This is a genomic window from Aeromonas sp. QDB20 (assembly GCF_027707805.1).
Taxonomy (GTDB): Bacteria; Pseudomonadota; Gammaproteobacteria; order Enterobacterales; family Aeromonadaceae; genus Aeromonas; species Aeromonas dhakensis.
The window spans coordinates 1-56267 of record NZ_JAPCJC010000008.1; the positions used below are offsets into that span (position 1 = coordinate 1).

Annotated in this window: 52 protein-coding genes and 1 pseudogene (1 of these 53 running past the window's edge); 35 read left to right on the forward strand and 18 right to left on the reverse strand. The window is 63.0% G+C overall.

The window, feature by feature from the left end; translation table 11 throughout:
* Window positions 1–222: 222 nt before the first annotated feature.
* The 6 genes and pseudogenes from PG897_RS22560 to PG897_RS11800 form a co-directional block, all read right to left on the reverse strand.
* A pseudogene (locus PG897_RS22560) lies at window positions 223–318 on the reverse strand (cupin domain-containing protein); the annotation flags it as partial.
* A gap of 1178 nt (window positions 319–1496) precedes the next feature.
* Window positions 1497–2483: a helix-turn-helix transcriptional regulator gene (locus PG897_RS11780; protein WP_005308002.1), complete on the reverse strand. Its 987-nt coding sequence runs from the start codon at window positions 2481–2483 to the stop codon at window positions 1497–1499.
* A gap of 304 nt (window positions 2484–2787) precedes the next feature.
* Window positions 2788–3174 carry a SirB2 family protein gene (locus tag PG897_RS11785; RefSeq protein WP_017778463.1) on the reverse strand — a complete coding sequence of 129 codons (387 nt, stop codon included), beginning with the start codon at window positions 3172–3174 and terminating at the stop codon, window positions 2788–2790.
* Window positions 3171–5027: a monovalent cation:proton antiporter-2 (CPA2) family protein gene (locus PG897_RS11790; protein WP_005308005.1), complete on the reverse strand. Its 1857-nt coding sequence runs from the start codon at window positions 5025–5027 to the stop codon at window positions 3171–3173. Before PG897_RS11790 ends, PG897_RS11785 begins: the two co-directional genes overlap by 4 nt.
* A 70-nt stretch (window positions 5028–5097) precedes the next feature.
* Complete coding sequence (locus PG897_RS11795; RefSeq protein WP_005308007.1) at window positions 5098–5697, reverse strand: NAD(P)H-dependent oxidoreductase; 600 nt, start codon at window positions 5695–5697, stop codon at window positions 5098–5100.
* A 56-nt stretch (window positions 5698–5753) separates the two neighbouring features.
* Window positions 5754–6599 carry a LysR family transcriptional regulator gene (locus PG897_RS11800; RefSeq protein ID WP_201882170.1) on the reverse strand — a complete coding sequence of 282 codons (846 nt, stop codon included), beginning with the start codon at window positions 6597–6599 and terminating at the stop codon, window positions 5754–5756.
* Between the two features lie 143 nt (window positions 6600–6742).
* Here PG897_RS11800 and PG897_RS11805 point away from each other — a divergent pair, with 143 nt between their 5' ends.
* The 6 genes from PG897_RS11805 to PG897_RS11830 all read left to right on the forward strand — a co-directional run bounded on the left by PG897_RS11805 (window position 6743) and on the right by PG897_RS11830 (window position 14769).
* Window positions 6743–7465, forward strand: coding sequence for an SDR family oxidoreductase (locus PG897_RS11805; RefSeq protein ID WP_201885234.1), 723 nt, complete (start codon window positions 6743–6745; stop codon window positions 7463–7465).
* Between the two features lie 87 nt (window positions 7466–7552).
* A complete protein-coding gene (locus PG897_RS11810) occupies window positions 7553–7876 on the forward strand; it encodes a hypothetical protein (protein ID WP_201882166.1) in 324 nt (107 codons plus the stop codon).
* A 47-nt stretch (window positions 7877–7923) separates the two neighbouring features.
* Complete coding sequence (locus tag PG897_RS11815; protein ID WP_005308011.1) at window positions 7924–8355, forward strand: DUF411 domain-containing protein; 432 nt, start codon at window positions 7924–7926, stop codon at window positions 8353–8355.
* 224 nt (window positions 8356–8579) lie between these two features.
* Window positions 8580–10733: a S9 family peptidase gene (locus tag PG897_RS11820; protein ID WP_201882165.1), complete on the forward strand. Its 2154-nt coding sequence runs from the start codon at window positions 8580–8582 to the stop codon at window positions 10731–10733.
* A 415-nt stretch (window positions 10734–11148) separates the two neighbouring features.
* Window positions 11149–12120, forward strand: coding sequence for a TAXI family TRAP transporter solute-binding subunit (locus PG897_RS11825; protein ID WP_010635409.1), 972 nt, complete (start codon window positions 11149–11151; stop codon window positions 12118–12120).
* Between the two features lie 87 nt (window positions 12121–12207).
* Entirely contained in the window at window positions 12208–14769 is a 2562-nt protein-coding gene (locus PG897_RS11830; RefSeq protein WP_043170639.1) for a TRAP transporter permease, read from the forward strand.
* A 185-nt stretch (window positions 14770–14954) separates the two neighbouring features.
* Here PG897_RS11830 and PG897_RS11835 read toward each other — a convergent pair whose 3' ends face one another.
* Complete coding sequence (locus tag PG897_RS11835) at window positions 14955–15095, reverse strand: hypothetical protein (RefSeq protein ID WP_010635406.1); 141 nt, start codon at window positions 15093–15095, stop codon at window positions 14955–14957.
* Window positions 15096–15283: 188 nt separating this feature from the next.
* On the opposite strand from PG897_RS11835, the gene PG897_RS11840 reads away from it, so the two are divergent.
* Complete coding sequence (locus PG897_RS11840; RefSeq protein WP_005308018.1) at window positions 15284–15910, forward strand: lysoplasmalogenase; 627 nt, start codon at window positions 15284–15286, stop codon at window positions 15908–15910.
* 62 nt (window positions 15911–15972) lie between these two features.
* Here PG897_RS11840 and PG897_RS11845 read toward each other — a convergent pair whose 3' ends face one another.
* Together PG897_RS11845 and PG897_RS11850 are read right to left on the reverse strand one after the other, a co-directional pair.
* A complete protein-coding gene (locus PG897_RS11845) occupies window positions 15973–17526 on the reverse strand; it encodes a DHA2 family efflux MFS transporter permease subunit (RefSeq protein WP_017764707.1) in 1554 nt (517 codons plus the stop codon).
* A complete protein-coding gene (locus PG897_RS11850; RefSeq protein ID WP_005308022.1) occupies window positions 17526–18578 on the reverse strand; it encodes an HlyD family secretion protein in 1053 nt (350 codons plus the stop codon). The genes PG897_RS11845 and PG897_RS11850 overlap by 1 nt, the downstream gene beginning before the upstream one ends.
* Before the next feature lie 96 nt (window positions 18579–18674).
* On the opposite strand from PG897_RS11850, the gene PG897_RS11855 reads away from it, so the two are divergent.
* Both PG897_RS11855 and PG897_RS11860 read left to right on the forward strand, forming a co-directional pair.
* Entirely contained in the window at window positions 18675–19577 is a 903-nt protein-coding gene (locus PG897_RS11855; RefSeq protein WP_017785722.1) for a LysR family transcriptional regulator, read from the forward strand.
* Between the two features lie 56 nt (window positions 19578–19633).
* Window positions 19634–19948, forward strand: coding sequence for a putative signal transducing protein (locus PG897_RS11860; RefSeq protein ID WP_005308027.1), 315 nt, complete (start codon window positions 19634–19636; stop codon window positions 19946–19948).
* A gap of 14 nt (window positions 19949–19962) precedes the next feature.
* Here the strand turns inward: PG897_RS11860 and PG897_RS11865 are convergent, their stop codons facing one another.
* The gene (locus PG897_RS11865) at window positions 19963–21246 is read right to left on the reverse strand and encodes a dicarboxylate/amino acid:cation symporter (RefSeq protein ID WP_026141205.1); all 1284 of its coding nucleotides are present in this window, start codon (window positions 21244–21246) and stop codon (window positions 19963–19965) included.
* Window positions 21247–21454: 208 nt separating this feature from the next.
* Between PG897_RS11865 and PG897_RS11870 the strand changes: the two genes are divergently transcribed.
* A complete protein-coding gene (locus tag PG897_RS11870; RefSeq protein ID WP_017764705.1) occupies window positions 21455–21700 on the forward strand; it encodes a YecH family metal-binding protein in 246 nt (81 codons plus the stop codon).
* A 100-nt stretch (window positions 21701–21800) separates the two neighbouring features.
* The gene (locus tag PG897_RS11875; protein WP_010635400.1) at window positions 21801–22400 is read left to right on the forward strand and encodes a YhgN family NAAT transporter; all 600 of its coding nucleotides are present in this window, start codon (window positions 21801–21803) and stop codon (window positions 22398–22400) included.
* 97 nt (window positions 22401–22497) lie between these two features.
* On the opposite strand, the gene PG897_RS11880 is transcribed toward PG897_RS11875, so the two are convergent.
* Window positions 22498–23466 (reverse strand): LysR substrate-binding domain-containing protein, encoded by a 969-nt coding sequence (locus tag PG897_RS11880; protein ID WP_017764704.1) that lies wholly within the window; start codon window positions 23464–23466, stop codon window positions 22498–22500.
* A 273-nt stretch (window positions 23467–23739) separates the two neighbouring features.
* Here PG897_RS11880 and tatA point away from each other — a divergent pair, with 273 nt between their 5' ends.
* The 3 genes from tatA to PG897_RS11895 all read left to right on the forward strand — a co-directional run bounded on the left by tatA (window position 23740) and on the right by PG897_RS11895 (window position 25856).
* A complete protein-coding gene (gene tatA / locus PG897_RS11885) occupies window positions 23740–23901 on the forward strand; it encodes a twin-arginine translocase TatA/TatE family subunit (RefSeq protein WP_005308036.1) in 162 nt (53 codons plus the stop codon).
* A 14-nt stretch (window positions 23902–23915) separates the two neighbouring features.
* Window positions 23916–24218, forward strand: coding sequence for a DUF406 family protein (locus PG897_RS11890; protein ID WP_010635398.1), 303 nt, complete (start codon window positions 23916–23918; stop codon window positions 24216–24218).
* Window positions 24219–24431: 213 nt separating this feature from the next.
* On the forward strand, window positions 24432–25856 hold the full coding sequence (locus PG897_RS11895; protein ID WP_201882163.1) for a lytic transglycosylase F: 1425 nt from the start codon (window positions 24432–24434) through the stop codon (window positions 25854–25856).
* A gap of 7 nt (window positions 25857–25863) precedes the next feature.
* Here the strand turns inward: PG897_RS11895 and PG897_RS11900 are convergent, their stop codons facing one another.
* Window positions 25864–26010 (reverse strand): hypothetical protein, encoded by a 147-nt coding sequence (locus PG897_RS11900; protein ID WP_005308040.1) that lies wholly within the window; start codon window positions 26008–26010, stop codon window positions 25864–25866.
* A 77-nt stretch (window positions 26011–26087) separates the two neighbouring features.
* On the opposite strand from PG897_RS11900, the gene PG897_RS11905 reads away from it, so the two are divergent.
* Window positions 26088–27341 carry a phospholipase D family protein gene (locus PG897_RS11905; RefSeq protein ID WP_201882161.1) on the forward strand — a complete coding sequence of 418 codons (1254 nt, stop codon included), beginning with the start codon at window positions 26088–26090 and terminating at the stop codon, window positions 27339–27341.
* Between the two features lie 476 nt (window positions 27342–27817).
* On the opposite strand, the gene PG897_RS11910 is transcribed toward PG897_RS11905, so the two are convergent.
* On the reverse strand, window positions 27818–28936 hold the full coding sequence (locus tag PG897_RS11910; RefSeq protein WP_139752476.1) for a fatty acid desaturase: 1119 nt from the start codon (window positions 28934–28936) through the stop codon (window positions 27818–27820).
* 149 nt (window positions 28937–29085) lie between these two features.
* Between PG897_RS11910 and fabR the strand changes: the two genes are divergently transcribed.
* Both fabR and PG897_RS11920 read left to right on the forward strand, forming a co-directional pair.
* Window positions 29086–29706 (forward strand): HTH-type transcriptional repressor FabR, encoded by a 621-nt coding sequence (gene fabR, locus PG897_RS11915; protein ID WP_005308043.1) that lies wholly within the window; start codon window positions 29086–29088, stop codon window positions 29704–29706.
* A gap of 20 nt (window positions 29707–29726) precedes the next feature.
* Complete coding sequence (locus tag PG897_RS11920) at window positions 29727–30092, forward strand: YijD family membrane protein (protein ID WP_005308044.1); 366 nt, start codon at window positions 29727–29729, stop codon at window positions 30090–30092.
* Between the two features lie 38 nt (window positions 30093–30130).
* Here the strand turns inward: PG897_RS11920 and PG897_RS11925 are convergent, their stop codons facing one another.
* Window positions 30131–30442, reverse strand: a complete 312-nt coding sequence (locus tag PG897_RS11925; protein ID WP_005308045.1) for a DUF1145 domain-containing protein — start codon at window positions 30440–30442, stop codon at window positions 30131–30133.
* A 254-nt stretch (window positions 30443–30696) separates the two neighbouring features.
* Window positions 30697–31326 (reverse strand): 16S rRNA (guanine(966)-N(2))-methyltransferase RsmD, encoded by a 630-nt coding sequence (gene rsmD, locus PG897_RS11930; protein WP_270829035.1) that lies wholly within the window; start codon window positions 31324–31326, stop codon window positions 30697–30699.
* A gap of 110 nt (window positions 31327–31436) precedes the next feature.
* Between rsmD and ftsY the strand changes: the two genes are divergently transcribed.
* The 10 genes from ftsY (at window position 31437) to hutH (ending at window position 43546) form a co-directional block, all read left to right on the forward strand.
* Window positions 31437–33338: a signal recognition particle-docking protein FtsY gene (gene ftsY, locus PG897_RS11935; protein WP_270829036.1), complete on the forward strand. Its 1902-nt coding sequence runs from the start codon at window positions 31437–31439 to the stop codon at window positions 33336–33338.
* A 90-nt stretch (window positions 33339–33428) separates the two neighbouring features.
* Window positions 33429–34097 (forward strand): cell division ATP-binding protein FtsE, encoded by a 669-nt coding sequence (gene ftsE / locus PG897_RS11940; RefSeq protein WP_005308049.1) that lies wholly within the window; start codon window positions 33429–33431, stop codon window positions 34095–34097.
* Window positions 34097–35053: a permease-like cell division protein FtsX gene (ftsX, locus tag PG897_RS11945; RefSeq protein WP_005308051.1), complete on the forward strand. Its 957-nt coding sequence runs from the start codon at window positions 34097–34099 to the stop codon at window positions 35051–35053. The genes ftsE and ftsX overlap by 1 nt, the downstream gene beginning before the upstream one ends.
* 451 nt (window positions 35054–35504) lie before the next feature.
* Window positions 35505–36359 (forward strand): RNA polymerase sigma factor RpoH, encoded by an 855-nt coding sequence (rpoH, locus tag PG897_RS11950; protein WP_005308053.1) that lies wholly within the window; start codon window positions 35505–35507, stop codon window positions 36357–36359.
* A gap of 197 nt (window positions 36360–36556) precedes the next feature.
* Complete coding sequence (gene can / locus PG897_RS11955) at window positions 36557–37216, forward strand: carbonate dehydratase (RefSeq protein ID WP_005308055.1); 660 nt, start codon at window positions 36557–36559, stop codon at window positions 37214–37216.
* Window positions 37217–37227: 11 nt separating this feature from the next.
* Complete coding sequence (hutC, locus tag PG897_RS11960) at window positions 37228–37932, forward strand: histidine utilization repressor (protein WP_005308057.1); 705 nt, start codon at window positions 37228–37230, stop codon at window positions 37930–37932.
* 155 nt (window positions 37933–38087) lie between these two features.
* Window positions 38088–39323, forward strand: coding sequence for an imidazolonepropionase (hutI, locus tag PG897_RS11965; protein ID WP_201882151.1), 1236 nt, complete (start codon window positions 38088–38090; stop codon window positions 39321–39323).
* The gene (gene hutG, locus PG897_RS11970) at window positions 39316–40254 is read left to right on the forward strand and encodes a formimidoylglutamase (protein ID WP_201882149.1); all 939 of its coding nucleotides are present in this window, start codon (window positions 39316–39318) and stop codon (window positions 40252–40254) included. The genes hutI and hutG overlap by 8 nt, the downstream gene beginning before the upstream one ends.
* 45 nt (window positions 40255–40299) lie before the next feature.
* Window positions 40300–42009 carry a urocanate hydratase gene (gene hutU / locus PG897_RS11975; protein ID WP_201882147.1) on the forward strand — a complete coding sequence of 570 codons (1710 nt, stop codon included), beginning with the start codon at window positions 40300–40302 and terminating at the stop codon, window positions 42007–42009.
* 4 nt (window positions 42010–42013) lie between these two features.
* Window positions 42014–43546 (forward strand): histidine ammonia-lyase, encoded by a 1533-nt coding sequence (gene hutH / locus PG897_RS11980; RefSeq protein WP_201882145.1) that lies wholly within the window; start codon window positions 42014–42016, stop codon window positions 43544–43546.
* Window positions 43547–43619: 73 nt separating this feature from the next.
* On the opposite strand, the gene PG897_RS11985 is transcribed toward hutH, so the two are convergent.
* A complete protein-coding gene (locus PG897_RS11985; protein ID WP_005308064.1) occupies window positions 43620–44717 on the reverse strand; it encodes a calcium:proton antiporter in 1098 nt (365 codons plus the stop codon).
* Between the two features lie 207 nt (window positions 44718–44924).
* A complete protein-coding gene (locus PG897_RS11990) occupies window positions 44925–46460 on the reverse strand; it encodes an EAL domain-containing protein (protein ID WP_201882143.1) in 1536 nt (511 codons plus the stop codon).
* 548 nt (window positions 46461–47008) lie between these two features.
* On the opposite strand from PG897_RS11990, the gene PG897_RS11995 reads away from it, so the two are divergent.
* Entirely contained in the window at window positions 47009–48937 is a 1929-nt protein-coding gene (locus PG897_RS11995) for an RNase E specificity factor CsrD (RefSeq protein ID WP_270829040.1), read from the forward strand.
* A gap of 88 nt (window positions 48938–49025) precedes the next feature.
* Here the strand turns inward: PG897_RS11995 and PG897_RS12000 are convergent, their stop codons facing one another.
* Entirely contained in the window at window positions 49026–49973 is a 948-nt protein-coding gene (locus tag PG897_RS12000) for a 1-aminocyclopropane-1-carboxylate deaminase/D-cysteine desulfhydrase (RefSeq protein ID WP_052248729.1), read from the reverse strand.
* A 69-nt stretch (window positions 49974–50042) separates the two neighbouring features.
* Here PG897_RS12000 and mshI point away from each other — a divergent pair, with 69 nt between their 5' ends.
* From mshI to PG897_RS12035, 7 genes are all read left to right on the forward strand, one after another.
* Entirely contained in the window at window positions 50043–50906 is an 864-nt protein-coding gene (gene mshI, locus PG897_RS12005; RefSeq protein WP_201885230.1) for an MSHA fimbrial biogenesis protein MshI, read from the forward strand.
* Window positions 50906–51499 carry a PilN domain-containing protein gene (locus PG897_RS12010; protein ID WP_201882136.1) on the forward strand — a complete coding sequence of 198 codons (594 nt, stop codon included), beginning with the start codon at window positions 50906–50908 and terminating at the stop codon, window positions 51497–51499. The genes mshI and PG897_RS12010 overlap by 1 nt, the downstream gene beginning before the upstream one ends.
* The gene (locus PG897_RS12015) at window positions 51499–52146 is read left to right on the forward strand and encodes an MSHA biogenesis protein MshJ (protein ID WP_201882134.1); all 648 of its coding nucleotides are present in this window, start codon (window positions 51499–51501) and stop codon (window positions 52144–52146) included. Before PG897_RS12010 ends, PG897_RS12015 begins: the two co-directional genes overlap by 1 nt.
* Window positions 52139–52465 (forward strand): SctD/MshK family protein, encoded by a 327-nt coding sequence (locus PG897_RS12020; protein WP_042049241.1) that lies wholly within the window; start codon window positions 52139–52141, stop codon window positions 52463–52465. Before PG897_RS12015 ends, PG897_RS12020 begins: the two co-directional genes overlap by 8 nt.
* 16 nt (window positions 52466–52481) lie before the next feature.
* Window positions 52482–54266 (forward strand): pilus (MSHA type) biogenesis protein MshL, encoded by a 1785-nt coding sequence (gene mshL, locus PG897_RS12025; protein ID WP_270829042.1) that lies wholly within the window; start codon window positions 52482–52484, stop codon window positions 54264–54266.
* Between the two features lie 92 nt (window positions 54267–54358).
* The gene (gene mshM, locus PG897_RS12030) at window positions 54359–55249 is read left to right on the forward strand and encodes an MSHA fimbrial biogenesis protein MshM (RefSeq protein WP_201882132.1); all 891 of its coding nucleotides are present in this window, start codon (window positions 54359–54361) and stop codon (window positions 55247–55249) included.
* Window positions 55246–56267 carry the 5' portion of a tetratricopeptide repeat protein gene (locus tag PG897_RS12035; protein ID WP_201882130.1) on the forward strand. It continues 88 nt past the right edge of the window, so the window shows 1022 of its 1110 coding nt (coding positions 1–1022); the start codon lies at window positions 55246–55248; its stop codon lies off the right edge, out of view. The genes mshM and PG897_RS12035 overlap by 4 nt, the downstream gene beginning before the upstream one ends.

Below are 56267 nucleotides of genomic sequence, written 5' to 3' on the forward strand. Positions count from 1 at the left end.
TTTTGCTATCTGGCTTTTGCAAACGGGATGAGGAAACAAGAGACAACCGCCAGGGCTGCGACTTGCCACTGGCAACTCGGTCCCTGTCTGTTGTCCTTTGTGCTTGAGCCGGACTCTGTCCGTCTCCCCGTCCGCTCCGCCACTACTTAAGAAGCCCAGTCGAAAGACTGGGCTTTTTTTCATCTTATTTTCCCCAAATTCCCTCTTTTCTCCTTACTCACTTCAGTAAAACACGCAGAGCCAGACGGTGGTCATGTCGGGATGGGTCCACTCGACCCTGTGCTTCTGGCGGGCAGGGATATTGATGTGATCCCCGGGGACTACTGAAGCTGAGACTCTCTTCGGATCTTTGGTGCAGTATGCCGCCAACAATGGCATGAGGGGGAATGGCAACCCATCGCAGACTTGTTGCCTGAGTGTCGTGGAAGACTGAATAGCGCCTCTATGCTTCGTCACACATATGAAGTGCAGCTTGAATGTCTCGGTGCTTCTTTCAGGTCTTGAGAGAGGTCTTGTCGAGAGATGTGCACACCAAGGCACTCAACTCAGTCAAGGCATTGGCGAGAGTGACGAGCAGCAGGAACAAGCGCAGGGAAGTGGCATGCACAACATCTGCAGCGTGAGTGATTTGGTTGGGTTGCAGCTAGTAAAAAGCGCAAAAAGAAAAGGGGACGGCAGCTGCCGTCCCCTCGAGTCATTTCGTCCAGTCCCTGAACTGCAACGCTCCCTGCAATCCCTGACTTTATCCTGATCCTTCGGAATATCCCCTTCCCAATCCGTTGAGGTGTCCTGTGGCCATCCTAGCCTGGCAATCGATCCTGATTGCTGCACTCTCTCCATCCTGGAGGTGTCCGTTACCACATCCCGTGGTGTTCCTTACGTCATCCTGACAGATAACCATCCGGGTTATCTCGCTTCATCCTGAAGCTGTCCTGCTCGCCTCCGGCGAGGTTCCTGTTCGTCCTGAAGAGCAACCATCCTGCTGCTCTGCCTCATCCCGAGGTGTCCTCAACCACGTCCCGCGGTGTCCTGTATTCCCTTTGATAACCATCCTGGCTATCGGCCTCATCCTGAGGTGTTCCCTGCCCACGTCCTGTGGTTTATTCCCTGCTTATGCGCTGTTTCTGCATCCTGCCGAATCAGCTTCGTCCTTGTGAGACCCATATTAAGGGAACCAGAGGGCGGAACAAGGGAGGATCCGGCGTTGTCGGCGTGATGGGAGCGCTTAAACGATCATGCTTGTGATAATAAATTCATATTAATCATGGTGTTAGTTTGTTTCACAGGAAAGCATAAGGATTCAAAGATGGCTTAGCGTACGGTTCGACACAGTGGCCTCTTACAGCGGCGATGGCTGATCTCTCACACGCAAAAACAGGGCGAAAACGATGGTAAAAACAGGCTCAATTCGGAGGGTAAGGCTTAAAAATTAGTTGAATAAATATGCTCAAAAAGAATACAAAAAGCCGGGCTTGGCCCGGCTTTTTGAGAAGGTGTCAGCTGACGCGGCTACCCGGTGTCGGATATGCCTTGCGCAAGGATTCTGGCGCCAGCACTTCCAGGTTCCCGCTCATGTTGTTGAGCCAGGTACGGAACTCCGGAGTGTCCTGCACCTCGGTTTCCACCACCACGCTGCGCTTGTCGTAGCGCGTCATGCGCGGGTTGTGGCCGGGGATCTGGCCGTCGACCAGGGTTGGGCAGTTGGCATCGATGCGGCCGACGAAGCGGATCGGCCCGCTGACATCCTGGTACCCCTGATCGCGGATCAGTTTCTGGATATTGAAATCCTTCGGCTGGGTCGCGCTGAAGTTGGTCAGCTCCACGTTCTTGATGTGGTCGAACGGGATGCCGTAGACCTTGGGATCCAGCTCGGACAGGGTGCAGAGCAGGGTCGGCCCCTCCGCTTGGTTCAGAATGCCGAGCGGATTGATGCGGTCATAGCAGAGCCACACGGTGCGCTCCTTGATGACACGCTGGATCTCGGCGCTGAACTTGCGGCCACGCCACAGAGCATCGCGGATCAGGGTGCTGCGGCGGATCTCCGGGTTGCCGGCAAACGGACGCGGTGACTGGTGCACGCTCTCGAGCCAGCGTTCCGCCAGTTCGCTCTGGCTGTCACGGATCACCTGGCTGGCCTTGTCGACCAGCGGGTTCAATTCGGTCAGGACACTGGCGGGCAGCAGCTGGCTGGCCTGGTCGCTCCAGGTTTTCAGCGCCACTGCCAGTGACAGCGGCATGATGTTGGCAAAATCGTTGAGGCCATGGCGCTCGAAGCACCAGCCGTGTGGTTTGCTGCGTTCATCCGAGGTGAGATCGAACAACCCCATGCCGGACATCTCTTCCAGGTCCCGTTGCACGGTACGCAGACTGACATGAATGCCTTCTTCTTCCAGTTTTACCTGGAGTTGGCTGGCGGTCAGCTTGTAAGGGCGGTGCGGGATGCAACGCGCCAAGGTCAGTTGTCGTAACAGCTTCTTACTCATGGTGCATGCCTTCACTGGTTTAGCGTTGAGTGTATCCTAGCCATGCCTTGCGACAGTCTATGTCGCAAGTTTTGCTGCGACAACTGTCGCCATTTTCATACAAACCAAGCTAACTATATGATCACAAAAGAGAACGCTCTCTTTTCTGGCAGCAATTGAGGCTAAAAAATGATGAAAATTCGCCAAATGAAAGTGCTGTCTTACGGATTTGGTGCAGAAGAAAAAACAGAAATGATGGGTAAGCGCAGAATATGATGTGGAGGAGAGGACTCTCCTCCACCGGGCGGGGATTTTTGCTGTCGGATCAGGCCAACCAGGACCAGGCCGACTTGGTGATGGCGGCGCCCACCATATAGCCGAATACCGCCAGGGCAGCGAGGCCGGCCACCAGCTTCTGACTGCGCGCAGGGCGCTTGAGCGCCATGACGCCGAGGCCGATGTAAACCACCAGCGCGATCAGCTTGGCCATCAGCCAGGGCTGCTGACCCGGGCTCATCTGCAGGGTCACCGCCAGCACTACCCCGAACAGCAACAGTAAGGTGTCGTTGACATGGGGCAGGATCTTCAGCCACTTCTGCTGCAGGCGGGCACTGCCCCCCAGGGCTAACAGCCAGCGATAGAGGAACAACAGCACGCTGACCAGCGCCAGCGTCATGTGCAGGTGTTTGAGCAGGGGGTAATAGGCAATCATATTGCTTCCTTGTCGTTGTCGGGCAGACCGCTGTTCCAGTTGTGGGCGTGAATGCGCTCCTGTCCTTCCTGATCGTCTTGCAGCAGATCGGAGAGGATGTCCCGGTATTGCAGGCTCTTGTTGATATAGGTGTGTTCGTCGTCCAGGTAGTTGACCTGCTCCCGCAGCAGCCAGTTGTCGTGCTGCTTGAAGGTCTGCCCGGCCCGCCAGGCCTGGTTGGCCCGAAAACCGAGCTGGGTCAGGGCTTCCACCCCCAGATCCACGGCGGAACCCAGGGTTTCCCGATACACGCTGCCCACGCCCTGGCGCAGGATCTCGTGAGCGTGGGGACGATCCTGGGCTCGCGCCAGTATCTTAAGGTGCGGGAAGTGTTTCTTCACCATTTCAATCACTTCGAGTGACGTCGCAGGGTCGTTGATGGAGAGCACCAGCAATTTAGCCTTGTGGGCACCGGCGGCGTGCAGCAGGTCGAGCCGGCTGGCATCCCCGTAGAACACCTGATAGCCATACTTGCGCAGCATCTCGATCTGGCTGGCATCCTGCTCAAGGATGGTGGTACCTATGCCGTGACCGTGCAGCAAGCGTCCCACGATCTGACCGAAGCGGCCGAAGCCGGCGATGATCACCGGGTGCTCCACCAGCTCCGGCTGCTCGTGCTGCGGGACCTCGCTCTGGTTGCGGTAGTCGAACCAGGGCTGGATCACCCGATCGTTGAGGATCAGCAGCAGCGGCGTCAGCGCCATGGAGAGCGCCACCACCAGGGTCAGCAGGGCGATGGTATCCCCCGGCAATACCCTGTTCTGAGCGGCGAACGAGAACAGCACGAAGGCGAACTCTCCCCCCTGAGCCAGCGCCAGCCCGAAGGTCCAGCGCTGGCTCGGCGAGATGCGGATGATGAAGCCAAGCGCCATCAACACCAGCCACTTGAGCAGCATCAGGCCGACCACCAGGGCCGGGATCAGCAGCGGATGTTCGGCAAACAGCCCGAAGTTGATGCCCGCCCCCACCGACATAAAGAAGAGGCCGAGCAGCAGCCCCTTGAACGGCTCTATGTCCGCCTCCAGTTCGTGGCGGTATTCGCTGTCCGCCAGCACCACCCCGGCCAGGAAGGAGCCGAGGGCGGGGGAGAGGCCTACCGATTCCATCAGCACGGCGATGGCGATCACCAGCAGCAGGGCGGCGGCGACGAAGATCTCCCGCATGTGGGACTGGGCGATGGCGCGAAACACCGGGCGCATCAGGTAATGACCCCCCAGCACTATGCCGGAGATGGCGGCCACCACCAGCAGGCCGTGTTGCCAACCGGCCAGCTCAGAGCTGCCGCTGCTGGCCACCGGCGCGATGGCCAGCAGCGGCAGGATCGCCAGGATGGGGATGACGGCGATGTCCTGGAACAGCAGCACGGCGAAGGCGGAGCGGCCGCTCTCGCTCTGCATCAGTTTGCGCTCCTGCAGGCTCTGCAGCACGATGGCGGTGGAGGAGAGCGCCAGGATGAGGCCGATGGCCAGCCCCTGTTGCCAGGGCAGGCCAATGAGGTGGGCCACGCCGGTCAGGGCTGCCGTAGTGAGCAGCACTTGCAGTCCGCCGGTGCCGAGAATGGGCCCCTTCAGCTGCCACAGCAGCGCCGGCCTGAGCTCCAGCCCGACCAGAAACAGCATCAGCACCACTCCGAACTCGGCGAAGTGCATCACGTCTTTTTGCTCACCCACCAGCCCCAGCAGGAAGGGGCCTATGATGATCCCCGCCAGCAGGTAGCCGAGCACGGAGCCCAGCCCCCAGCGCTTGGCCAGCGGCACCGCGATCACCGCGGCGGAGAGGTAGATGAAGGCGTCGAACAGCAAACCGTGTCCCATCAGCGGATCCTCCGCGCCGTGGTGGAGGCCGATGAAGGCAGGCCGGGACTACGCCCGGAGCGGGTTCGGGTCATGGGAGTACCTCCAGCAGATCGCGCAGATAGGGGCTGCCGCCGAGTTGTTCCGGGGTCAGCTGTTCGTCGCGCAGGGCGCACAGCAACTGGCGATAGTCCTGGCCGCAGCGGCGCAGCGCCTCCGGGTCCCGGATCTTGTGAAAGGAGTGCAGCACGAACGGGGGCAGCCAGCTCATGCCGCACAGCTGGGCCGTCTGCTGAAAGGGGAGCAGGAAGTCGAGCAGCGGGCGCTGGTTGTAGCCGGCGCTGCAGTAGGATTCGGGGGCACCGCCGGTGGTGATGGCCGACAGCCACTGCTTGCCGTTGAGGGCGTGGGCTTCCGGGCCATAGGCGTAGCCGTACTCCAGCACCAGATCCATCCACTCCTTCATGATGGCCGGACAGGAATACCAGTAGAAGGGGTGCTGGAAGACGATGATGTCGTGTTCAGAGAGCAGGGCCTGCTCCCGCTTCACGTTGATGAACATGTCCGGGTAGTGCAGATAGAGGTCGTGCAGGGTGATGCCCTCCAGCCCGTCGATGGCCTGCAGCAGCTGCTTGTTGGCCCGGGAGCTCTGCAGCGCCGGGTGTGAGAAGATGACCAGAATGCGTTTCATGGGGTCCTGACCTGAAGAGGAGTGGATGCCGGCAAAAGATGCATTGCGCAGCGACGTTAGCAAGAAGCGCCGTGGCCCGCCAGCTCCGGGATCAGCTCGCGCAGCGCCGGATTGAGGGTCTGGTGGGCGGGATAGCAGAGGCCGATGCGCCGGAACATCCGGGGCCCGCTCACGGGCACGGTGCACAGACCCGCCTCGTCCTCCACCAGCCCGTCCGGCAGGAAGCTGATGCCGACCCCGGCCAGTACCAGCGCCATCACCAGCCCCTTGCTTTCGGCCTTGGCCACCAGATTGAGAGTGAGTCGGTCACAGGCCAGCAGGCCTATGGTCTGCTGATGGGCCTCGCAGGGTGGGCACTCAATAAAATCATAATGTTGCAGCTCGCCCAGTTCGAGTTGCCGGCGGCCGGCGAGGGGATGGTCGCGGCGCACGCACAAGACATAGTCCTCTTCCCATAGCGGCAGAAAGATCTCGTCCTCCCGGCGCAGGGCATCCAGGGTCAGCCGACAGTCGGCAGGCGTCCCGTAATCGGAGAGGGTGAGATCCAGCTCGGGCAGCACCGCCTGCACCTGCTGCAGCAATCCCGCCACCCGGCGCCGGCTCAGATCCGGCATGATGGCCATGTTGAGCCGAGCACGCGTTGCCTTCTGGCGAAACAGCTCGGGCAGCCGACGCGCCTCCTCCACCAGCTTGACCGCGTGGGGATAGAGGTAGTGGGCCGGGTCCTTCGCCTCGACCCCCTTCTTGCCCCGGATGAACAGGCTGTCACCCAGGGTCTCTTCCAGCTGGCGCAGCCCCGCCGAGAGGGAGGGCTGGCTGACGTGGCAGCGTTCGGCCGCCGCCGTGATGTTCTTCTCTTCATAGATGGCGATGAAGAAGCGCAGCAGTCTCAGATCCAGCATAAGCCCAACCATAGTTTTTTCAGATGATAACCAGCGGAAAACAATATTTATCACTGATGGATGCAGTGACTATAGTGATCCCGTTCCGTGCTGGCCAGCCGCTTGTTTGCTCAAACCGACTCTTGAATCAGAAGGAAAACATCATGTCCAAGCCTCTCGTCGTGATCACCGGTGCCTCCGCCGGGATCGGTGCCGCCATCGCCCGCGCCTTCTCGGCCGCCGGCCATCCGCTGCTGTTGCTGGCCCGCCGGGTCGAGCCCATGCAGGCGCTGGGCCTGCCCGATACCCTCTGCATCGGGGTCGACGTGACCGACACCACCGCCATGAAGGCCGCCATCCAGCAGGCCGAGGCGCAATTCGGTCCGGTCGGCTGCCTGGTCAACAATGCCGGCGTCATGCTGCTGGGCCAGGCCGACGTGCAGGACCCGGCCGAGTGGCAGCAGATGCTCAACATCAACGTGATGGGGGTGTTGAACGGTGTTCACGCCGTGCTGGCCGGGATGAAGGCGCGCCGCAGCGGCACCATCATCAACATCAGCTCCATCGCCGGTCGCAAAACCTTCCCGAACCATGCCGCCTACTGCGCCACCAAGTTCGCGGTGCACGCCCTGACCGAGAACATCCGGGAAGAGGTGGCCGATGTCGGCGTGCGGATGGTGACCATAGCCCCAGGCGCGGTGGAGACCGAGCTGCTCAGCCACACCACGGACGAGAGCATCAAGGCCGGCTACCACGACTGGAAGGATCAGATGGGCGGTGTCATTGCGCCCGAGGTGATCGCCGAGGCCGTGCTCTATGCCTGGAACCAGCCGGCCAATGTCTGCGTGCGCGAGATCGTGCTGGCGGCCACCCGTCAGCAACCTTGATGGGGGCTGACTGGAAGAGGGGGAGGGCTTGACCCTCCCCCTGGGCCAGGGGTTACCATAGGCCACCTTTCGTCAATGAGTCGTCTCATGGTTCTGACCCGTCGCCAACTCACTCGCGCCCGCCGCTGGCTCCCCCTGTGGAGTCTGCTGATGGTGCTGATGTCGTTTGGCAGCAGGGCGGCGACCGATCTCTGTACCCTGACGCCTCATTGCAGCCAGAGCGAACGCACCCTGGAGAAAGCCATGCCCTGCGGCAGCTTCACCGCGGCGCTCGCCATGACGGTGCTCAGCAGTGACAGCCTGACGGTTGCCATGCTGGAACCCGACGCCCCGGATTTCATCTCCCCTTCCCAGTTCATGCCGGATGTCCCGACCGACCGGCTGGAGCGTCCTCCCCGCACCCTGGCTTGAATCTGACCCCCGTTCCCGGGCATGTTTCATTCAATCTGAGGTGAGTTATGTACAAATCCCTGCTACTGGCCGTGCTGGCCGGTACCGTCAGCTTTTCTGCTCTCGCGGCCGAGAAGATGACCGTCTACAAATCCAAGTACTGCGGCTGCTGCCAGGCCTGGAACAAGCACATGGAAGAGAATGGCTTCGAGCTCGAGGTCATCGAAACCGAACAGCTTGCACCGGTCAAACAGCAGTACGGCATCACTCCGCAGCTGGCCTCCTGCCACACCGGCGTGGTCAACGGCTATGTGATCGAGGGACACGTGCCCGCCGCCGATGTGCAGAAACTGCTCAAGGAAAAACCGGCGATCCGCGGCCTGACCATTCCGGGCATGCCCCAGAGTGCGCCGGGCATGGATATTCCGGGTCAGCCCTATCAGGTGCTGAGCATCAGCAATGAGGGCGCGACCAGGGTCTGGTCGAGCTACCCCGGCTGATGAAGGCTGGCTGTGAGCGGACACGCTTCCATCATGTGAGGCACACCTGAGCGAGCCCGTGTCGCTCACGGTCAGGTATGGGGGCCGCCATCGCGAGATGGCGGCCCTTTTACATCCCGGCGCGGGAGAACTTGCAACTGAAGGCGACAAGGGGCAGATTGGTCCCCTGTCCAAGGAGCCAAGGCTCAGGTCCGCCAACCCTTTTAAAGCGCAAAGGATGCGACATGTTCACCTTTTCCCGAGGGCTTCTGCTGCTGGCTTGCCTGGCCGCCGTTCCCTGTTCATATGCCAATGATGAGTCCGCCATGCCCACACGCGACACCCAGATCCAGCCTCCCGTGGCCGCCAAACACCCCCATACCCTGAAAAAACACGGGGATACCCGGGTCGACAACTACTACTGGCTGCGCGATGACGAGCGCCAGAAACCCGAGGTGCTGGCCTATCTGGAGGCCGAAAACGCCTACACCGACGCCATGCTCAAACCGGTCAAGCAGCTGCGCGACCAGCTCTATCAGGAGATGGTGGCCCGCATTCCCCAGCAGGACGAGTCGGTGCCCTATGTGAAGAACGGCTATCGCTACCAGACCCGCTACGAGCCGGGCAAGGAGTACGCCATCTATTCACGCAGCAAAATTGGTGAAGAGGCTACAAGCCTGCTGCTGGACGGCAACCAGCGCGCCGAGGGCCACGAGTTCTACGCTCTGGGGGCGCTTGAGGTGAGCCGCAACAACCGCTGGCTGGCGGTGGCGGAAGATTTCCTCTCCCGCCGCCAGTACCAGATCCAGTTCTTCGATCTGGAGAGCGGCAAGTGGGCCGCCGACACGCTCGAGAACACCTCCGGCAATCTGGTGTGGGCCAACGACAGCAAGACGGTGTTCTACGTGCGCAAGCACCCCAAGACCCTGCTGCCCTACCAGGTTTATCGCCACGAGCTGGGTACGGATCCCGCCAAGGACACCCTGGTCTACGAGGAGAAGGACGACACCTTCTATGTGAGCCTCTATGCCACCACCTCGGAAGATTTCATCGTCATCGCCCTCTCCAGCACCACTACCGGCGAGGCGCGCCTCATCGATGCCAACGTGCCGACCCAGGCGCCGCGGCTGTTCCTGCCGCGCCAGGTGGATCACGAGTACAGCCTGGATCACTACCGCGGCCGCTTCTATGTGCGCTCCAACAAGGACGGCAAGAACTTCGGCCTGTACGAGACCAAAGAGAGCCCGGTGGAGCGCTGGAAGGCGGTGATCGCCCCCAATCCGGATGTGCTGCTGGAGAGCTATGCCCTGTTCAAGGAGTGGCTGGTGCTGGAGGAGCGCAGCCAGGGGCTGACCCGGTTGCGCCAGGTCAACTGGCAGAGCGGCGAGCAGAAGGAGATCGCCTTCGACGACCCGGCCTATGTCACCTGGCTTGCCTACAACCCGGAGCCGGACACCAGCGCCCTGCGCTATGGCTACTCCTCCATGACCACGCCGTCTTCCACCTACGAGCTCGACCTGAACAGCGGCAAGCGCACCCTGCTCAAGCAGCAGCCGGTGGCGGGCTTCAAGGCCGATCAATATGCCAGCGAGCGGCTCTGGATCACAGCCCGTGACGGCGTGGCCGTGCCGGTGTCGCTGGTCTATCGCAAGGACCAGTTCAAGAAAGAGGGGACCGGCGCAGGCACCAATCCGCTGCTGGTCTACGGCTATGGCTCCTATGGCGCCAGCATGGATCCGGACTTCAGCAGCGCCAGGCTGAGCCTGCTGGATCGCGGCTTCGTCTACGCCATCGCCCACATCCGTGGTGGCGAGGAGCTGGGCCGCCACTGGTATGAGGATGGCAAGCTGCTGAAGAAGCAGAACACCTTCAACGACTTCATCGACGTGACCGAGGCGCTGGTGGCGCAGGGCTATGGTGCCAGGGATCAGGTCTACGCCATGGGCGGCAGCGCCGGCGGCCTGCTGATGGGGGCCGTCATCAACCAGGCGCCCCAGCTCTATCGCGGCGTGGTGGCCCAGGTGCCCTTCGTCGACGTGGTCACCACCATGCTGGACGAGTCCATCCCCCTCACCACAGGCGAGTACGACGAGTGGGGCAATCCGAACCAGAAGCGCTACTACGACTACATGAAGGCCTACAGCCCCTACGATCAGGTCAAGGCACAGGCCTACCCGAATCTGCTGGTCACCACCGGGTTGCACGATTCCCAGGTGCAGTATTGGGAGCCGGCCAAGTGGGTGGCCAAGCTGCGCGAGCTGAAGACGGATGATAACAAGTTGTTGCTGAGTACCGACATGGACGCCGGCCACGGCGGCAAGTCGGGCCGCTTCAAGGCCTACGAGGATATTGCGCTGGAGTTTGCGTTTATCCTGGATCTGGCCAAGCCAAAAGCATAAGTCACCAAGGTTGCAGCCCTTGCCAGACAAGGGCTGCAAAAGAATCTCCTTTCCCTCTTCCCGCCTGCCGTCCGGTAGCACAACCAATTAATCTTCGATCGGCAAATTAATGATCGGCTTCAAATTTCTGGCGACCGATATCCTTCATTTTGTGTTTTTGTTTGATTTATGTTGGCGCCGTGTGCTTAATCGATGCCGTTATAACTCTTTAATTGGCCCCCTCGGTGCCAATTATCTCTGGTTGGCATGAAGCCGACTGTCTCACCACAGGATGCTGGTGGCTTTTTGGGGAACGCTGGTCGTTCACCCATTTCCTCATCGCGAGGTCACGGACGACCGCCGACGCAGCACGGCGGTTTGTCTTGCATTCGCCCGTGGAACGGGCGAGCTGAATCAATCAAAAAGGATGAACAACATGAAAGGATTATCCCTGGCGTGTGCCTTGTCGGCAGCTCTGGTCGGTGTCTCGTTTGGTGGTCCGGTACAGGCGCAGGAGCGCTTCGTGACCATAGGTACTGGCGGTCAGACCGGTGTCTACTACGTGGCGGGCCAGTCCATCTGCCGCTTCCTCAACCGCGGCGCCGCCGATCACCAGATCAAGTGCAACGCCCCGGCCAGTGGCGGCGGTGTTGCCAACGTCAACGGCATCCGCTCCGGCGAGTTCAACTTCGGCATCATGCAGTCCGACCACCAGTACAAGGCGATGAAGGGCGTCGAGCCGTTCAAGGCCGAGGGTCCGATGGATGACATCCGCGCCGTCTTCTCCCTGCAGAGCGAAGTGTTCACCATCCTGGCCCGCAAGGACGCCAAGATTGCCGGCTTCGACGATCTGAAGGGCAAGCGCGTCAACATCGGCAACCCGGGCTCCGGCCAGCGCGACACCTTCGAAGAGATCATGGCCGTCAAGGGCTGGGACAAGTCCGTGTTCAGTCTGGTCTCCGAGCTCAAACCCGCCGAGCAGGCCTCTGCCCTGGGTGACAACAACATCGACGCCATGAGCTACTTCGTTGGCCACCCCAACGGTGCCATCCAGGAAGCCTCCACTACCACCGACACCGTGCTGGTGCCGGTGACCGGCCCCGAGATCGACAAGTTGCTGGCCGAGAAGAGCTACTACAGCAAGGCCGAGATCCCGGGTGGTCTGTACAAGGGCAGCCCGAACCCGACCCCGTCCATCGGTGGCAAGGCCGTACTCTCCACCAGCGCCAAGGCCGATCCGGAAGTGGTCTACCAGCTGGTCAAGTCCGTGTTCGACAACCTGGATCGCTTCAAGCGCCTGCACCCGGCCTTCGCCGACCTGAAGGAAGCCGACATGATCAAGGTGGGTCTCTCCGCCCCGCTGCATGAAGGCGCGGTGCGCTACTACAAGGAACGTGGCTGGATGTAATCCGGTTGCGGTTTCGGATGTGCCCCAGACTCGCTCCTCCCTCGGGGGGGCGAGTCTCATTTATTGCAGTACCAACAGAGCCACACTATGCAGCAAACACAACAACAAGAGGCGCTCTCGGCCGAGGAGCTGATCGCCCAGGATGTGGGAGCCCGCCTGCCGGTGGGCACCATGAGCTGGATCATCGCGGGTCTTGCGCTGATCTGGTCCCTGTTCCAGCTCTGGATCGCTTCGCCGCTGCCGTTCTCTCTCGGCATCGGTGTTCTCAACGACACTGAAACACGCTCGATTCACCTGGCTTTCGCCATCCTGCTCGCCTATCTGGTGTTCCCGGCCATGCGCAGCTCGCCGCGCGACCGGGTGCCGCTCGGTGACATCGCCCTTGGCCTCATCGGCGCCGCCGTCGCCAGCTACCTGTTCATCATGTATGAGCAGCTGGCCCAGCGCCCCGGCAACCTGACCACCATGGACTTCGTGGTCGCCTGTATCGGCATTCCGCTGCTGCTGGAAGCCGCCCGCCGTGCCCTCGGCCCGGCCCTGGCGGTGATCGCCATCGTCTTCCTGGCCTATAGCCTGGCCGGCCCCTGGATGCCCTCCCTGCTGGCCCACCGTGGGGTGAGCCTGCATGCGCTGGCCAACCACCAGTGGATCACCACCGAAGGGGTGTTCGGCATTGCCCTCGGGGTCTCCACCAGCTTCGTCTTCCTGTTCGTGTTGTTTGGCGCCCTGCTCGAGCGTGCCGGTGCGGGCCACTACTTCATCCAGCTCGCCTTCAGCCTGCTCGGCCACCTGCGCGGCGGCCCGGCCAAGGCAGCCGTGGTGGCCTCGGCCCTAACCGGCGTCATCTCCGGCTCCTCCATCGCCAACGTGGTGACCACGGGCACCTTCACCATCCCCATGATGAAACGGGTCGGCTTCTCCAAGGAGAAGGCCGGCGCGGTGGAAGTGGCCTCCTCGGTCAACGGCCAGATCATGCCCCCGGTCATGGGAGCCGCCGCCTTCCTGATGGTGGAGTACGTTGGCATCCCCTACGTCGACATCATCAAGCACGCCTTCCTGCCGGCGGCCATCTCCTACATCGCCCTGCTCTACATAGTGCACCTCGAGGCGCTCAAGCTCGGCATGCAGCCCATCGGCAACCGTCAGCCGCGCCCCTGGCTGCGCCGCCTGACCGGCTTCGCCTTCGGTGCCGCTCTCATCAGCGGCCTCTCCATGGCGGTCTACTATGGCCTGGGTTGGCTCAAGCCGGCGCTGGGCGACTACGCCCTGCCGGGGATCAGCGTGCTGCTGGCCGCCGCCTACCTGGGACTGCTGAAGATCGCCGCCAGCAACGAGCCGTTGCCGTCGGAAGATCCGGACAAGCCGCTGGACGAGCTGCCGGAAACCCGCGCCGTGCTGCTCTCCGGCCTGCACTTCCTGCTGCCGGTGGTGGTACTGGTGTGGTGTCTGATGGTGGAGCGACTCTCCCCGGGCCTGTCGGCCTTCTGGGGCTCGGTGATGCTGATCATCATACTGCTGACCCAGCGCCCGCTGCTGAACTGGCTGCGCACCGATGGCAAGCATGACTACGGCAGCTTCACCGACGGCGTGGTGGATCTGCGCGAGGGGCTGATCGCCGGTGCCCGCAACATGATCGGCATCGGCATCGCCACCGCCACTGCCGGCATCATAGTCGGGGCCGTCTCCCAGACCGGCGTCGGCCTGGTGCTGGCGGATCTGGTGGAGTTCCTCTCCATGGGCAACCTGCTGCTGATGCTGCTGCTGACCGCCCTGCTGAGCCTGATCCTCGGCATGGGCTTGCCCACCACCGCCAACTACATAGTGGTGTCGAGCCTGCTGGCGCCGGTGATCGTCACCCTGGGGCAGCAGAACGGCCTCATCGTGCCGCTCATCGCCGTGCACCTGTTCGTCTTCTACTTCGGCATCATGGCCGACGTGACCCCGCCGGTGGGGCTGGCCTCGTTCGCCGCGGCTGCCGTCTCCAAGGGCGACCCCATCAAGACCGGGATCACGGCGTTCTACTACAGCCTGCGCACCGCGGCACTGCCGTTCCTGTTCATCTTCAACACCGACCTGCTGCTCATCAACGTGGACTTCGCCCACGGCGTGCTGATCTTCATCGTGGCCACCATCGCCATGCTGATCTTCGCCGCCGCCACCCAGGGCTACTTCCTGGTGAAGAGCCGCTGGTACGAGAGCGTGCTGCTGCTGCTGGTGGCCTTCACCCTGTTCCGTCCCGGCTTCTGGATGGACATGCTGCACGACCCGTATCGCGACGCCGCGCCAGCCGAGCTGGCCCAGACCATGGGCCAGGTGGAGGCCGAGAGCACCCTGCGCCTGCGGATGGAAGGGGAAGATGCGGTGGGCAAGCTGCGCCGCTTCACCGTGCTGCTGCCGGTGCCGGATGGCGCGAGCGGTGAGGATCGTCTGGCCAAGCTGGGGATCCAGACCTATGAGCAGGACGGCAAGATCCTGATCGACAGCGTCACCTTCGGCAGCCAGGCCGCCGAGCTGGGGCTGGAGATGGATCAGCAGATCCTGAGCGTCAAGGCGCCCACCGAGCGCTGGCCCAAGGAGCTGATGTGGCTGCCGGGCTTCCTGCTATTCGGTGCCGTGATCTGGCTGCAGCGGCGCCGTCAGGCACGCTGATCCCGCACCCAATAAAAACGGCGCCACGATGGCGCCGTTTTTATTTACCCCGTGTGGGGTTATTCCTGCGGAGCTTGCTTTATGCGGCAGGTTGAAAGGCTGTTGCTTCACCTAGCTTAGTTCCGGCTGCTCTCAGACCTATTCAACGCGGCACATCATGATATCTATACGGGCCGCGGGAGGGCTTATTCTTGCGGATCCTGCTCCTGCAGCAGGCTCAGGGTCTGTTGCTCCACCTGGCTCAATCCCAGCTGTTCGCAGGCTTGCTCAAAGCTGATTCCCAAGTGGCACATCATGATATCGATGGCGGGCAGATAGTTTCTCATTGCTTCTTCCATGGTGATCCTCCGAACCCGTTCCTTATGCCCGAACCGGGTGGACGGGACAATTAGACTTTAGGCGTAGGGTGCTCGTTTGCTGAGCGCCTCTGCCACTGGCCGGGGGAATTTGTTACTCTCCCTGTCAGCAAGAAGATGTTGCCGTATGACTGCGAGCGACACGTGAGGAGCAGGGCATGTTATTGAGTTTCTTGATCATCGCATCGGGCTGGTGGCACATTCGTGCGGCCTACGGCTCAGACTCCCGTCAGTTCTACATCAGCAAGCCGCTGACTATGCTGCTCATCATAGCGCTGGCGTTCGGCTATCAGGGCTATGACCACGACGGCTCCCATGCCTGGATCCTGCTTGGTCTCTGCCTGTCGCTGGCCGGCGACGTGCTGCTGATGCTGCCGAGCGACCGCTTCATCCAGGGGCTGGCGGCATTTCTTGTCGCGCACCTCTGCTACATCGTTGGCTTCGCCCAGGGGCCGCTGGTGCTGAACCTGGTGGATGGCCTGCTGTTGCTGCTGGTGGCCGGCATGGTGTTCGGCCTGCTGTGGGGCAAGCTCGGGGAGATGAAGATCCCCGTCTTCTGCTACATGCTGGTGATCATCGGCATGGCCTGGGTGGCCGCCGGTGCCTGGCACGCCTCCCTCACCGCCGGCAGCGCCGCCGCCCTGGTGGGGGCGCTGATGTTCCTCTTCTCCGACAGCATGCTGGCGCTGGATCGCTTCCGTCGCCCCTTTCCCCATGCCACCGCCTGGGTGATGAGCAGCTACTTCGCCGCCCAGTTCCTGATCGCCGCCTCGCTGGCGGGTTGACCGGCGGGCCGCAATAAAAAACGGGCCTGCCGGCCCGTTTTGCTACTCCCTTCTCACTCTTTTCACGCCTCGACCGGTTCGGCATCCGGCGCCCTCGGGGCCGGCTGCTTGAGCAGCAGCATCAGGGCGCTGGCGATCAGCAGGAAGATACCCATCACGAAGAACACCTGGTTGTAGGCCATGATGGCCGCCTCGCGGCTGATGGTGTTCGACAGCATGGCCTGAGCCTGCAGACGGGCCAGCTCGGGGCCGGAGCCCTGGGCCATCATGCTCTGGGCCAGCTGCAGCAGATAGGCCTGTCCCTCTATGCTGGTGGCGGCCAGGGTACTGCCGATCTGGCTGACGTGGGTGCGGGTATCGTTGTCGATCAGGGTGGCTATGATGGCGATGCCGAATGCTCCCCCCAGGTTGCGCAGCACGTTGAGCAGGGTGGAGGAGGAGGGGATCTCGTCCGGCGTCAGGCTGGCGGTCGCCACCAGGGAGAGCGGCACCATGATGAAGGGCTGCCCCAGCGCCCGCACGATGAGCGACTGGATCAGCTGGGGGCCGGCGTAATCCGCACTCATGTTCATGTTCATGAAGCAGCTGACGGCGAACACCAGAAAGCCGAAGCTCACCAGATAGCGCGGGTCTATCTTGTGGGTCAATTTGGGCACCAGTGGCAGCACCAGCAGCTGGGGCAATCCCATCCACATCAGCACCTCGCCGATTTCCAGCGCGTTGTAGTTGTGGATCTGGGTCATGTAGAGCGGCAGCACATAGATGGAGCCCATCAACGCCATGCCGAGCACCAGGTAGGCGAAGCAGGCCAGCGCGAAGCGCGGGTTGTGCAGCAGCCGCAGGTTGACCAGCGGGTGGCGGCGCAGCAGCTGACTGATGACGAAGAACACCAGCGCCACCACCGAGATGACGGTGAGCCGCACGATGAAGCTGGAACCGAACCAGTCCTCCCGGTTGCCCTCTTCCAGCACCACTTCCAACAGGCCCAGCCCCACCGCCATGGTAAGGATGCCGATGAGATCCACCCGCTTGATCACCTCCCAGTCCACCGGCTTCTTGTCCAGCCCGTGGGCCAGCATGGCCATCACCAGCAGTCCCGGCGGCACGTTCAGGTAGAAGATGTAGTGCCAGGACATCTGTTCGGTCAGCCAGCCGCCCAGGGTCGGGCCGATGGCGGGGGCGAAGGTGGCGCACAGGCCGAACAGCGCCATGCCGGTGGCCCGCTTGTGCAGCGGCAGCAGACTGACGATGAGGGAGAAGGCCATCGGGATCAGCGCCCCGCCGGTGAAGCCCTGCAGCGCCCGAAAGACGATCATGCTGGTGAGGTTCCAGCTGAACGAGCAGAGCACGGAGGCGACGATGAAGGCGCCTGTGGTCCACAGCAGGTAGCGCCGCACACTCAAGCCCCGGCTCAGCCAGCCGCTCAACGGGATGGCGATCATCTCCGCCACCAGATAGGAGGTGGAGATCCAGGAGCTCTCGCTCAGGGTGGCCGACAGGGCCCCCTGAATGTCCTTCAGGGAGGCGTTGGTGATCTGGATGTCGAGGATGGCCATGAAGGCGCCGATGAGGCCCCCCATGACCGCGATCCAGTTGCGGCGTGGTATGGCGTCCATCAGTTGGCGGCGACCACGGGATCAGGGCTGCGGGTATCGACGATCACCTCGGTGGAGAGGCCAGGCAGCAGCTTGCCCGCCAGCGCGCCCGGATCCGGAATGCGGATCTTCACCGGTACTCGCTGCACGATCTTGGTGAAGTTGCCGGTGGCGTTCTCCGGCGGCAGCAGGGCGAACTTGGCGCCGGTGGCCGGCGCCAGGCTGTCGATGATCCCCTCGACCGGCTGATCCGGGTAGGCATCCAGGATCACCTCCACCTTCTGGCCGGGCTGCATGTGGAGCAGCTGGGTCTCCTTGAAGTTGGCCTCGACCCACACCTGCTGCAGCGGCACCAGGCTGGCCACCTGCATGCCGGACTGGACGTAGAGCCCCGCCCGCAGACTGCGCTTGCCAATGATGCCGTCGGCCGGGGCCCGCAGCTCGGTATAGGCCAGCTCCAGCTTGGCCTGTTCCAGCTGGGCGGCGCTCAATGCCAGCTTGGCCTGGTTCTGCTTGGCCTCGGCATCCAGCACCAGCAGCCGCTCGCGGGCGGCCTGCAGGGCCGCTTTGGCCTCCTGCTCCTGGGCCTGATTGACCTGCAGGCCGGCACGCACCTCGTCCAGGCTGTCCTGCGAACTGTAGTGGCGCTGGTTGAGCTGGCTGACGCGGCGCACCTGCTGCTGGGCCCGCACCTGTTCGGCATTGGCCGAGCTGACCTTGGCTTCCGCCTGGCGAATGAGGCTCAGCTGCTGGGTGCGGGTGGCGGCGAGATTTTCCGCCGTCGCCTGGTTGAGGCGCAGGTCGGCTTCGGCCTCGGCCACCTTGGTCTTGTACTCCCGGTCGTCGAGGCGGGCGATGAGCTGGCCGGCCTTCACCGGCTGGTTGTCGGTCACCAGCACTTCGCTGATGTAGCCGGAGAGCTTGGAGCCGATGCCGGTCACCTCGCTTTGCAGGTAGGCGTTGTCGGTACTCTCGAAGTAGCGGCCGTGCAGATACCAGTAACCGGCAAACAGCAGGCCGAGCAGGGCCAGTATCATGGCGGCCAGCAGGGGGATCTTCTTGTGTTGACTCATGTGGGGGATTCCTGAACTTAAGAGAGGCAGGCTAACACTGGCCAACTGTTTCGATTAGTATCCATTTATGAGATATACAGTTTCACTGGTGCAACAATGGATCTGAACGCTGCATTGATTCTAGTGCGGATCGTCGACAAGGGGTCCTTCACGGCGGCCGCCCAGGAGCTGGGCATGACCAAGGCGACGGTGAGCCGGCGCATCGCCGAGCTGGAGCAGCGTCTCGGCGTGCGGCTGCTCTACCGTTCGACCCGCCAGCTCACCCTCACCGAGGCCGGCGAGCAGTACTATCTGCGCTGCAGCAAGGCGGTAGACGAGCTGGCCCAGGCCGAGCTGATGGTGAGCGCCAGCCAGCAGGAGGTGACCGGCACCCTCAAGCTGGCAGTGCCCATCGAGGCAGGGCAGCTGGTGGTAGGCAGGCTGGTGGCGGAGTTTCTGCAGGCCTATCCCGGTCTGCAGGTGGAACTGGAGCTGACCAATCGCATCGTGGATCCCATCAACGAGGGGCTGGATGCGATCGTGCGGATCGGCGACATGAGCGACTCGAACCTGGCGGCGCGGCGGCTGTGGAGCAACGCCCGCCTGATCTGTGCCAGCCCGGCGTACCTGGCGCGCAGCCCCGCCATCACTCATCCCGAGGATCTGGTGCAACATGAACGGGTGGCGGTGACCAGCGGCTTTCTGGCCTCGCACTGGTGCTTCGAGCGGGATGACAAGGAGGTGCTGGTTGACCCTCCCTCCCGCTTTCGGGTTAATAATATAACCTGTGCCCGAGAGGCGGCGAAGGCAGGGCTGGGGCTCGCCTCTCTGCCCGCCATGCTCTGCCACGATGAGCTGGCGAGCGGGACCTTGGTGTCCGTGCTGCCCGAGTGGCAGCAGCCTCGGGTGCCGATTTACCTGTTGTTTCCGGAGCGGCGGCTGATGCCGCGAAAATTGCGGGTGTTCATCGATTTCATCGTGGCCAAGGGGGCCGACTACGGCATAGACACCCTGCTGTAGCCGGCCAGAGCCGGTGCCGTGGGAACGGCATCGTGGGGGGATCTGAGGGGGAAGACATGGATCACTGGATCAATCTGTATCGGGCTTCCCATTCGCTGGAGGCCCACGCCCTGAAAGGGGCGCTGGAAGTGGAAGGGGTGCCGGTGCGGCTCAATGGCGAGGCGCTGTCGGGCGCCCTGGGCGAACTGCCGGTGGACATGCTGCAGGTGACCCTGATGGTGCGCGAGCAGGATCGCAGCAAGGCGGGACGGGTCATCGAACGCTATCAGCAGCGTCAGGGCAACGGCTGGCTGTGCGGCCAGTGCGGGGAGGAGAACGGCGCCAACTTCGATGTCTGCTGGCGCTGCCACCACGATCCCCACGAAAATTAATCGCTCGCCCTGCCTCAGCGCAGGGTGAAGTCGATGTCCTCCCCTGCGCTGGCGTCGTGATAGGTCGCCAGATCCAGCTCCCGCTCGCTGCGGGCAATCAACACGGAAACCAGGATATCGCCGGAGACGTTGACCGTGGTGCGCGCCATGTCGAGGATCCGGTCGATCCCGGCGATCAGTGCCACTCCCTCCAGCGGCAGTCCCACTGCGGTCAGGGTCAGCGTCAGCAGCATCAGTCCGGTGCCCGGCGTGCCCGCTGTGCCGATACTGGCCAGGGTGGCGATGCTGATGATGGTCAGGTAATCCACCAGGTGCAGATCCACCCCGAAGGCCTGAGCCACGAACAGGGCGGTCACCCCCTGATAGAGGGCGGTACCGTCCATGTTGATGGTGGCGCCGATGGGCAGCACCTTGGCGGTGATGGCGGGGGAGACCCCGAGCCGGCGCTCGGCGCAGGCCAGGCTGATGGGCAGGGTGCTGTTGCTGGAGCTGCTGGTGAAGGCCACAGCCTGGGCATCGACGATGCTCTTGAAGTAGTGCAGCGGATTGAGGCGGGCCAGCAGGATCAGCAGGCTGCTGTAGACGCCGAGTACGTGCAGCAGGCAGCCGAGGTAGACGGCGCCGATCACCTTGAGCAGCGGCAGCAGCAGGCTCATGCCGTACTTGCCGGTCATCCAGGCCATCAGGGCGCAGACACCGTAAGGGGCCAGCGCCATTACCATCTGGGTCAGCTTGAACATCCCCTCCGCCAACGAGGTGAAGAAGAGGATGGCGGGGCGGCCGCGCCGACCGGTGGCGTTGAGGGCGAGGGCGAGGGCCACCGCGAACACGATCACCTGCAGGATCTTGCCGTCCACCATGGCCTGCACCGGGTTGCGCGGCACCAGGTGGCTCAGCACGCTGGCCAGGGTGGGGGACTCCGCCATGCCGACCCGTTCATAGGGTCCCATATTGGCGCCCATGCCGGGTTCCAGCAGCCAGCCCATCATCAGGCCGATGCAGATGGCGACGGCGGTGGAACAGAGGTAGAGGCCGATGGCTTTGCCGGCGATGCGGTCTAGGGCCTTGCCCTTGAGCAGCGAAGTGAGGCCGGCGATGACCGAACAGAAGATGAGAGGCACCATCAGCATCTGGATGGTGTTGACGAACAGCACGCCGATGGGTTTGAGCAGCAATGCCTGTTCGCTGAAAGCGGCGCCGAGCCCGATCCCCGTCAGCATGCCGAGCAGGGTCTTCAACCAGAGCGGACGGCGGGTCCAGATCCGCCAGGGTTTGAAAGCCAGTCCATGGAACAGCATGACGCCAATGTCCTTATATTCGGTCTGCGGTGGCAAAAAGGGGCGTTAGTGTAGCCATCCCCTGCTCAGGTTGCCACATTATCGACAAAGCCGTGACCATCACCAGTGCGGGGGCAGGGAAATCGGCAATTTGTTGGCCTATATCAAGGTCGTCGGCAGTGGGGCAGGATTTAATAGGCATCAAATATGTCTATTCAAGAGGTTTGCAATGACTCAATCGGTACACGGCCACGAAGTGATGGAGATGATGCTGGCGCAGGGCGGCCAGTTCACCCGGGCCAGCCTCAAGCAGGCCATCGACGCACGCTTCGGGGCGGATGCCCGTTTCCACACCTGCAGCGCCAGCGAGATGGATGCCGAGGCCCTGATCGACTTCCTGGCCAAACGCGGCAAGTTCATCGAATCGGAGCAGGGTTTCCAGACCCGCGCCGACAAGATCTGCAACCACGGTTGATCCCCGCCGGCGAGCGCCTGCCGCGCTCGCCGAATCCCGCCGCCTTTGTTATATTCGCCCTCTTTCCCCTCCTCTGTTGAAGGCTTGGCCTGGGCGTTGTATGGATACTTTCTCCGCTGCCGTCATGTTGTTTCTGATCATGGATCCGCTGGGCAACCTGCCGGTCTTTCTGTCGATCCTCCGTCATATCGATCCCAAGCGACGCCGCAAGGTGATGATGCGGGAGCTGCTGTTCTCGCTGGTGATCATGATGGCCTTCCTGTTCGTCGGTCAGCAGATCCTCAATTTCCTCAATCTGCGCCAGGAGGCGGTCAGCATCGCCGGCGGCATCATACTGTTCCTCATCGCCATCAAGATGATCTTCCCGAGTGAAGGGGGGGTGACCGGGCTGGCCGCGGGGGAGGAGCCCTTCCTGGTGCCCATGGCGATCCCCATGATTGCCGGCCCCTCGATCCTGGCATCCTTGCTGCTGCTGGCCAACCAGGAGCCGACCCGGATGGCGGACTGGTCGCTGGCCCTGCTGATGGCCTGGGGCGCCAGCGCCGTGATCCTGATGTTCTACGAGGTCTTCAACAAGCTGCTGGGTGAGCGAGGACTCACCGCGGTGGAGCGGCTGATGGGTATGCTGCTGGTGATGATCTCGGTGCAGATGCTGCTCGACGGGGTGCACCACTACCTGGCGGTGACCGGTCAGAACTGACTGGCTAACAGGAAAGACGCGGGGCTCGATGAGCCCCGTTTTTTTGCCTGTGATCCGGCGTGGTGACCGTCAGGGTCTTGCGGCCCTGTGCCGACAATCAGGCCGGTTCGGCCGCTGTTGGCTCCAGCTTGCCCATGATGAGGGCCAGCAGGGTCTCCCGCAGCCAGCGGTGGCCAGGATCTTCTTCGTGGCGCTGATGCCAGATCAGCAGGTGGGAGATGCTGTCCAGCGCGATGGGCAGCGGCAGCGGTACCAGCGGGTAGACCTGGGTGGCATGGCGGGCGTAGAGCCGGGAGAGGGTCACTATCATGTCCGAGTGCATGCCCATCCGCAGCGCCGCCTCGAAGGAGGGGACGGTCGCCTCGATGCGGCGGTAGAGATCCTGCTCCGCCAGCTTGTGATCCAGCATCCAGCGGTCGCGCCCCTCGCAATAGGTCTGCACGTGGGGATAGGCCAGGTAGCGGGTGAGATCCCATTCGGGTTCGTGCAGGGCCGGGTGGTCGTGCTGCACCAGGCAGGTCAGATCGTCGATGGCGAGCAGCCGCTGACAGATGGCGTTGGGCAGGGTATCGAGCCGAAAGTCCGAGTTGATGCAGTTCTCCCGCACCGTGAAGGCGATGTCCACCTGGCCCTGGCTCATCTCGGTCAGGCTGTTCTCGGTCCACTCCTCGTAGCGCAGCCGGATGCCGGGGGCCTGCCGTTTCAGCTCGCTCAGGTAGAGCGGCGCGAACAGGGTGAAGGCGCTGTCCATGCTGGCGATGACGAACTCCCGCTCGGTGGTGGTCGGGTCAAAATCCGGCGGCTGGATCAGGTTGTCCAGCGACAGCAGGATCGGCTGCAGTTGCTGCTGCAGGCTGAGGGCGCGTGCGGTGGGCTCCAGCCCGTAGGCCGAGCGCACGAACAGGGGATCGTCGAAGGTTTCCCGCAGTCGGCCGAGGGCCTTGCTGACGGCAGACTGGCTCAGATGCAGGCGACGGGCCGCCCGGCTGCCGTTTCGTTCCTCCAGCAAAACTTGCAGGATTATCAATAGATTGAGGTCGATACGCCCCAGCTGTTCCAGCAACATGATATGAATCCTCTTCAATTCTTAGATGAATTTATACCATTTGTTTTCATATCTAGGCGAACTTATGCTCGAAACGTCTCTCGCCTTCAATGGCGGCTGGTACAGGATGTAGTGGTTGAGGGGACAAGTAGCATCAAGCAATACGGCGGCCTTTGGGTCGCCGTATTTTTTGGTGATTTATTTGCAAACTTGCGCCTGTCTTGATTTTGCCCAACAATCTTTGCGCCTTCTTTTGATACAAACGATCGGTATCTATCAGTCAGGAGTATCCCTATGGGACTCGGTGGAATTCATATCTGGCATTTGTTGATCCTGCTCGTCGTCGTGGTCGTGGTGTTTGGCAGCAAACGCCTGGCCGGCGCCGGGGAAGATCTGGGCACCGCCATCAGGGATTTTCGTAAAGCCTTGCGTGACGATGAATCACAGCCGAAATAAGTGGGAGTTGAATGATGTCCGTAGAAGATAAAGTGGAATTGAACGAGACCTGTGACAGCTGCGGCTGCTTCGCCGAAATTGGCACCATCATCGGCGAGGGTGATGATGTGATGGAGCTGGTGATCGAGGCCGCCGAAGAGGCCGACGCCCGCGCCAAGCTGGCCGCCTACGAGGCGCTGGCCAAGCAGGTCACCGCCGAAGCCAAGAGCAGCAGCGAACTGAGCCAGGGCGCCAACGGCGTGATCCTGAAAGCCCGTCTGCAATTCACCTGCACCGCCGAAAAACTCATTTTCGAGATGCGTGCCCGCTCTATCTGAGCCCCCTGAAAACACGGCAGGCTTGCCTGCCGTGCTGACCCTTCTGCTGTGGGTCTGCGTTCTATAGTTAGTTATCCCACAGACGGTTTTGCCCGACGCGAGTCGGCCAACAGAAGGCGATCTCATCATGGTTCAGCGCAGGCTCTTCGCCACCCCTCTCCACGTCGCTCATCACCTCTTTGACCTGCCCGGACAGCCACTGGCGGTGACGCCATGAGGCGGCGCTGGCTCTGGAGCCTGCTCATTCTGTGGGCGCTGCCGCTGCTGGCGGCGGATCTCAAACCGCAGCGGCTGCCCCAGCCAGGGGATCTCGCCAGCATATTGCAAAAGAAAGAGCTGAGGGCCCTGGTGGTCTATGAGCGGGGTTTCTTCTTCCTCGACAAGGGGACCCAGCACGGCATTCTGGTCAACCAGCTGCAGGGATTCGAGCGCTGGCTGAACCAGACCTATCTGGCCAAGGAGAAGATCAAGCTCAAGATCATCTACATCCCGGTGCGCCAGGACAAGCTGCTGGACTACCTCGCCGAAGGGCGGGGCGATCTGGTGGCCGCCAACATGACGGTGACGCCGACCCGGCGCGAACAGGTGACCTTCTCCAACCCGGTGATCGCCCCCATCGAAGAGTGGGTGGTGAGCCAGCACAGCCTGCCGACCTTCAACCGCATTACCCAGCTCTCAGGCCGGCGGGTCTGGGTGCGGGCCAGCTCCAGCTATTACGAGAGCCTGCGCCAGCTCAACTGGCTGTTTCGCGAGCTGGGGCTGCCCCCCGTCTATATCGAAACCGTGCCTGAATACCTGCAGGACGGGGATCTGCTGGAGATGGTGGCGGCCGGCATCATACCGCTCACCGTGACCGACAGCTTCAAGGGGCGGATCTGGCTCGGCATGATCAGCGGGCTGCGAGCCCACAAGTTGATCCCGCTGCGGGACAACGGCCGTAGCGCCTGGGCCCTGCGCAACAACAGCCCCGAGTTGCTCAAGGCGGTCAACGATTATCTGGCCGATGCAGGCAAGCGCACTCTTTACAGCGACATGGCCCTGCGCCGCCTGCTGGCTCGCAACGACCAGATGAGCAACATACTGGCGCCGGATCCGCTGGGCCGGTTGTCGACCATCCGCAAGGTGCTGGAGCAGCAGGCCGACAAGTACCGGCTGGACTGGCTGATGCTGGCGGCGCTGGCCTACAAGGAGTCTGGCCTCAATGCCAATATCCGTTCCGAACGGGGGGCGGTGGGGATCATGCAGCTGTTGCCGAGTACCGGCAACGAAGTGGGCATTCGCGGCGCTCGCCTCGCCAGCCTGGAGGGTAACGTGGAGGCGGCCTGCCGCTACATGCGGTTGATCCTCGACACCTATTTCAACGATCCCAAGCTGGACGTGCTCAACCGCCACCTGTTTGCACTGGCGGCCTACAATGCCGGCCCGAACCGGGTGCAGGCGCTCAGGGCCAAGGCCGAGGCCGCCGGGCTGGATCCCGACGTCTGGTTCGGCAACGTGGAGCAGCTGGTGGCCAACGAGGTGGGGCAGGGTCCCATCAACTATGTCAGCACCATCTACAAGTACTATGTGGCCTACCGCTTCAGTCTACCCCAGCTGGAGGGCAAGGCGGCCGCCATCGAGGCGGTGGCCCAGCCCTGACGTCCTGCTAGTGCGATGGGGCGGGCGAGGTGAAAGGCTGCCAGGCCTGATCCCTGTGTTGCAGATACCAGGGGGTCAGCTGGCCGCTCGGCGAGGGATCCGGCTCACTGGCCTGCGGTCTGTGACTGATGGCGGGGCGATCCGTGAGTTCCATGGTAAATTCCTTCATCCTGTTGCTACGAGGCCCTTAGCCAGCGTTATGCCATTTCCTCATGACAGGCGGATGACGCCATGATCCCCGCTGAATTCGCCCTGATCGACCAGCCCGAGCTGGCGCTCAAGCTGCGCTGTCAGCTGATCCGCGGCGCCAGAAGCCGGATCCAGGCCCAGTACTACAGCTGGGAGGAGGACAGCAGCGGCAAGCTGCTGCTGTCGGAACTGCTGCATGCCGCCAAACGCGGGGTGCGGGTGCAACTGCTCATCGATGACCTCTATGCCGGCGACAACCGCTTCCTGGAGATGGTGGCCCACCAGCCGGGCATCGAGGTACGTCTGTTCAATCCCTTCTGGTTGCGCGGCTGGCGGCCACTGACCCTGCTGCTGGAAGGGCTGCTCAGCTTTCGCCGCATCAATCACCGCATGCACAACAAGCTGCTGCTGGTGGATGGCAGCCAGGCGGTGATCGGGGGTCGCAATATCGGGGATCGTTACTTCGGACTCGGCGGTGCCCCCCAGTTCGTCGATCTGGATCTTGCCTGCCGCGGCCCGCTCTGCCAGCGGGTCGAGCAGGGGTTCGATCAATTCTGGCGCAGCCGCTGGAGCCACCCGATCCGCCGTCTGTTGCGCCGCCCGCTGCAACGGGCCGAGGTGCAGGTGGTGAACGACTTCCTGCTGACCCTGAACGAGCCGCAGATCTCGGCCGTCTATGACCTGCCCGCCAGCCTGTTCGATCCCGAGCCGATCCCTCTGTGCTGGCATGCCGGGCGGGCCGAGGTGTGGTTTGACCGCCCCGGCAAGGGGTTGGTATCCCGGCCCACCACGGCGCGACTGCTCTGGCGCAAACTGGCCGACAATCAGGGCACATTGCGCCTGGTCACCCCCTATCTCATCCTGACCCGAGGTCTGCGCCGCCGACTCAGGCAGCAGCGTCAAGCGGGGGTGACCATCGACATCCTGACCAACTCCCTGGCCAGCACGGATGTGCCGCTGGTGTACGGCGCCTACCGTCGTCACCGCCCCTGGCTGATACGCCAGGGCATAGCGCTGTCGGAGCTGGAGGGGGCATCTCTCAGCCTGCACGCCAAGCTGATCCTGGTGGGGGAGGAGGAGGCGCTGCTCGGCAGCTTCAATCTGGATCCGCGCTCCCTGCTGCTCAACACCGAGCTGGTGTTGCATCTGGCCTGCCCCGCGCTGTGCGCCGAGTTGCAGCAGTGGCTGACGACCTGGCAGCAGCGTTCATCCCACTCGGTGGCTGCCCCGCCCTCGACCCTGCGCCGCCTGCTGGCCAGGGTCAGCGACTGGTTGCCGTTGCAGCGCTGGTTGTGAGTGGATCACGGCTTGTGCGAGATCTCGCAAAGCCTTGTGCGCCTTCGAGGATAACGTTTGCCATCCAATGGCGATGGGGTGATTTATCGTATTGTTTTTAATCAGATTGTTTTCTGGTTGAAGTTGGATGAGCGGCAGATGCTTGCATAGATGACCGAATATATCGGTTTTTTATTTTATTTATCTGCGTAATATTTCAACTGCAAGGACAACACGGCGGCTTGCCGTCGTGCGGAAGAGGGTCGTGAAGGGAATCGGCCGACTGGATCGCTCCAGCCGGAGCCTGCTTCAGATGGGTAGCGGAAACTCAGGAAGCAGGAGAGGAACCCGACGGGACCGGATTCCAATATGGAACATGCTATTTGCGAGGGGGTGACATGCGAGTGTCACCCCATTTTTTATGGCCTGCTGGCTGGGCTGAACAAAAAGACCGCCGATTGGCGGTCTTTTTGTTTGTGTAGTCTGACGGTCTATGGTCAGGCGATGCCTGCCAACAGGCGGCTCCAGTTGCGCTTGGCCACGGTGAAGGCATCGTGCAGGCTGCGATACTCCAGCTGCAGTTTCAGCTGGTCATAACGGGCCAGTGCCTTGCGCTTGCGCTGCTCCAGCAGGCGTTTGCGGCTGGCGTAGTAGTGCTGCAGCTGCTGGCTCAGCTTGTCGTACTCCTCCTGCAGCAGCGCCTGCCACAGCTCCCTGTCGTCCTGTCTGTGCAGCCTGGCCTGGGCCCGTTTCAGCTGCATCTCCAGCCTGGCCTGCTCGATCCGCTCTTCCGGGCAGGCGCGCAGATCCCGTGCCAGCCCGCACCAGGCGGCACTACGGATCAGCCACTTGGTGGGATCGTACTGCCACCAGCGGATGCCGTTGCGATAGTCGTTCTCGAACAGGTGGTGGAAGTTGTGGTAGCCCTCGCCGAAGGTGAAGAAGGCCAGGATGCCGTTGTCCCGCGCGCTGTTGCGGTCGGTGAAGGGCTGGCTGCCCCAGATGTGGGCCAGGGAGTTGATGAAGAAGGTGGTGTGATGGGTCATCACCATGCGCAGCACACCGGCCAGCAGCAGCATGCCGAGCAGATCGCCGTGGACGAGCCCCAGCAGCAGCGGGATGCCGATGTTGGTGGCCAGGGTCAGCGCCAGATAGTGCTTGTGCTGGAAGGCGACCACGGGGTTGTTCTGCAGATCCCGCACGTTGCTGTAGTCGTGGTAGATGTCGCGCTGATATTCCCGCAGCATCCAGCCGATGTGGGAGAACCAGAAGCCGCGGCCCGCACTGTAAGGATCCTTCTGGTTGTCATCCACGTGGCGGTGGTGGCGACGATGATCGGAAGACCAGTGCAGCGCCGAGTTTTGCAGGGCGAGGGCACCGCCGATGGCGAAGATCCACTGCAGGATCGGGTGCGCCTTGTAGGCCTTGTGCGACCAGAGCCGGTGGTAGCCGGCGGTGATGGAGATGCCGCAATAGCAGAACAGCAGCAGGAAGCTGCCCCACTGCCAGAGGTCATAGCCATGGGTCATGCCGTACCAGGGCACGGCGATCAGTGCGGTCAGCCCGGAGAGGGCGAACAGCAGGGTGTTGGTCATGATGATCGGGGGGCGTTCCATCTCACTCGGTTCCTTTCAGCGAACAGCTGTGCGCTATTTTCCATGCAGCCGGAATTGGGGTCAATGGTAAAAAAGTAGGAGACAAACCTGATCCTGGCGCAGCCTTCGGGTTATCATTTGGCCTCGATAACCTGAAGGTGACTGTTTTCGTGGGTATTCGCGCGCAACAAAAAGAAAAAACCCGGCGTACTCTGATCGAGGCGGCGTTCAGCCAACTGTGCGCCAATCGCAGCTTTTCCAACCTCAGTCTGCGGGAAGTGGCGCGGGAGGCCGGCATTGCGCCCACCTCCTTCTATCGTCATTTTCGCGACATGGAGGAGCTGGGTCTGACCCTGGTGGATGAAGGCGGCCTGACCTTGCGCCAGTTGATGCGCCAGGCTCGTCAGCGCATTGCGGGTGGCGGCAGCGTCATCAGCACCTCGGTACAGACGTTCATGGAGTTCGTCGAGAACAACCCGAACATCTTCCGGCTGCTGCTGCGCGAGCGCTCCGGCACCTCTGCTGCATTTCGCCAGGCGGTGGCGCGGGAGATCCAGCATTTCATCGCCGAGCTGACCGACTACCTCGAAGCCACCACGGGGGCGCCGCGGGAAGAGGCCTACATCCAGGCCGAGGCCATGGTGACCATCGTCTTCAGTGCCGGTGCCGACGCCCTCGACATGACCAGCGAGGAGTGCCGGGCCCTGTCCGATCGCACCATCCGTCAGCTGCGCATGATCGCCATGGGCGCCGAGGTCCAGAACCAGAAGCGCCGTGAACCTCTCTCTTAAGTCAAAGGATGGACAGCTCCATGCATGACCAGAACACGATTCCGAAGAAACCCCTGCTGCTGGCCCTGCTCATCGGCATCTGTGGCGATGCCTCCCTGACGGTCTTGTCAGAGTCTGCGGTGCCCTTCTCCTTCTTCCCGATGATCGCCTTCGTGCTGGCCGCCTATCAGCTCTACCAGCACTACCGTCATGTCTCGCTGGAGGGCAACACCCCGGTCTGCATGCTGCTCAGCTTCTTCATCGGCGTGTTCGGCCATTCGGCGCTGGTCAAGGTGCAGTACCCAGAGCTTGGCAGCAACTTCTTCTCGCTGATCATGATGTTGTTGCTGCTGGCTGTGCTCTCCATCAAGCTCGGTATCAGCGTGGGGAAAAAAGAGAAGGAGTGACCAGCACTCCTTCCATCACCACCATGACAGAGCCGGGATCACCCGGCTTTGTTGTCTTCGCCGCGCCGCTTGGCATCGACGATGGCCTGCAGCCTGGCGCGGATCTCAACCATGCCGAACACTCCGAACACCAGCACCTGGGTGAACTCGAGCCGGCTCACCGCGAAGTAGGGCTTGCAGGCTGCCTTGACCATGCTGGCCTGCACCCAGTGCATCAGGATCACGATCACGCCGCACACCGGCAGGAAGCCGTTGAGCTTGCCCGGCAGCGGGGCGATCAGGCTGACCAGCACGCCGAACCAGAAGAACAGGATCAGACCCATCGCCAACAGATTAAACACCCGCTTCATCGTTTACCTCCCGCACATAGCATTGATAGCAGACCTGATTCGATCGGCCTGTTTGTCCTTGAGTCGTTGTCCAGATTGACGGGGAGGGGTTCGTGCCCATCTTCCCCTGCCATCCGGTTGTTAAACCGCGGCGTCATTCTTGATCTCCCGCAGATAGAGCTGGTAGCAGACCTGGTTTGATCGACCTGCTTGTCCTTGAGCCTTTGTCCAGATTGACGGGGGGTTAGTGCCCATCTTCCCCAGCCACACGGCTGTTAAACCTCGGCGTCATTGTTGATGTCCCGCAGATAAAGCTGGTAGCAGACCTGACCCGCTTGCTTGTCCTTGAGCAGTTGCCAGCTGGCCGGCAGCGGCAGATCGGCCATCTCCTTCTCCCGCTCCAGATAGATGAGGGCATCCGGTGCCAGCCAGCCGCGCTGCTCCAGCAGCTCGCACACTTGGGGCAGCAGCTCGCGGCGAAAGGGGGGGTCTAGAAACACCAGGTCGAACGGCGTGGCCGGCCCTTGCAGCCAGCTGACGGCATCGGCCTGGATCACCTGGCCCTGGCTGCTGCCGAGGGTGGTCAGGTTCTTCTTGATCTGCTCGGCGGCGCCCCTGTCCATCTCGATCAGGGTGACCTGCTCGGCGTAACGCGACAGCGCCTCCAGTCCCAGCCCGCCGCTGCCGGCGAACAGATCCAGGCAGCGGGTGCCGCGCACATGGGGAGCTAGCCAGTTGAAGATGGTCTCCTTGACGCGATCCGTGGTGGGTCTGAGTCCTTCCACATCCCTGACCGGCAGTTTGCGGCCTCGCCACTGGCCGCTGATGATTCTTACAAAGCCCGATTTCCCCTGCGGGGTTGGGCTCTTGCTCGGGCCGTTACGGCTGGATTTCACTCTGGGCATCGCGTTTCGTCGTCAGAAAATAAAGTGATAGTATAAGGCGGTTCATTTTTATGCCGACCCGCCGAGGGACGGCTATCTTAGCAGTCAGCCTTTGATGTGAGTATTTTTAGATGGCAAAAGGTTTGTTTTCCTGGCTGGGTTTCGGCCGCAAGAAAGAAGAGGCTGAGGCTGTCCAACCACAGACACCGCAAGCCACCCCGACTACCGTTGAGTCCGAAGTAGCGGCTCACCCGGATCCCGTTTCCGAGACGACTGTTTCCGATAGTACGCCGGCCGTCGCTGCTGAAGTGCCCGCCAGCGCACAGAATTCCGTTTTGCACGATGATTGCTGCCCGCCTGCCGAGCTGGACGACCATGGTCCGCTGGTGGTGGAGGAGTGTGCCTCCGATCTGGAGCCGGTGATCGTCAATGAAGCCCTGATCGCGGAAGAGGAGCGCGCAGCTGCCGAAGCTGCCCGGGTTGCGGCCGACCTCAAGGCAGCGGAAGAGGCCCGCCTTGCCGCTGCTGCTCAGGCTGCCGAAGAGGCTTGCCTTGCTGCCGAGGCCCGCGCGGCAGAAGAGGCTCGCGTTGCCGCCGAAGCCCGCGCCGCAGAAGAGGCCCGTCTTGCCGCCGAAGCCCGCGCAGCGGAAGAGGCCCGTATCGCAGCCGAAGCTCGCGCGGCAGAAGAGGCTCGCGTTGCTGCCGAAGCCCGCGCCGCGGAAGAGGCCCGTATTGCCGCCGCCGCTCAGGCTGCCGAAGAGGCTCGCGTTGCCGCCGAAGCCCGCGCGGCGGAAGAGGCTCGTATTGCTGCCGAAGCCCGCGCCGCAGAAGAGGCTCGTCTTGCCGCCGAAGCCCGTGCCGCAGAAGAGGCTCGCCTTGCTGCCGAAGCCCGTGCCGCGCAAGAGGCGCGCATTGCTGCCGAAGCCCGCGCGGCGGAAGAGGCCCGTATCGCAGCCGAAGCGCAGGCTGCCGAGGAAGCCCGGATCGCCAAAGAGGCCCAGCGAGCGGAAGATTTGCGCCTGGTGGCCGAGAAGGAGGCTGAGGCCGCCGCGCTGGCTGCACTGCCACTGGCAGCCAAGGTGGACGACGACACCCAGGACAAGCCGCAGCGGGAGGGCTTCTTCGCCCGCCTCAAGCGCAGCCTGGTGCGCACCAAGGAGAATATCGGTTCCGGCTTCTTCGGCCTGTTCCGTGGCAAGAAGATCGACGATGAGCTGTTCGAGGAGTTGGAGACCCAGCTGCTGACAGCGGATCTCGGTGTCGACACCACCACCCGTATCATCGAGGGGCTGGTGCAGCATGCGGATCGCAAGCAGCTCAAGGATGCCGAGGCGCTCTACGGCCTGCTCAAGCAGGACATGGGCGAGATGCTGGCCAAGGTCGAGCAGCCGCTGGTGATCGACACCGACAAGAAGCCTTACGTCATCCTGATGGTGGGCGTGAACGGGGTCGGCAAGACCACCACCATCGGCAAGCTGGCCAAGCAGTTCCAGGCCGAGGGCAAGAGTGTGATGCTGGCCGCTGGCGATACCTTCCGCGCTGCCGCCGTCGAGCAGTTGCAGGTGTGGGGTCAGCGCAACAACATTCCGGTGATTGCCCAGCACACCGGCGCCGACTCCGCCTCCGTCATCTATGATGCCATCGAGGCTGCCCGCTCGCGCGGGGCCGACGTGCTGATCGCCGATACCGCCGGCCGCCTGCAGAACAAGAGCAACCTGATGGAAGAGCTCAAGAAGGTGGTGCGGGTGATGAAGAAGCTGGACGATGCGGCGCCCCATGAAATCATGCTGACTCTGGACGCGGGCACCGGCCAGAACGCCCTGAGCCAGGCCAAGCTGTTCAGCGAGGCGGTGGGGCTGACCGGTATCACCCTCACCAAGCTGGACGGCACCGCCAAGGGCGGCGTCATCTTCGCGGTAGCCGACAAGTTCCAGATCCCGATCCGCTACATCGGGGTGGGCGAGGGGATCGACGATCTGCGTCCGTTCGTCGCCAACGACTTCATCGAGGCGCTTTTCAGTCGCGAGGAGTGAGTGTCTTCGCGATGAGCAAGCTCGGGCGCCGTGAGTTGAGCGCCCCCTGCCCCGACCCAGGTCGGGGCTTGTCACTGTCAGGGAACCGTTATGATCCGTTTTGACAAGGTCAGCAAGGTTTACAGCGGCGGCCATCAGGCGCTGCAGAAGGTTAGTTTTCATCTGCGCAAGGGGGAGATGGCCTTTCTGACCGGGCACTCGGGCGCAGGCAAGAGTACCCTCCTCAAACTCATCAGCGTAATGGAACGGCCGACCGACGGCCGCGTCTTCTTTCATGGCGACGACGTCAGCCACATCAAGCGGGGGGAGATCCCCTACGTGCGCCGCCAGATCGGCATGATCTTCCAGGATCACCGCCTGCTGATGGACAGAACCGTGTTCGACAACGTGGCGTTGCCGCTGGTGATCGACGGCTACAGCCATGGGGACATCAACAAGCGGGTGGCCGCTGCGCTCGACAAGGTGGGGCTGCTCGGCAAGGAGCGCTACCAGCCGCGCATGCTCTCCGGCGGTGAACAGCAGCGGGTCGGCATCGCCCGCGCCATCGTCAACAAACCGCCGCTGCTGCTGGCGGATGAGCCGACCGGCAACCTGGATCCCCAGCTCTCCATGGACATCATGCGGCTGTTCGAGGAGTTCAACCGCTTCGGCGTCTCCGTACTGATTGCCACCCACGATCTGGGGCTGATCGCCCGCATGCGCTATCGCACCCTGACCCTCAAGGCGGGTCGCATGTATTCGTCCGGGGAGGAGCTCTGATGGCCATTCGTGCGCGTCACAAACAGCCGCCGCTGCGGCGTTTCATGATGTACTGGGTTGACCACGCCCGCCAGGCCTTTGCCAGTCTGGGGGAGCTGTGGCGCAATCCGCTCGCCTCCCTGATGACGCTGGCGGTGCTGGGGGTCAGCCTGGCGCTGCCCTCCTGCTTCCACGTGCTGCTGAAAAACGCCGAGGTGGTGGAGGGGAGCTGGCAGACCAGTTCCCAGATCTCCCTCTACCTGCGCAAGGATCTGCCCGAGCAGAACATCCTCGACATGAAACAGCGGATCCTGCTCTACCCTGAGGTGGAGTCGGTCACCTACATGAGCCGGGATGAGGCGCTCAAGGAGTTTCGCGAGATCTCCGGCTTTGGCGATGCGCTCGACTACCTCGACAGCAACCCACTGCCGCCGGTGCTGAGCGTGATCCCGGATCCGCGCTGGCAGAACCCGGAAGGGGCGGCCGAGCTGCTCAACAAATTGAGCAATGAAGACGGGGTCGAGCAGGGCAAGCTGGATCTGCAGTGGCTGACCCGGTTGCAGGGGATCATGAACCTGCTGCGCCACACCATCACCGGCATCGCCGTGTTGCTGCTCTCCGCGGTATTGCTGATCGTCGGCAACACCCTGCGCCTGAATATCCTCAACCAGCGCTCCGAGATCGAAGTGCTCAAGCTGGTGGGGGCGACCGATGCCTTCATCCATCGTCCCTTCCTTTATACCGGCATCTGGTTCGGGGTCATTGGCGGCATGCTGGCCTGGTGGCTGACCGAGGTGATGGTGATCTGGAGCGAAGGGGTGGTGAAGGAGCTGGCGGGTCTCTACAACAGCAACTTCAGGCTGGTGGGCATGGGAGCGGTGGACGGGATCAACCTGATCCTGCTAGGGGCCCTGCTGGGTCTGATCGCCTCCTGGTTTTCGGTCCATCGCCACATTCGCGACATCGAACCGTCCTGATTAATTTATCAGCGTTTCAAAGCGCTGGATTTTGCGACCTGGATCAAGTAAAAGAGTGGCCGTTTCTGGCACGGCCACCGTTCTGGGAGTAATCTGGATAGCACCAGTCTTCAGGATCTTCTCTGGATCCTGTGAACCTTCTGATTTATAAGCAGTCTACAATTGCGAAGAATTTATACGGGTGTGGCCCCTATGCCTTGCTCGTCTGACTTGGCAAGCATGTGAAGGTTGCGAGCTCCGCAACAATGGACTTAGCATGCTACTTTTCGGGGGTCCTTCATTGTGACCCCCTTTTTTTGACTGTTCATTCATGATTCATCCTGCCGGCCTAAGATGATTCCGGTTCAGACATGCCAGTCATGTTTGATGCAGGCCGCAGAATGGCGTCCGGTCAGTAGACAGGCCCTCTCAGGGTGTTAGACTGATTCGATTGAAAAGTAAGAGGTAGAACATGGGAACTTCATTGCAGCGCACTATGGCTCTGATTCCGCAAGGTAGTCTGGAAGGCTATATCCAGGCAGTAAACTCGATTCCGGTGCTGAGCGCAGAGGAAGAGCGTGAGCTGGCTGAGCGTTTGCAGCAGGAAGGCGATCTCGAGGCTGCCCGTCAGCTGGTTATGTCGCACCTGCGTTTTGTCGTTCATGTCGCCAAGAGTTATGCCGGTTACGGTCTGCCCCAGGCAGATCTGGTGCAGGAAGGCAACATAGGCCTGATGAAGGCGGTCAAGCGCTTTGACCCGAGCGTCGGCGTGCGTCTGGTCTCCTTCGCGGTGCACTGGATCAAGGCTGAAATTCACGAATACGTGCTGCGCAACTGGCGCATGGTCAAGGTGGCAACCACCAAGGCCCAGCGCAAGCTCTTCTTCAACCTGCGCAAATCCAAGAAACGTCTCGGCTGGCTGAACCACGAAGAGGTGCAGGCCGTGGCTGCCGACCTCGGCGTCTCCGCCGCCGACGTCACCGAGATGGAAGCGCGCATGAGCAACTACGATCAGGCGTTCGATCTGGTCGGTGATGAGGACGAAGAGGGCGGTTTCGCGCCGGTTCACTATCTGGAGGACAAATCCTCCGATCTGGCGGCCACCATCGAGAACGACAACTGGGACGATCATGCGACCCGTCGCCTGAGTTCGGCCCTGGCCACCCTGGATGAGCGCAGCCAGCACATCATCCGTGCCCGCTGGCTCGACGACGACAGCAAGACTACCCTGCAGGAGCTGGCCGATACCTACGGCGTCTCCGCCGAGCGGGTGCGTCAGCTTGAGAAAAACGCCCTCAAGAAGCTGAAGGATGCGATGGAAGCGTAATCCTGTGCGCCGGGCGGGTTCGTCAGCTTGAGCAGCACGCGCCCAGGCAGCTGAAAGATACGATGGAGGCCTGAGCCTCCTGATGAAAACAGGGCCTGATGGCCCTGTTTTTGTTTGGCGGAGATCTGGTCGGCCTTGCCTTGGTTACCCTTGTGTATGGTATGTTGCCGCCACTGCCACAGTAGGGAGAGCAGATAGTGAAACTCTTGAACGACTTGTTTACCAACAACCGCGAGTGGGCGGAACGGATCAAGGCTGAGGATCCCGAATTCTTTGCTACCCTCTCCGCCCAGCAGGCGCCCGAATACCTCTGGATCGGCTGCTCCGACAGCCGGGTACCCGCCAACCAGCTGATGGGGCTGCTGCCGGGGGACGTATTCGTCCACCGCAACGTCGCCAACCTGGTGGTACACACCGACTTCAACTGCCTCTCGGTGCTGCAATATGCGGTCGAGGTGCTCAAGGTGAAGCACATCATCGTCTGCGGCCATTACGGCTGCGGCGGCGTCAAGGCGGCGATGCAGAACCAGGAGCTGGGGCTCATCGACAACTGGCTGCGCAACATCAAGGATGTCTACTTCAAGTATCGCGAGCAGCTGGATGCCATCGAGGATGAGCACGAGCGCTTCGACTACCTGTGCGAGCTGAACGTGGCCGAGCAGGTGGCCAACGTCTGCCACACCACCATCATCCAGAACGCCTGGCGCAAGGGGCAGGAGCTGGCGGTGCACGGCTGGATCTACGGCATCAAGGACGGTCTGCTGCACGATCTCGATCTCTGCATCAGCGGGCCGGAGCAGATCCCGGACGTCTATCGCGCCTGGCCGGACATGCGTCCGCCCCACCGCCGTCGCTGAGGAGCATTCCGTTGGCACCGGCCCTCTATCTGCAGATCAAGCAGCACATCCTGGATGGGATCCGCGAACGCCACTATCAGGCGGGCGACCGGATCCCGACCGAGGCCGCCCTGTGCGAGCAGTTCACCGTGAGCCGGATGACGGTCAACAAGGCGCTGCGCGAACTGGTGGCCGAGGGCTGGCTGGTGCGCACCGCCGGCTCCGGCAGCTTCGTGGCGGACCGGCGCACCGAGTCGCCGCTGCTGGCCATTCGCAACATCGCCGACGAGATCGCCGAGCGGGGCAGCGAGTACAGCGGCCGGGTGATCCGGCTGCAGCGCCAGGCCGCCGACGAGAAGGTGGCGGTGCAGCTGGGGCTGCGGGTCGGGGCGCCCATCTTTCACAGCCTCATCGTCCATCAGGCCGACGGTGAGCCGCTGCAGCTGGAGGAGCGCTTCGTCGATGCGGAGCGGCTGCCGGAGTATGGCGAGCAGGATTTTGCCAGCCAGACCCCCAACCGTTATCTGATGGAGGTCTGCCCTCTCTCCGAGATGGAGCACGTGGTGGAGGCGGTGCTGCCGAGCGCCGGCGAGGCCGGCTTGCTGCAGGTACGGGTCGACACCCCCTGCCTGTTGCTGCATCGGCGTACCTGGTCCGACGGTTATCTGGTCTCCTATGCCCGCCTGCTCTCGCCAGGCTCCCGCTACAAGTTGAGCTCCAAGACCAGTCTCAGCTAATTGTATATACATATCATTTTTGACAAAGCCCGCCTCTGGCGGGCTTTTTTGTGTTTAAGCTCTAATGAACACGCTGTTATCAAGATGTGAACTTGATCCTTTCTTTCCCGTCAGAGATCGGATATAAGTTAATGTATATACATTTAGAGGTCGGTATGAACAAGGAACTGTTGAACTGCGAGCGGGTCTGGCTCAACGTGACACCCGCCACCCTACGCTCCGATCTGGCCGACTACGGTCTGCTGGAGCCCCATGCCCTCGGCGTTCATGAGGGGAGGATCCACGCCCTGGTGCCCATGCAGGATCTCAAGGGCCCCTATCCCGCCCATTGGCAGGACATGAAGGGCAAGCTGGTTACCCCCGGCCTCATCGATTGCCACACCCACCTCATCTTCGCCGGCAGCCGCGCCGAAGAGTTCGAACTGCGCCAGAAGGGGGTGCCCTATGCCGAGATCGCCCGCAAAGGCGGCGGCATCATCAGCACGGTGCGTGCCACCCGTGCCGCCAGCGAAGATCAGCTGTTTGAGCTGGCGCTGCCACGGATCAAGTCGCTGATCCGGGAAGGGGTCACCACGGTGGAGATCAAGTCCGGCTACGGCCTCACCCTGGCAGACGAGCTCAAGATGCTGCGGGTGGCCCGCCGACTGGGAGAGGCGCTGCCGATCCGGGTCAAGACCACCTTGCTGGCAGCCCATGCGGTGCCGCCGGAGTATCGCGACGATCCCGACTCCTGGGTCGAGACCATCTGTCAGGAGATCATCCCGGCCGCCGCCGAGACGGGCCTGGCCGATGCGGTGGACGTCTTCTGTGAACACATCGGCTTCTCGCTGGCCCAGACCGAGCAGGTCTATCTGGCGGCGGATCAATATGGCCTGGCGGTGAAGGGGCACATGGATCAGCTCTCCAACCTGGGCGGCAGCACGCTGGCTGCCAACTTCGGGGCCCTCTCGGTGGATCACCTGGAGTATCTGGACCCGGAAGGGGTCCAGGCGCTGGCCCATCGCGGCGTGGTGGCCACTTTGCTGCCCACCGCCTTCTATTTCCTCAAGGAGACCAAGCTGCCGCCGGTCGCCGCCCTGCGCAAGGCGGGAGTGCCGATGGCGGTCTCCTCCGACATCAACCCGGGCACGGCCCCCATCGTCTCCCTGCGCATGGCCATGAACATGGCCTGCACCCTGTTCGGCCTGACCCCGGTGGAGGCCATGGCCGGGGTGACCCGCCACGCCGCCCGTGCGCTTGGCGAGCAGGAGCTGCTGGGGCAGCTCAGGGTCGGCATGCTGGCGGATTTCCTGGTCTGGAACTGCGGCCATCCAGCCGAACTCAGCTATCTCATCGGCGTCGATCAGCTGGTGAGCCGGGTGGTCAACGGGGAGGAGACCCTGCATGGATAAGATAAACGGGATCGACATGTCGGTCTGGCAGGGGCGTCAGGATCCGGAAGACGGTGAACTGGCCCTGCGCTGGCATGACAGGGTGCTGCCCTGGCAGGGACGCGGTGAACCCGGCGTGGTACTGCTCGGCTTCGCCTGCGACGAAGGGGTGCGCCGCAACAAGGGGCGCGTCGGTGCGGCCGGTGCGCCGCTGGCGGTGCGCAAGCTGCTCGCCAACACGGCCTGGCACCTGGGCCAGCCTGTCTATGACGGCGGCGACGTGCACTGCGAAGATGGCGATCTCGACGCCGCCCACGAGCGGCTGGCCGAGCGGGTCGCCACAGCCCTGGAGCAGGGCCAGTTTCCGCTGGTGCTGGGGGGCGGTCACGAGGTGGCGTTTGGCAGCTGGAGCGGCCTCAACCGTCATCTGGGCGGCCGTGGGAGGGTGGGCATCATCAACTTCGACGCTCACTTCGACCTGCGCATGAAGCTGGAGCAGGCGAGTTCCGGCACCCCCTTCTTCCAGATTGCCGAGCAGTGCGCTGCCCAGGGCACGCCCTTTACCTACGCCTGCCTCGGGGTGGCCGAGACCGCCAACACGGCGGCCCTGTTTGCCCGCGCCGAGGCGCTGGGGGTGTGGCACGAGCTGGACGAGGCGATGACGCCGACCGAGCTGCCAGCCTTGCTCAACGGGCTGGATGCCTTTATCGCCCGCTGTGAGCACCTCTATCTGACCATCGATCTGGACGTGCTGCCCGCCGCCGTGATGCCGGGGGTAAGTGCCCCTGCCGCCCGCGGCGTGGAGCTGGCGGTCATCGAACCGCTGATCGCCCATATCCGGGCCAGCGGCAAGCTCAGGCTCGCCGATCTGGCTGAGTACAACCCGAATCTGGATCAGGACAACCGCAGCGCCCGCGTGGCCGCGCGCCTGGTCCACCAGTTGACCAAGTAGCGGCGCACCGCGCCGCCTGACCGTATCGCTAAACAAGGAGTGTCTATGTCTGTACAACACCAGGATCCCCGCCACGATCCGAGCCGGATCATCCGTGCTCCCCACGGCACCCAGCTGACTGCCAAGAGCTGGCTCACCGAGGCGCCCCTGCGGATGCTGATGAACAACCTGGATCCGGAAGTGGCCGAGCATCCCCAGTCCCTGGTGGTGTACGGCGGCATCGGTCGCGCCGCCCGCAACTGGGCCTGCTACGACAAGATCGTCGAGGTGCTGACCCGCCTCGAGGAGAACGAGACCCTGCTGGTGCAATCCGGCAAGCCGGTCGGCGTGTTCCAGACCCACAAGGACGCACCGCGGGTGCTGATCGCCAACTCCAACCTGGTGCCGCACTGGGCCAACTGGGAGCACTTCAACGAGCTCGACAAGAAGGGCCTGATGATGTACGGCCAGATGACCGCCGGCTCTTGGATCTACATCGGCACTCAGGGCATCGTGCAGGGCACCTACGAGACCTTCTTCGCCGTGGCCAACCAGCACTTCAACGGCGAACCCAAGGGGCGCTGGATCCTCACCGGCGGGCTCGGTGGCATGGGCGGCGCTCAGCCGCTGGCCGCCACCATGGCCGGCTTCTCGATGATCGCCGTGGAGTGCGACGAGACCCGCATCGATTTTCGCCTCAAGACCCGCTACGTCGACAAGAAGGCCCATAGCCTGGATGAGGCGCTGGCCATGGTCGAGGAAGCCAGGCAGAGCGGCACTGCCGTCTCCGTCGGCCTGCTCGGCAATGCCGCCGACGTCTTCGCCGAACTGGTGGCCCGCGGCATCACGCCGGACGTGGTGACCGACCAGACCTCAGCCCACGACCCGATCCACGGCTACCTGCCCCAGGGCTGGAGCGTGGCCCAGTGGCGCGACCTGCAGAAGAGCGCGCCGCAAGAGGTCAATGTGGCCGCCCGCCGCTCCATGGCTCGCCAGGTGGAAGCCATGCTGACCCTGCAGGCCCGCGGCGCCGCCACGCTCGATTACGGTAACAACATTCGCCAGATGGCGCTGGAAGAGGGGGTCAAGAATGCCTTCGACTTCCCGGGCTTCGTGCCGGCCTACATCCGCCCGCTATTCTGCGAGGGCATTGGCCCGTTCCGCTGGGTGGCGCTCTCCGGCGACCCGGAAGACATCTACAAGACCGATCAGAAGGTGAAGGAGCTGATCCCGGACGATCCTCACCTGCACAACTGGCTCGACATGGCCCGCGAGCGCATCGCCTTCCAGGGCCTGCCGGCGCGGATCTGCTGGGTCGGGGTCAAGGATCGGGTGCGCCTGGGCCTGGCCTTCAACGAGATGGTGAAGAACGGCGAGCTGAAAGCCCCCGTCGTCATCGGCCGCGACCACCTGGATTCCGGCTCGGTAGCGAGCCCGAACCGCGAGACCGAATCCATGATGGACGGCTCCGATGCCGTCTCCGACTGGCCGCTGCTCAACGCCCTGCTCAACACAGCCGGCGGTGCGACCTGGGTCTCCCTGCACCACGGTGGCGGGGTCGGCATGGGCTTCTCCCAGCACTCCGGCGTGGTGATCGTCTGTGACGGCACCGACGACGCCGCCAAGCGGGTCGGCCGCGTGCTGCGCAACGACCCGGCCACCGGGGTGATGCGTCACGCCGATGCTGGCTACGAAATTGCCATCAACTGTGCCGTTGATGAGAAACTGGATCTGCCGATGATTGACGGCGCCAACGGTGTCAAAGGAAAGGTGTAACACCATGTTTGAACTGACTATTACCCCGGGCGAGCTGGATCTTGCCACCCTGCGCCGCGTCAGCCGCGAGCCGGTACACGTTTCACTGGATCCCGCCGCCCTGGCGGGGATCCACGCCTCCGCCGCCGTGGTCACCAAGGTGATCGAACAGAATCGCGTGGTGTATGGCATCAACACCGGCTTTGGCCTGTTGGCCAACACCCGCATTCCGGTGGAGCAGCTGGACGAGCTGCAGCGCTCCATCGTGCTCTCCCATGCCGCCGGTATCGGCGAGTACATGGATGACGCCACCGTGCGGCTGATGATGGTGCTCAAACTGAACTCCCTGGCCCGCGGTTTCTCCGGCATCCGGCTGGTGGTGCTGGAGGCCCTGATGCGCCTCATCAACGCCGAGGTCTACCCGGTGGTGCCTAAGAAGGGCTCCGTCGGCGCCTCCGGCGATCTGGCGCCGCTGGCCCACATGAGCTGCCTGCTGATCGGTGAAGGCAAGGCGCGCCACAAGGGCGAGCTGATCGATGCCACCACGGCCCTCAAGATTGCAGGCCTGGAGTCCATCGCACTGGCACCGAAAGAGGGACTGGCGCTGCTCAACGGCACCCAGGCGAGCACCGCCTTCGCGCTGGAAGGGCTGTTCCACGCCGAGGATCTCTACGCTGGCGCCATCACCATAGGTGCCATGAGCGTGGAGGCGGCCCTCGGCAGCCGCCGTCCGTTCGATGCCCGCATCCACGAAGTACGCGGCCAGCGCGGCCAGATCGACGCGGCCGCCTGCTACCGCCACCTGCTGGTGGATGGCAGCGAGATCGGCATGTCCCACCACAACTGCGAGAAGGTGCAGGATCCCTACTCCCTGCGCTGTCAGCCCCAGGTGATGGGTGCCTGCCTGACCCAGATCCGTCAGGCTGCCGAGGTGCTGGTGTGCGAGGCCAATGCGGTCTCCGACAACCCCCTGGTGTTTGCCGAGGATGAGGATATTCTTTCCGGCGGCAACTTCCACGCAGAACCCGTGGCCTTCGCCGCCGACAACCTGGCGCTGGCGATCGCCGAGATAGGCTCCCTGTCTGAGCGTCGCATGGCGCTGCTGATCGACTCGCGCATGTCCGGTCTGCCGGCCTTCCTGGTCAACAACGGCGGGGTGAACTCCGGCTTCATGATCGCCCAGGTCACCTCGGCGGCGCTCGCCTCCGAAAACAAGACCCTGGCCCACCCGGCCTCGGTGGACAGCCTGCCCACCTCCGCCAACCAGGAGGATCACGTCTCCATGGCCACCTTCGCCGGTCGCCGGCTGGCGGACATGGCCGAGAACACCCGCGGCATCCTGGCGGTGGAACTGCTGGCGGCAGCGCAAGGGTTGGATTTCCGCGCACCGCTGCGTTCCACCGAGCTGGTGGAGCTGGCCAAGGGCCGCCTGCGCGAAGAAGTCAGCTTCTACGACAAGGACAGGTACTTCGCGCCGGACATCGAGGCAGCCGCCGCCCTGCTGGGCCGTGCCAGCTATAACGACCTGATCCCGGCCGGCGTGCTGCCGAGCCTCTAAGCGGCCACCCAGCCCATGACAAAAGACCGCCCATCGGGCGGTCTTTTCGTTGCTGGGGTTGCTGATCCAGCGGTTATTCGTGCTCGAACATCAGGAACAGGTAGACCACGAACAACACCAGGTGGGTAGCCCCGTGCAGCGCATTGGTGCGGCCGCTGCTGAAGGTCACCTTGCACACCATGAGGGTGGTGATAAGTAGCACCATGTCGGCGGCGGAGAGGCCCAGACGCACCTCCTGCCCCAGCATGGCGCCGATGAACAACACGGCGGGCACTGTGAGGGCGATGGTGGCCAGCACGGAGCCGAAGTAGAGGTTCATGGCCCGCTGCAGCTGGTTGTTGAAGGCCGCCTTGATGGCGCCGACCGCCTCGGGGGCCAACACGATACAGGCGACGATGAAGCCCCCCAGCGCCGGCGGCGCCGCCAGCACCTTGACCCCGTGGTTGATGGGAATGGCGAGGGTCTTGGCCAGCAGGATCACCACCACCAGATAGGCGAGCAGCAACAGGGTGTGGTAGACGTTGCTCTGTAGCGGGCCGTGGTGCTCTTCGTAATCCTCGTGATCGCTGTCGATGAAGAAGTGGCTGTGGCTGCGGGTCTGGATCAGCAGGAAGACGCCGTAGAGCAGCACAGAGATGATGATCAGCATCCAGGACATGGCACTCGACATGCTGCCGATGTTGCCCCCCTCGGTGAAGTTGGGCAGTACCAGACAGAGCAGCGCCAGCGGAATGATGGCCACCAGATAGGATTTGACCCCGTCCAGATTGAAGCTCTGGGTGTGGTAGCGCCAGCCGCCAAACAGCAGGGTGAAGCCCACCAGGCCGTTGGTCACCAGCATCACCACCGCAAACATGGTATCGCGGGCCATCACCGGATTGGGTTCGCCGGTCAGCATGACCGAGGAGATCATCACCACCTCCAGCGAGATGACCGACAGGGTCAGGATCAGGGTGCCGAAGGGTTCACCCAGCTTGATGGCGAGGGCATCGGAGTGGCGCACCACCGAGAAGATGGCCCAGGTGACGATGGCAAGCAGCACAGCCGACACCGGAAGATAGATCCCGAGCGGAGTTGTCTCTGTCAGCAGGTCGCTACCGAGCGTCTTGAAGAAGAGCAGGGTGAGCAGGCCGACGGGCAGGGCAATCTCTTGCCGGATAAATGACTTCATAGGCAGTGGTTCTCATCTCGGGGCGGCGTGAGCCGACGGGTATGGAGCAGGATGGCACGTCACCGCAGTGACGGCCCTGCCAATGATAAAGGCTGTTGTCCGCGCAAGGAAAAAACATTTTGTTGCAAGATATGAGGGAGACGCATCCTCACCCGCTGCCAGCGCAGAGTCGTGCTCGCCTGTGCGGTCGAGGGGGCAGAGGCTGGCTCAGCGCTCGCCCCCGTGGTTCTGGTACCAGGCCAGCAGCCAGATCTTCAGCTTGGTCAGGGCCATGGGCGGGGCATAGACGTAACCCTGGATCAGGTGCACGCCGTGCTGGTCCAGATATTCCACCTGATCCTGGCGTTCGACCCCCTCGGCAATCATCTCCATGCCAGACTCGCGGCCAAAGGCGATGGTGGCATCCAGCACGCTGCGCTTGAGATCGTCTGTGCCTATGGTGTCGACGAACATCTTGTCGATCTTGATCTGGCGGATGCCGAGCCGCTGCAGGTAGGCGAAGCCGCCGTAACCGGTGCCAAAGTCATCCAGCTTGAAGTGGTAGCCCCGCTGCTGCAGGGCGCCGATCTCGGCGCTCGCCGTCTCGATGTCGGTGATGGGCTTGCGCTCGGTCAGCTCGAAGGTGAGCTGGGTGGGAGAGGGCCAGCCGTGGCGCAGCAGCAGATTGCGCAGGTGCGGTTGTTCCAGGTGAGAGGCCACTATGTTGACGCTGACCCACTGGCCGGGGATGAGCTTGGGCAGGTCGGCGATGACTTTTTCCAGCAGCTGGCTGGTCATCGGCAGGATCAGCTCCTGCTCTTCTGCATAGTCGATGAAGGCCCCTGGCGGGATCAGGCCGCCGCCCCGCTGCCAGCGCAGCAGCGCCTCGAATCCCACCACCTGCTGGCTGCGGCTGTCCACCACGGGTTGGTAGAAGGGGACGAACTCCCGCCGCGCCAGTCCGGCCTGCAACAATCCCTTGAGAGAGCGCCGGTAGTTGCGCAGCCCCCAGTAGGCCGCGACCAGCAGGGCCCCGACGGCGGCGCCGCACCAAAGCCCGTAGTAGCGGGCCTGCTGCAGGGCGTACTGCTCGAGCGCCTGGCCCGCCCACAAGGTCTGCCGGATCTGCTCGTGGGGATCGAGAAAACTGAGGCTGAGGCTTTGACTGCCCGCCTCCTCCTTGATGGCGCTGTCGCCGCGGGGGAAGGTCGGACTGGAGCCCCCCGGTTGCAGCTGGCTGAATTCGAGGTAGAAGCAGTTGGCGCAGGGATATTGCAGCAGAGCGTGGCTCCAGCTGTTGCTCAGCACCCAGTAGACTATGTTGCCGCCGCTGCGGTAGTAGGCGACTATCTCCTGTTCGGTGTTGAAGCGGGCCTGGGTGGCCGCGATCCCGAAAGCATCCTGATTGGGGTAGGGGGGCAGTTCGGCCAGGGTGAAGGGCAGATCCATCCCCAGGCTGGAGCAGCCGCCACCGGAGGCGAGCAGCAGCCCCTGGATACGGATGTGTTCGTTGTAAAAACGGGGGGCTCGCAGCAACGCCATGTCCTGCTCGCCGCAGTCAAAATGGAACTGCACCAGCTGGTTGCGGATGCTCTCGTCCAGTACCTGATGGCGTTCCACCAGGGCGGCATTGATCTCCTCTTTCTTCTTCTGCAGCAGTTGGTGGGCCAGGGTACCGCCGAGCAGCTGGCTGAGGGGAAGACTGGCCAGCAGCGGCAGACAGAACAGCAACAAAGTGAGCCAGAGTGGGGAGATGGTTCGCAAGGGGCACCTGCCTGATGGGCGAATAGGATGCATATGAGTGGCATCATCATAGTGCATTAGCTGCATCGATTTGAGCGGAGGCGATCACACTTGTGTCGTAGATTTATAATCTGCTGATAAATAATGGTTTTATAAAATCGGCTGCTGAAGATTCAATCGCTGACCTGTCATAAATGACAATTGTCCAGCTTATCTGAAGTGGCTAGAGTAGCCGTGCGGTTTGACTCACCGTGTGTTCAATACTCCTGTATCTGTTTTTTTGTCAGTAGCACAGAGTGTTAGTTTTGATATGAGTGTTTCTTTTGGTCCCCTCTGCGGGACCATTTTTCTGCCTGTCATTCGGCCATGGCCCTGAGCCCTGCCTCCCTTTCCTCTTCCTTGATCCTCCTTTTTTGGCTGCCACCCTGTCCGGGGCTTGGTGTTCTCGCACCTGTTTGGGTATGCTCGCCCGCTTAATTCCAGAAGCGGGATCTTCGTCCATAGGCGCGCTTCAAGGTTGGCTGATACGATGAAGCCACATGGAAGTTGTCGGGCATACGGAAAGGTACATGAAACTGACCACCCAGCTTGTCTCGTTTATTACCCTGTGCGTCATCGCGGCCATGGCCATGGTGCTGCTTGGCGGGGTGTTCAGCTTTCGCGAGCTGGGCATGGAGCTGCAGCAGAAGAAGGTCAACTCCCTGGTGGAGATCATCGACAAGCAGCTGGAGATCGCCGACGATCATCAGGATCTCACCCGCTGGCTGCCGACCCTGCTGCGCTCGGCCCACGTGGTTGAGCTGGAGATCCGCCAGAACAAGCAGCGGATCTACTGGTTTCGCGACGTGCAGCAGCCGACCGACGAGAGCCTGCTGATCCCCTATCACCAGGCCATTCCCCATCAACCCGACATGCAGGCCGACTTCAAGCTGGAGCGGCCGTTCAAGGAGTTCGAGTACTCCATCAAGGCCATGTCCGGCATCTCCCTCGGCATCTTCATCGTGGTGTTCGGGCTCTGGTACTCCATCCGCTGGCTGCGCTTGCAGTTGCGCGGGGCCGAGCTGCTGGCGGAGCGGGCCCAGCTGATCCTGGACGGCAAGCTGACCAAGCTGGCCCACGATCCGGCCGACGAGTGGCCGCAGTCCGCCAGCCAGGCCCTCAACTATCTGCTGGCCGAGCTGGCGGATGCCCGCAAGGAGCGCAGCCGCTTCGACAACTTCATCCGCAGCAACGCCTTCGTCGACAAGCTGACCGGCATCGGCAACCGGCTGTTCTTCGACAACCGGCTGGAGAGCGCCATCATGGAGGCGAGCGTGATGAGTGGCGGCGTGCTGCTGATCGAGCTGGCCGGGCTGGAGGAGCTGGATCCCGAGCTGAACGGCCGCCAGAGCCAGGATCTGCTGATGGAGGCGAGCGCCTCCATTGCCGTCTTCGTTCGCAAGCACAGCGGTGCCCTGCAGGCGCGCTATGCCGGCCAGGTGTTTGCGGTGCTGCTGCCCAACATGTCGGAGAGCGAGATGGTGGATGCCGCCGGCCAGCTGCACAAGAGTCTGCAGCGGCTGCACTGGCCCGAGGCGGTCAATGCCGACACCGCCGTCTATCTGGGGGCGGTCTGCTATCAGGCCGAGGACTCCCTGCTCAAGGTGCAGGAGGAGGCGGAGCTGGCGCTCAAGAGCGCGCAGCTGCAGGGCCACACCGGCTGGTTCCTCTACGAGAAGCAGCTGGACGAGGAGCAGAGCAGCAAGGGCACGGTGCGCTGGCGCACCCTGATCGGCCGGCGCATCGAGGAGCACGGCATCGACTTCTACGTGCAGCCGGTGCAGCAGGAGCGGGATCAGGTGGTGCTGCAGCAGGATCTGCTGATCCGGATCCACGACGAGCAGGGGCGGGAACTGCAGGCCGGCGTCTTCATGCCGATGGCGGAGAAGGCGGGGCTGCTGCTGCCGCTGGATCGGCTGGTGGCACAACAGACCCTCACCCTGTTGCGTCAGCGCTCCGAGCAGAGCTGTCCCATCAGCCTGACCCTCTGCGCCCAGAGCCTGCTGCACCGGGAGTTCCAGCGCTGGCTGTTCTTCGATCTGTTCCAACTGCCGCGCAGCACCAACGAGCGGCTGATCCTGCAGCTCTCCGAGGCCCAGGTGACCCGCCACTACGAGGCGCTCAAGCGGCCGCTGCGGGCGCTGCGCATGCTGGGCTGTCAGCTGGCCATCGATCATGCCGGCCAGGACGTGGTGAGCACCCAGTACATCAAGGAGTTCGAGATCAACTTCCTCAAGCTGCACCCCAGCCTGGTGCGCGAGATCCACACTCGCCAGGTCAACCAGATGGCGGTGCGCAGCCTGGTGGGGGGTTGTGCCAATACCCGCACCCGGGTCATCGCCGTGGGGGTGGAGAGCGGCGACGAGTGGAAGATGCTGCGCCACCTCGGGGTGCACGCCGGGCAGGGCCCCTGGTTCGCCGAGCCACAGCGGCTGGTGCTGGAACCGGCCGGCGCCTGACGGAGGCAAGAGAGGGTCGCCCGGGCGACCCTCTCTTTTTTGTGGTCAAGAGCGGTGGTTCAGCGCCTGCGCCGCGCCCGACCGTCCGTCACAGGCGCCCATGCTCTCTCAGCCCCGCCAGCCCCTGCATGCCGCCGGTATGGAGGAAGACGATCTTGCTGCCGCGCGGGATGCGACCGGCCGCCAGTTCGCGAAACAACCCCCACATCGCCTTGCCGCTGTAGATGGGTTCGAGTGGCAGACCCGTCTCGGTGCTGAAGGACAGCACCCACTGCCAGAGCGCCGGAGTGAATTTGGCATAGCCGCCGTCGTGGTGATCCAGCGCGATCCGCCAGCCGGGCGTGTCGGCAGCGGCCGGATGGAGGCGGCGCACCTCGTCGGCGATGAAGCTCCCCCCCTTGAGCACGGCGATGGCGAGGATCTGTTCCGGCTCCCGCTTGCCGGCGATGAGCCCGGCCAGGGTGCCGCCGCTGGCACAGGGCAGCACCCAGAGATCCGGCGAGAAGGGTACCTCGTCGACCAGCTCGGCCACCCCGGGGATGGCCAGCGGGCTGCTGCCCCCCTCCGGCACTATCAGGGTCTCTTCATCCTGGAATTGGTCCAGCCAGGCTGGATCCTGCCGCCGCCGGTAGCTCTGGCGGTCGACAAAAATGAGATCCATGCCCCAGCCTTTCGCCGCGCTCAGGGTAGCGTTGCTGACGGCCTCCGGTTCCCCGCGTATGATGCCGGTAGTACGCAGGCCAGATTGGCACCCGGCCGCCGCCAGGGCATGGATATGATTGGAGTAGGCGCCGCCAAACGAGAGCAGATGGCGCTTACCTTGCTCCTCGGCATACCGCAGGTGGTACTTGAGCTTGCGCCACTTGTTGCCCGAGATGGCGGGGTGGATCAGATCGTCCCGTTTGCACCAGAGCTGGACATCATGGGCGTTCAACAGCGGGTGCGAGACAGCGTGCAGCGGCGAGGGCAGCAGGGCCGGTTGCAACGGCAACGACAAGCCGGATTGGGGCTGGGGTGGCAATGAGTAATCCGTCATTTATCTGGAGGCTAATGCTCTGTTTATGCTAAGGTTTAATCCATTTTTGGCGGCCAGGTGCGGGTTTCAATGAAACAACTTTTCAGACGTTCGACCCCGGGCGGGCAGGTGGGACTCCTGTTGGCCGGCGATCGGATCATGCTGGCTTCGCTTGGCAACCAACCCATCTTCGCCACCCGCGCCATCAACGGCCCGCAAGAGTGGTCTCAGGCCATGGGCGAGCTGTTCAGCCGCCACGGCCTCGCCAAGTCTAAGGTGCGAGTCGCCCTCGCGGCCAGCCTTTATCAACAGGTCCAGATCGACAAGCCGGCGGTGCCCGATGCCGAAATGGTCGGCGCCCTGCCCTGGGCGGTCAAGGATTACGTCAACGAGCCCGTGCTGCAGCTCGCCATGGATTATGTGGACCTGCCCACCCCGCCCGCTGGCCGGCCGCGCATCAACGTGATCTGCGTGCCCAAGGCCCGGGTGCAGCAGCTGGCGGATGCGGTCAATCAGGTGGCGACCCTGGAGGCCATCGTCAGCGACGAGTTGGCGATGACCGCCCTCTACGAGCCGGATCAGACGGTACGCATGCTGCTGTGGCAGCCGAAGGGGCAGGATCTGCAGTTGTTGGTGTTCCATCAGGGGGGGCTCTGCTTCTCCCGTCAGCTGCGTGGTTTCACGGCCCTCGCCGGCGAGCACGAGCCGGACGCCATGCTGCTCGACTCGCTGGCGCTGGAGATCCAGCGCTCCCTCGATTACCTGGCGGGCCAGCTCAAGCTGCCGGAACTCGGCCAGATGCAGCTCGCCATCGCCTCGCCCTTCATCGGCACCCTGGTGCGGCACATGGAGCAGACCTTCGGCTTTGCCGTCTCCGCCATGGCCAACAAGGCGATCCTGTCTGGAGTCGAATATCTCTCGGCCTATGCAGCGGCTCTGGGGGAGGATGCCTGATGAAACGTCAGATCAACCTCTATGGCGCCGAGTTTCGGCCCAGACGGCAGTGGGCCAGCCTCAACCAGATGGCGCTGGTGTGGGGCGCTTGCGTGCTGGCGCTGCTGTGCGCCGCCGCCGTCATCGGCTGGCAGCAGCACGGGGTCGAGCGCGAGCTGGCCCAGCTGCGGGCTGAACTGGAGGTCAAACGCGGCGAGGCGCAGCGGCTGGATGCCGAGCTGGCCCGTCACCAGGCCGATGGCCTGCTGCAGCAACAGCTTGCCACCAGGCAGGAGGAGCTGACAGCCAAGCAGGGCCTGATCAGGCAGCTGGGCAGCCTGGCGCTGCAAAAATCCAGGGGCTATGCCGGGCTGATGGCCGATCTCTCCCGCATCCGGGATCCGCAGCTCTCCTTGCAGCGGATCGAGATCGCCGACGGGCGTGTCAACCTGTCCGGTTTCGCCGGCCGCAGCCAGGACGTGCCGGCCTGGGTCAACCGTTTCAAGCAGACCCCCAGTCTGGCTGGCAAGCAGTTTGGTGAATTGACCTTGAGCCGTGACAAGGAGGGCCGGCTGGCCTTCCAGCTCAGCGGCATCGAACGGGAGAAGCCCTGATGAGCCTGAAAGCGCAGTGGCAGGCCTGGGCAGACAAGCTGGCCGCCCTCAGCCAGCGTGAGCGGGTACTGATCATGCTGACCGGCGTGGTGCTGGTCGGTGCCATCTCCACCTATGGTTGGCTGGATGCCGCCGTGGTGCGGCTGGAGCAGGATCGGCTGGCGCTGAGCTCTGCCCAGCGGGATCTGGAGGTCATGGATCTCGAGAACCAGGGCAAGCAGGCCAGGCTGGCGCGGGATCCGGATCAAAACGTGCGCACCCAGCTGGCTGGCGTGGATGAGGAGATCGGCAAACTGGATGCGGCGCTCAAGGCCCAGACGGTGGATCTGATCCAGGCCCACGAGATGCCGGAAGTGCTGGAGGCGCTGCTGTCGCGCTCCGCCAATCTGCACATGGTGGCGCTCACTTCGCTGGCGCCCGAGCCGCTGATGGCGGGCGAGCAGCGCATCAACCTGTTCAAGCACGGCATCCGCCTCAAGCTGGAGGGCGGCTATTTCGACGTCTACCAGTACCTCAAGGCGCTGGAGGCGCTGCCGCGCCACTTCTACTGGAAGCAGTTTGACTATCAGGTGCAGGAGCACCCCAAGGCCGTGGTGGAGATGGAGATCTACACCCTCAGCACCAGCAAGGAGTTCATTCGTGGCTAGATGGTTTCCTCTGTGGGCGTGTCTGTTCACCCTGCTGGCCCAGGCGCAGACCGAGGTGTTGCAGGATCCCACCGCTCCCTTGAGCGGCGTCACCAGTGGCGCCAGTGCGACCGGTTCCCGCGAGGCCGGTCTGCCCAGGCTGCAGAGCATCATGCTGGGCAACGGCCCGGCACTGGCGGTGCTCAACGGCAACAGTTATCGGGTCGGCCAGCAGGTCGAGGGCTATCGTGTGGTGGCCATCAGTGCAGATGCCGTGGTGCTGGAGAAGGGGGGCAAGCGCCAGTCGCTGACCCTGTTTGCCAGCAAAATCCGCATCTGAACGCGCTCCGTCCGGGATGGGCGGGGCCAGGTTTGTCGAGTTTAATTGCAAGTCAGGGCGCACTAATTACACGAAAAAACATCATCTCTGCCTGATTTCCGTGGCCGTGCTGACGGCAGGCTGTACCAGCTACCGTCACCCAGAACCCGTGCAGGCCAAGGACGCGCTTCGGCATGCCATGACCGAGCAGAGCAAGGCCGGCGCATTGACCAGCGTACCCAAGTCGGTACAGAGCGAACTGCTGCAACTGAACCGCCCGCCCCAGGCCATCAGCATGCCGGAGCCCAGGCTGCGCATCGCCGCGCACGACGTGGATGCGGTGGAATTTTTCGGCTCTCTGTTCAAGGGCTCCCGCTACAGCGTGGCGGTGCACCCCGGGGTGGCCGGCCAGATCTCGGTCGAGCTCAAGGACGTGACCCTGACCGAAGTGCTGGCGGTGGTGGGTGACATGTACGGCTTCGATGTGCAGCGCAAGGGCAACGTGTTTCACGTCTACCCGGCCGGGTTGCGTACCGAGACCATTCCGGTCAACTACCTGATGATGTCCCGGCGCGGCCTCTCCCGCACCTCGGTCAGCACCGGCGGGGTGGCCTCTAACGACAGCAACAGCAGCAATAACAACAACTTCGATAACGCCAACGGCAGTACCAACAACAACACCAGCAACCGCTCCTCCAATGGCGGCTCGGGCAGTGACGGCAACGGCACCCGCATCGAGACCGACACCAACAGCGACTACTGGACCGATCTGCGCGATACCCTGCAGACCCTGATCGGCAGCGGCGACGGCCGCGCCGTCATCACCAGCCCGCAGGCGGGTCTGGTCACCGTCCGGGCCTATCCGAAGGAGCTCAAGGCGGTGCGCGAGTTCCTCAACCAGTCTGAGAGTCATCTCAAGCGCCAGGTGGTGCTGGAGGCGCGGATCCTGGAGGTGGCCCTCAGCGAAGGCTACGAGCAGGGGGTGGACTGGAGCGGATTGACGGCCAGCTGGGATGGCAACAAGGGTATTCCGACGGTGGCTCAGCCCATCCTGACTGCTCCGGGCAGCGACCCTGCGTACAAGCTGTTGAACGGTGCCGGTTCGCTGGGAACCAGCCTGGTGGGCGCAACAAACCCGATTTTCAAGGCAATTGGTGGTGGTGCCGGTTTTACCATCACGGATGGCAACTTCAACGTGGCGGTCAACCTGCTCAAGACCCAGGGGGATGTGAATACCCTCTCCAGCCCGCGGGTGACGGCGACCAACAACCAGAAGGCGGTGATCAAGGTGGGGACCGACGAGTATTTCGTCACCAACGCCTCCACCACGACCACCACCTCAGGGACATCGGCACCGATAGTCACGCCCAATGTAGAGCTGACCCCCTTCTTCTCCGGCATCGCGCTGGATGTGACGCCGCAGATCGACGAAGAGGGCAAGGTGCTGCTGCATATCCACCCCTCCGTCATCGACACCGAAGAGCAGAAGAAAACCATCGATGTCGGCACGGCGGATCCCTTGGTCCTGCCGCTGGCCAGGAGCTCGATCCGCGAGTCCGATACCGTGGTGCAGGCCAACAACGGCGACATCATCGTCATCGGTGGCCTGATGAAGACCGACAAGCAGGAGATCGTCAGCAAGGTGCCGCTGCTGGGGGACATCCCCTGGGTCGGCGAGGCCTTCACCAACCGGCGCGAAAGCACCAAGAAGGTGGAGCTGGTGATCCTGCTCAAACCGACCGTGGTGGAGAAGGACACCTGGCAGAACGAACTGCAGCGCTCCTCCGAACTGCTCGACAAATGGTATCCCCCCAAGGGTTGATGGCATGAACGCGTATCAGGCTCTGTCCCCTGGTCTGGTGCTGCCGGGTGGTCTGTTGCAGACCACCCGGCCTTGGCGTGGGAGCTGACGACATGTACCTGAACCACTTCGGGCTGCAGGAGGCCCCCTTCGGCCTCACTCCCAACACCGGTTTCTATTACGGGCTGCCCCCGCACGAGGAGGCGCTGCAGGTGCTCAACTGGGCGCTGGCACAGGGGGAGGGCTTCATCAAGGTGACCGGCGAGGTCGGCACCGGCAAGACCCTGCTCTGCCGCAAGCTGCTGAGCGAGCTGGGATCCGAGGAGCAGCCGGTGCGTCTGGCCTGGCTGCCCAACCCCCATCTCACGCCGGCCGAGCTGCGCATCGCCCTGGCGCTGGAGCTGGGGTTGCCGGTGCGGGATCAGAGCGAGCTGGATCTGACCGACCGCATCCATCGCCACCTTATCAGCCTGCATCGGCAGGGGAGCCGGGTGGTGGTGCTGATCGACGAGGCGCAGGCGCTGCCGGACGAGACGCTGGAAGCAATCCGGCTGTTTGGCAACCTGGAGACCGAGTCGAGCAAGCTGCTGCAGATCGTGCTGTTCGGCCAGCCCGAGCTGGATAGCCGGTTGGCCAAGCCCCATCTGCGCCAGCTGCGCCAGCGGATCGGCTTCTCCTACTGCCTGCGGCCGCTGCGGTTCGACGAAACCCGCGCCTATCTGGAGCACAGATTGCACATCTCCGGTTATCGCGGGGCCCCGCTGTTTGGTGGGGCGGCCCTGCGCCAGCTGTGGCGCGCCTCGCGCGGCATCCCGCGGCTCATCAACATACTGGCACAGAAGTGCCTGATGCTGGCCTACGGTCAGGGGGCGCGCCAGATCGACGGCCGGCTGGTGCGACTGGCCGTGCGCGACACCGATGACGCTCGCCGCCTGCTGTCGCGGCGCTGGTGGCCGCTGCTGTTGCTGCTGGGCTGCGCCCTCGCCTATGGAGTCTGGCAATGAGCGTGATCAATCAGATGCTCAAGGATCTGGAACAGCGCCAGCAGGGGGGCGAGGGAGCCGTCTATGTGCCGCCCGTCCGCCAGCAGGGCTGGTGGATGTTGCTGCTGACCCTGATCTGCGGGCTGGCCCTCGGCATTCTGGGCTGGCGTACCTGGATCTACTGGCAGCAGAGCCAGCGGGTCGCTGAAGTTCGTCAGTTGCAGGCGGCTGGCGAGCCCACACCGGACGCCGTTGCCCACGCCGTGCCCGCCCTTGTGCCGGCCAGTGCAGAACAGGAACCGGTGGATCAGGTGGTGGCGCTGCCGACCCCGCGCCAGCTTGCCCCATCGCCGGCCGCCGAACCGAGACAGGCGCCGGCTGCGCAGGAAGAGGCTGTCGCCGACGAGGCAGACGTAGCGGCCGTCGACGAGGAGGGGCCGAGCGACGAGGAGCTGCAACCCGACCTCTATGCCGAACTGGCGGCGGAGCAGGAGGCCCCCGCGGCCGCGCCGCGCAAGCCCGGCATCCTCAAGATAGAGACGGTCAACCTCTCCGAGGCCGAGCTGGCCACCCTGGCCGAGCGCAAGGCCACCACCGCCATGGCCAAGGGCCAGCTGCGCGATGCCCAGGACAACTACTATCAGGTGCTGGCCCACGATCCCCGCAATCAGGGGGCGCGCGAGCAGCTGGCGGGTCTGCTCTACGGCGAGGGGCGGTTGAGCGAGGCGAGCCAGTTGCTGGAGGAGGGGCTCAGGCTCGATCCGGGGCAGGCGGATTTTCGGCTGTTGCTGGCGCGGCTCGCCATCAGTGGCGGTGATCAGCGCAAGGCGCTGGATTGGCTGACCGGCTACCGACCGGATCTCGCCAGCAATCTGGACTATTACGCCACCTGGGCCGGGCTCAGCCAGGAGCTGGGCCAGCACACCGAGGCGGCGGATCTCTATGTGAAATTGTTGCGCCAGCAGCCGGATCAAGGCCGCTGGTGGCTCGGGCTCGGCGTGGCCGAGGATGGGCAGGGCCACAGCCAGCGGGCGCTGGA

Bases quoted from the DNA above. Each gene is read 5' to 3' on its own strand.
- PG897_RS11910 (WP_139752476.1), bottom strand. From the start codon at position 28,936: ATGGAACGCCCCCCGATCATCATGACCAACACCCTGCTGTTCGCCCTC.
- ftsE (WP_005308049.1), top strand. From the start codon at position 33,429: ATGATCCGTTTTGACAAGGTCAGCAAGGTTTACAGCGGCGGCCATCAG.
- PG897_RS12015 (WP_201882134.1), top strand. From the start codon at position 51,499: ATGAGCCTGAAAGCGCAGTGGCAGGCCTGGGCAGACAAGCTGGCCGCC.
- PG897_RS11835 (WP_010635406.1), bottom strand. From the start codon at position 15,095: ATGAGAAACTATCTGCCCGCCATCGATATCATGATGTGCCACTTGGGA.
- PG897_RS11920 (WP_005308044.1), top strand. From the start codon at position 29,727: ATGCATGACCAGAACACGATTCCGAAGAAACCCCTGCTGCTGGCCCTG.
- PG897_RS11890 (WP_010635398.1), top strand. From the start codon at position 23,916: ATGTCCGTAGAAGATAAAGTGGAATTGAACGAGACCTGTGACAGCTGC.
- PG897_RS11800 (WP_201882170.1), bottom strand. From the start codon at position 6,599: ATGCTGGATCTGAGACTGCTGCGCTTCTTCATCGCCATCTATGAAGAG.
- PG897_RS11860 (WP_005308027.1), top strand. From the start codon at position 19,634: ATGGATCACTGGATCAATCTGTATCGGGCTTCCCATTCGCTGGAGGCC.
- PG897_RS11840 (WP_005308018.1), top strand. From the start codon at position 15,284: ATGTTATTGAGTTTCTTGATCATCGCATCGGGCTGGTGGCACATTCGT.
- rpoH (WP_005308053.1), top strand. From the start codon at position 35,505: ATGGGAACTTCATTGCAGCGCACTATGGCTCTGATTCCGCAAGGTAGT.
- PG897_RS11785 (WP_017778463.1), bottom strand. From the start codon at position 3,174: ATGATTGCCTATTACCCCCTGCTCAAACACCTGCACATGACGCTGGCG.
- PG897_RS11850 (WP_005308022.1), bottom strand. From the start codon at position 18,578: ATGAGTCAACACAAGAAGATCCCCCTGCTGGCCGCCATGATACTGGCC.
- hutH (WP_201882145.1), top strand. From the start codon at position 42,014: ATGTTTGAACTGACTATTACCCCGGGCGAGCTGGATCTTGCCACCCTG.
- PG897_RS12010 (WP_201882136.1), top strand. From the start codon at position 50,906: ATGAAACGTCAGATCAACCTCTATGGCGCCGAGTTTCGGCCCAGACGG.
- PG897_RS11825 (WP_010635409.1), top strand. From the start codon at position 11,149: ATGAAAGGATTATCCCTGGCGTGTGCCTTGTCGGCAGCTCTGGTCGGT.
- PG897_RS11875 (WP_010635400.1), top strand. From the start codon at position 21,801: ATGGATACTTTCTCCGCTGCCGTCATGTTGTTTCTGATCATGGATCCG.
- PG897_RS11845 (WP_017764707.1), bottom strand. From the start codon at position 17,526: ATGGACGCCATACCACGCCGCAACTGGATCGCGGTCATGGGGGGCCTC.
- PG897_RS11895 (WP_201882163.1), top strand. From the start codon at position 24,432: ATGAGGCGGCGCTGGCTCTGGAGCCTGCTCATTCTGTGGGCGCTGCCG.
- PG897_RS11810 (WP_201882166.1), top strand. From the start codon at position 7,553: ATGGTTCTGACCCGTCGCCAACTCACTCGCGCCCGCCGCTGGCTCCCC.
- mshL (WP_270829042.1), top strand. From the start codon at position 52,482: ATGGGCGGGGCCAGGTTTGTCGAGTTTAATTGCAAGTCAGGGCGCACT.
- hutI (WP_201882151.1), top strand. From the start codon at position 38,088: ATGAACAAGGAACTGTTGAACTGCGAGCGGGTCTGGCTCAACGTGACA.
- PG897_RS11925 (WP_005308045.1), bottom strand. From the start codon at position 30,442: ATGAAGCGGGTGTTTAATCTGTTGGCGATGGGTCTGATCCTGTTCTTC.
- hutU (WP_201882147.1), top strand. From the start codon at position 40,300: ATGTCTGTACAACACCAGGATCCCCGCCACGATCCGAGCCGGATCATC.
- PG897_RS11880 (WP_017764704.1), bottom strand. From the start codon at position 23,466: ATGTTGCTGGAACAGCTGGGGCGTATCGACCTCAATCTATTGATAATC.
- PG897_RS11780 (WP_005308002.1), bottom strand. From the start codon at position 2,483: ATGAGTAAGAAGCTGTTACGACAACTGACCTTGGCGCGTTGCATCCCG.
- rsmD (WP_270829035.1), bottom strand. From the start codon at position 31,326: ATGCCCAGAGTGAAATCCAGCCGTAACGGCCCGAGCAAGAGCCCAACC.
- PG897_RS11855 (WP_017785722.1), top strand. From the start codon at position 18,675: ATGGATCTGAACGCTGCATTGATTCTAGTGCGGATCGTCGACAAGGGG.
- PG897_RS11870 (WP_017764705.1), top strand. From the start codon at position 21,455: ATGACTCAATCGGTACACGGCCACGAAGTGATGGAGATGATGCTGGCG.
- PG897_RS11985 (WP_005308064.1), bottom strand. From the start codon at position 44,717: ATGAAGTCATTTATCCGGCAAGAGATTGCCCTGCCCGTCGGCCTGCTC.
- PG897_RS11995 (WP_270829040.1), top strand. From the start codon at position 47,009: ATGAAACTGACCACCCAGCTTGTCTCGTTTATTACCCTGTGCGTCATC.
- PG897_RS11820 (WP_201882165.1), top strand. From the start codon at position 8,580: ATGTTCACCTTTTCCCGAGGGCTTCTGCTGCTGGCTTGCCTGGCCGCC.
- PG897_RS11830 (WP_043170639.1), top strand. From the start codon at position 12,208: ATGCAGCAAACACAACAACAAGAGGCGCTCTCGGCCGAGGAGCTGATC.
- ftsY (WP_270829036.1), top strand. From the start codon at position 31,437: ATGGCAAAAGGTTTGTTTTCCTGGCTGGGTTTCGGCCGCAAGAAAGAA.
- PG897_RS12000 (WP_052248729.1), bottom strand. From the start codon at position 49,973: ATGACGGATTACTCATTGCCACCCCAGCCCCAATCCGGCTTGTCGTTG.
- PG897_RS11865 (WP_026141205.1), bottom strand. From the start codon at position 21,246: ATGCTGTTCCATGGACTGGCTTTCAAACCCTGGCGGATCTGGACCCGC.
- mshI (WP_201885230.1), top strand. From the start codon at position 50,043: ATGAAACAACTTTTCAGACGTTCGACCCCGGGCGGGCAGGTGGGACTC.
- PG897_RS11905 (WP_201882161.1), top strand. From the start codon at position 26,088: ATGATCCCCGCTGAATTCGCCCTGATCGACCAGCCCGAGCTGGCGCTC.
- PG897_RS11900 (WP_005308040.1), bottom strand. From the start codon at position 26,010: ATGGAACTCACGGATCGCCCCGCCATCAGTCACAGACCGCAGGCCAGT.
- PG897_RS11815 (WP_005308011.1), top strand. From the start codon at position 7,924: ATGTACAAATCCCTGCTACTGGCCGTGCTGGCCGGTACCGTCAGCTTT.
- tatA (WP_005308036.1), top strand. From the start codon at position 23,740: ATGGGACTCGGTGGAATTCATATCTGGCATTTGTTGATCCTGCTCGTC.
- mshM (WP_201882132.1), top strand. From the start codon at position 54,359: ATGTACCTGAACCACTTCGGGCTGCAGGAGGCCCCCTTCGGCCTCACT.
- PG897_RS11795 (WP_005308007.1), bottom strand. From the start codon at position 5,697: ATGAAACGCATTCTGGTCATCTTCTCACACCCGGCGCTGCAGAGCTCC.
- PG897_RS11790 (WP_005308005.1), bottom strand. From the start codon at position 5,027: ATGGGACACGGTTTGCTGTTCGACGCCTTCATCTACCTCTCCGCCGCG.
- ftsX (WP_005308051.1), top strand. From the start codon at position 34,097: ATGGCCATTCGTGCGCGTCACAAACAGCCGCCGCTGCGGCGTTTCATG.
- PG897_RS11805 (WP_201885234.1), top strand. From the start codon at position 6,743: ATGTCCAAGCCTCTCGTCGTGATCACCGGTGCCTCCGCCGGGATCGGT.
- hutG (WP_201882149.1), top strand. From the start codon at position 39,316: ATGGATAAGATAAACGGGATCGACATGTCGGTCTGGCAGGGGCGTCAG.